This is a genomic window from Mesorhizobium sp. M8A.F.Ca.ET.208.01.1.1, from assembly GCF_004791315.1.
Taxonomy (GTDB): Bacteria; Pseudomonadota; Alphaproteobacteria; order Rhizobiales; family Rhizobiaceae; genus Mesorhizobium.
This window is the reverse complement of record NZ_SRUT01000001.1, coordinates 1,974,980-2,031,080: the sequence shown is the minus strand read 5'-3', so window position 1 is coordinate 2,031,080 and position 56,101 is coordinate 1,974,980. Positions and strand designations below refer to the sequence as shown.

The 56,101-nt window shown below is 63.0% G+C and carries 53 protein-coding genes and 1 tRNA gene (2 of these 54 cut by a window edge); 24 read left to right on the top strand and 30 right to left on the bottom strand.

Features of this window, described 5'->3' with window-relative positions; translation table 11 throughout:
* On the top strand, positions 1 to 696 hold the 3' portion of the coding sequence (locus tag EN851_RS10400) for an alpha-glucosidase family protein (RefSeq protein ID WP_135929116.1). It extends 939 nt beyond the left edge of the window; only the last 696 of its 1,635 coding nucleotides appear in the window; the start codon falls outside the window, past its left edge; the stop codon is at positions 694 to 696.
* A 28-nt stretch (positions 697 to 724) separates the two neighbouring features.
* On the opposite strand, the gene EN851_RS10395 is transcribed toward EN851_RS10400, so the two are convergent.
* Positions 725 to 2,494: a TadG family pilus assembly protein gene (locus EN851_RS10395; RefSeq protein WP_135883431.1), complete on the bottom strand. Its 1,770-nt coding sequence runs from the start codon at positions 2,492 to 2,494 to the stop codon at positions 725 to 727.
* Positions 2,495 to 2,941 carry a TadE/TadG family type IV pilus assembly protein gene (locus tag EN851_RS10390; RefSeq protein WP_135883430.1) on the bottom strand — a complete coding sequence of 149 codons (447 nt, stop codon included), beginning with the start codon at positions 2,939 to 2,941 and terminating at the stop codon, positions 2,495 to 2,497.
* A 283-nt stretch (positions 2,942 to 3,224) separates the two neighbouring features.
* On the opposite strand from EN851_RS10390, the gene EN851_RS10385 reads away from it, so the two are divergent.
* The 4 genes from EN851_RS10385 (at position 3,225) to EN851_RS10370 (ending at position 8,688) form a co-directional block, all read left to right on the top strand.
* Positions 3,225 to 4,817 (top strand): peptide ABC transporter substrate-binding protein, encoded by a 1,593-nt coding sequence (locus EN851_RS10385; RefSeq protein ID WP_135929115.1) that lies wholly within the window; start codon positions 3,225 to 3,227, stop codon positions 4,815 to 4,817.
* Positions 4,818 to 4,981: 164 nt separating this feature from the next.
* Positions 4,982 to 5,905 carry an ABC transporter permease subunit gene (locus EN851_RS10380; RefSeq protein WP_127279557.1) on the top strand — a complete coding sequence of 308 codons (924 nt, stop codon included), beginning with the start codon at positions 4,982 to 4,984 and terminating at the stop codon, positions 5,903 to 5,905.
* On the top strand, positions 5,898 to 7,019 hold the full coding sequence (locus EN851_RS10375; protein WP_135929114.1) for an ABC transporter permease subunit: 1,122 nt from the start codon (positions 5,898 to 5,900) through the stop codon (positions 7,017 to 7,019). Before EN851_RS10380 ends, EN851_RS10375 begins: the two co-directional genes overlap by 8 nt.
* Before the next feature lie 49 nt (positions 7,020 to 7,068).
* Positions 7,069 to 8,688, top strand: a complete 1,620-nt coding sequence (locus EN851_RS10370; protein ID WP_127871312.1) for an ABC transporter ATP-binding protein — start codon at positions 7,069 to 7,071, stop codon at positions 8,686 to 8,688.
* 28 nt (positions 8,689 to 8,716) lie between these two features.
* On the opposite strand, the gene EN851_RS10365 is transcribed toward EN851_RS10370, so the two are convergent.
* The 5 genes from EN851_RS10365 to EN851_RS10345 form a co-directional block, all read right to left on the bottom strand.
* On the bottom strand, positions 8,717 to 9,061 hold the full coding sequence (locus EN851_RS10365) for a hypothetical protein (RefSeq protein WP_135929113.1): 345 nt from the start codon (positions 9,059 to 9,061) through the stop codon (positions 8,717 to 8,719).
* A 138-nt stretch (positions 9,062 to 9,199) separates the two neighbouring features.
* On the bottom strand, positions 9,200 to 9,649 hold the full coding sequence (locus EN851_RS10360) for a hypothetical protein (RefSeq protein ID WP_245464386.1): 450 nt from the start codon (positions 9,647 to 9,649) through the stop codon (positions 9,200 to 9,202).
* Entirely contained in the window at positions 9,646 to 9,876 is a 231-nt protein-coding gene (locus EN851_RS10355) for a hypothetical protein (protein ID WP_245520717.1), read from the bottom strand. The genes EN851_RS10360 and EN851_RS10355 overlap by 4 nt, the downstream gene beginning before the upstream one ends.
* Before the next feature lie 577 nt (positions 9,877 to 10,453).
* Positions 10,454 to 10,744 (bottom strand): hypothetical protein, encoded by a 291-nt coding sequence (locus EN851_RS10350; protein WP_135922040.1) that lies wholly within the window; start codon positions 10,742 to 10,744, stop codon positions 10,454 to 10,456.
* 671 nt (positions 10,745 to 11,415) lie between these two features.
* Positions 11,416 to 11,492: transfer RNA gene (locus tag EN851_RS10345), tRNA-Pro, on the bottom strand.
* A gap of 199 nt (positions 11,493 to 11,691) precedes the next feature.
* Here EN851_RS10345 and EN851_RS10340 point away from each other — a divergent pair.
* On the top strand, positions 11,692 to 13,212 hold the full coding sequence (locus tag EN851_RS10340; protein WP_135929112.1) for a phosphomannomutase/phosphoglucomutase: 1,521 nt from the start codon (positions 11,692 to 11,694) through the stop codon (positions 13,210 to 13,212).
* A gap of 1 nt (position 13,213) precedes the next feature.
* Here the strand turns inward: EN851_RS10340 and EN851_RS10335 are convergent, their stop codons facing one another.
* Positions 13,214 to 14,107, bottom strand: coding sequence for an NmrA/HSCARG family protein (locus tag EN851_RS10335; RefSeq protein WP_135929111.1), 894 nt, complete (start codon positions 14,105 to 14,107; stop codon positions 13,214 to 13,216).
* Positions 14,108 to 14,220: 113 nt separating this feature from the next.
* On the opposite strand from EN851_RS10335, the gene EN851_RS10330 reads away from it, so the two are divergent.
* Together EN851_RS10330 and EN851_RS10325 are read left to right on the top strand one after the other, a co-directional pair.
* Complete coding sequence (locus tag EN851_RS10330) at positions 14,221 to 15,120, top strand: LysR family transcriptional regulator (protein ID WP_135929110.1); 900 nt, start codon at positions 14,221 to 14,223, stop codon at positions 15,118 to 15,120.
* 51 nt (positions 15,121 to 15,171) lie between these two features.
* Positions 15,172 to 17,406: a mannose-1-phosphate guanylyltransferase/mannose-6-phosphate isomerase gene (locus tag EN851_RS10325; protein ID WP_135929109.1), complete on the top strand. Its 2,235-nt coding sequence runs from the start codon at positions 15,172 to 15,174 to the stop codon at positions 17,404 to 17,406.
* A gap of 6 nt (positions 17,407 to 17,412) precedes the next feature.
* Here the strand turns inward: EN851_RS10325 and betB are convergent, their stop codons facing one another.
* From betB to betI, 5 genes are all read right to left on the bottom strand, one after another.
* Positions 17,413 to 18,876, bottom strand: a complete 1,464-nt coding sequence (betB, locus tag EN851_RS10320) for a betaine-aldehyde dehydrogenase (RefSeq protein WP_135929108.1) — start codon at positions 18,874 to 18,876, stop codon at positions 17,413 to 17,415.
* 78 nt (positions 18,877 to 18,954) lie between these two features.
* A complete protein-coding gene (gene betA / locus EN851_RS10315; protein ID WP_135929107.1) occupies positions 18,955 to 20,607 on the bottom strand; it encodes a choline dehydrogenase in 1,653 nt (550 codons plus the stop codon).
* Positions 20,600 to 21,604 carry a threonine/serine dehydratase gene (locus EN851_RS10310; RefSeq protein WP_189521804.1) on the bottom strand — a complete coding sequence of 335 codons (1,005 nt, stop codon included), beginning with the start codon at positions 21,602 to 21,604 and terminating at the stop codon, positions 20,600 to 20,602. Before EN851_RS10310 ends, betA begins: the two co-directional genes overlap by 8 nt.
* Positions 21,601 to 23,130 (bottom strand): choline-sulfatase, encoded by a 1,530-nt coding sequence (gene betC / locus EN851_RS10305; RefSeq protein ID WP_127277706.1) that lies wholly within the window; start codon positions 23,128 to 23,130, stop codon positions 21,601 to 21,603. Before betC ends, EN851_RS10310 begins: the two co-directional genes overlap by 4 nt.
* Positions 23,127 to 23,717, bottom strand: a complete 591-nt coding sequence (betI, locus tag EN851_RS10300) for a transcriptional regulator BetI (RefSeq protein WP_135883416.1) — start codon at positions 23,715 to 23,717, stop codon at positions 23,127 to 23,129. The genes betC and betI overlap by 4 nt, the downstream gene beginning before the upstream one ends.
* Before the next feature lie 198 nt (positions 23,718 to 23,915).
* Here betI and EN851_RS10295 point away from each other — a divergent pair, with 198 nt between their 5' ends.
* The gene (locus EN851_RS10295) at positions 23,916 to 25,082 is read left to right on the top strand and encodes an acetyl-CoA acetyltransferase (protein WP_135929105.1); all 1,167 of its coding nucleotides are present in this window, start codon (positions 23,916 to 23,918) and stop codon (positions 25,080 to 25,082) included.
* 27 nt (positions 25,083 to 25,109) lie between these two features.
* Positions 25,110 to 26,114, top strand: coding sequence for an asparaginase (locus EN851_RS10290; protein WP_135929104.1), 1,005 nt, complete (start codon positions 25,110 to 25,112; stop codon positions 26,112 to 26,114).
* A gap of 2 nt (positions 26,115 to 26,116) precedes the next feature.
* On the opposite strand, the gene EN851_RS10285 is transcribed toward EN851_RS10290, so the two are convergent.
* On the bottom strand, positions 26,117 to 27,493 hold the full coding sequence (locus EN851_RS10285) for a TIGR03808 family TAT-translocated repetitive protein (protein ID WP_135883414.1): 1,377 nt from the start codon (positions 27,491 to 27,493) through the stop codon (positions 26,117 to 26,119).
* 136 nt (positions 27,494 to 27,629) lie between these two features.
* Here EN851_RS10285 and greA point away from each other — a divergent pair, with 136 nt between their 5' ends.
* Positions 27,630 to 28,103 carry a transcription elongation factor GreA gene (greA, locus tag EN851_RS10280; protein WP_127280456.1) on the top strand — a complete coding sequence of 158 codons (474 nt, stop codon included), beginning with the start codon at positions 27,630 to 27,632 and terminating at the stop codon, positions 28,101 to 28,103.
* Between the two features lie 12 nt (positions 28,104 to 28,115).
* Here the strand turns inward: greA and EN851_RS10275 are convergent, their stop codons facing one another.
* The 3 genes from EN851_RS10275 to EN851_RS10265 all read right to left on the bottom strand — a co-directional run bounded on the left by EN851_RS10275 (position 28,116) and on the right by EN851_RS10265 (position 31,967).
* A complete protein-coding gene (locus EN851_RS10275) occupies positions 28,116 to 28,343 on the bottom strand; it encodes an AbrB/MazE/SpoVT family DNA-binding domain-containing protein (RefSeq protein WP_127871324.1) in 228 nt (75 codons plus the stop codon).
* Between the two features lie 64 nt (positions 28,344 to 28,407).
* Positions 28,408 to 30,528 carry a methylmalonyl-CoA mutase gene (scpA, locus tag EN851_RS10270; protein ID WP_135929103.1) on the bottom strand — a complete coding sequence of 707 codons (2,121 nt, stop codon included), beginning with the start codon at positions 30,526 to 30,528 and terminating at the stop codon, positions 28,408 to 28,410.
* Positions 30,525 to 31,967, bottom strand: coding sequence for a methylmalonyl-CoA mutase subunit beta (locus EN851_RS10265; protein ID WP_127278924.1), 1,443 nt, complete (start codon positions 31,965 to 31,967; stop codon positions 30,525 to 30,527). The genes scpA and EN851_RS10265 overlap by 4 nt, the downstream gene beginning before the upstream one ends.
* Before the next feature lie 343 nt (positions 31,968 to 32,310).
* On the opposite strand from EN851_RS10265, the gene EN851_RS10260 reads away from it, so the two are divergent.
* The gene (locus EN851_RS10260) at positions 32,311 to 33,852 is read left to right on the top strand and encodes a helicase HerA-like C-terminal domain-containing protein (protein WP_127278923.1); all 1,542 of its coding nucleotides are present in this window, start codon (positions 32,311 to 32,313) and stop codon (positions 33,850 to 33,852) included.
* A gap of 34 nt (positions 33,853 to 33,886) precedes the next feature.
* Here the strand turns inward: EN851_RS10260 and EN851_RS10255 are convergent, their stop codons facing one another.
* Positions 33,887 to 34,711 carry a L,D-transpeptidase gene (locus EN851_RS10255; RefSeq protein ID WP_135883408.1) on the bottom strand — a complete coding sequence of 275 codons (825 nt, stop codon included), beginning with the start codon at positions 34,709 to 34,711 and terminating at the stop codon, positions 33,887 to 33,889.
* A gap of 171 nt (positions 34,712 to 34,882) precedes the next feature.
* Positions 34,883 to 35,545, bottom strand: a complete 663-nt coding sequence (locus EN851_RS10250; RefSeq protein ID WP_135929102.1) for a haloacid dehalogenase type II — start codon at positions 35,543 to 35,545, stop codon at positions 34,883 to 34,885.
* 156 nt (positions 35,546 to 35,701) lie between these two features.
* Between EN851_RS10250 and EN851_RS10245 the strand changes: the two genes are divergently transcribed.
* From EN851_RS10245 to EN851_RS10230, 4 genes are all read left to right on the top strand, one after another.
* The gene (locus EN851_RS10245; RefSeq protein WP_135929101.1) at positions 35,702 to 36,580 is read left to right on the top strand and encodes a branched-chain amino acid aminotransferase; all 879 of its coding nucleotides are present in this window, start codon (positions 35,702 to 35,704) and stop codon (positions 36,578 to 36,580) included.
* Positions 36,581 to 36,757: 177 nt separating this feature from the next.
* Positions 36,758 to 37,354 (top strand): superoxide dismutase, encoded by a 597-nt coding sequence (locus EN851_RS10240; RefSeq protein WP_056563640.1) that lies wholly within the window; start codon positions 36,758 to 36,760, stop codon positions 37,352 to 37,354.
* Positions 37,355 to 37,514: 160 nt separating this feature from the next.
* Positions 37,515 to 37,952 (top strand): cytochrome c, encoded by a 438-nt coding sequence (locus EN851_RS10235; protein ID WP_135929100.1) that lies wholly within the window; start codon positions 37,515 to 37,517, stop codon positions 37,950 to 37,952.
* Between the two features lie 9 nt (positions 37,953 to 37,961).
* Positions 37,962 to 38,912 carry a cytochrome c gene (locus EN851_RS10230; protein ID WP_135929179.1) on the top strand — a complete coding sequence of 317 codons (951 nt, stop codon included), beginning with the start codon at positions 37,962 to 37,964 and terminating at the stop codon, positions 38,910 to 38,912.
* Here the strand turns inward: EN851_RS10230 and EN851_RS10225 are convergent.
* The 3 genes from EN851_RS10225 to EN851_RS10215 form a co-directional block, all read right to left on the bottom strand.
* The gene (locus EN851_RS10225) at positions 38,909 to 39,310 is read right to left on the bottom strand and encodes an SET domain-containing protein-lysine N-methyltransferase (RefSeq protein ID WP_127277815.1); all 402 of its coding nucleotides are present in this window, start codon (positions 39,308 to 39,310) and stop codon (positions 38,909 to 38,911) included. The genes EN851_RS10230 and EN851_RS10225 overlap by 4 nt on opposite strands.
* Positions 39,311 to 39,462: 152 nt before the next feature.
* Positions 39,463 to 40,089, bottom strand: a complete 627-nt coding sequence (locus tag EN851_RS10220) for a LysE family translocator (protein ID WP_135883403.1) — start codon at positions 40,087 to 40,089, stop codon at positions 39,463 to 39,465.
* A 19-nt stretch (positions 40,090 to 40,108) separates the two neighbouring features.
* Entirely contained in the window at positions 40,109 to 42,208 is a 2,100-nt protein-coding gene (locus tag EN851_RS10215) for a S9 family peptidase (RefSeq protein ID WP_135929099.1), read from the bottom strand.
* Between the two features lie 114 nt (positions 42,209 to 42,322).
* On the opposite strand from EN851_RS10215, the gene EN851_RS10210 reads away from it, so the two are divergent.
* Together EN851_RS10210 and EN851_RS10205 are read left to right on the top strand one after the other, a co-directional pair.
* Positions 42,323 to 42,691: an SH3 domain-containing protein gene (locus tag EN851_RS10210; protein WP_135929098.1), complete on the top strand. Its 369-nt coding sequence runs from the start codon at positions 42,323 to 42,325 to the stop codon at positions 42,689 to 42,691.
* A 410-nt stretch (positions 42,692 to 43,101) separates the two neighbouring features.
* Positions 43,102 to 43,527, top strand: a complete 426-nt coding sequence (locus EN851_RS10205; RefSeq protein WP_027143963.1) for a MucR family transcriptional regulator — start codon at positions 43,102 to 43,104, stop codon at positions 43,525 to 43,527.
* Between the two features lie 98 nt (positions 43,528 to 43,625).
* Here EN851_RS10205 and EN851_RS10200 read toward each other — a convergent pair whose 3' ends face one another.
* Both EN851_RS10200 and EN851_RS10195 read right to left on the bottom strand, forming a co-directional pair.
* On the bottom strand, positions 43,626 to 44,054 hold the full coding sequence (locus EN851_RS10200) for a SufE family protein (RefSeq protein WP_127277819.1): 429 nt from the start codon (positions 44,052 to 44,054) through the stop codon (positions 43,626 to 43,628).
* 100 nt (positions 44,055 to 44,154) lie between these two features.
* Positions 44,155 to 44,505, bottom strand: coding sequence for a DUF5330 domain-containing protein (locus tag EN851_RS10195; RefSeq protein WP_127277820.1), 351 nt, complete (start codon positions 44,503 to 44,505; stop codon positions 44,155 to 44,157).
* Positions 44,506 to 44,598: 93 nt separating this feature from the next.
* Between EN851_RS10195 and EN851_RS36770 the strand changes: the two genes are divergently transcribed.
* From EN851_RS36770 to EN851_RS10180, 4 genes are all read left to right on the top strand, one after another.
* Complete coding sequence (locus EN851_RS36770; protein WP_127277821.1) at positions 44,599 to 44,793, top strand: hypothetical protein; 195 nt, start codon at positions 44,599 to 44,601, stop codon at positions 44,791 to 44,793.
* A gap of 246 nt (positions 44,794 to 45,039) precedes the next feature.
* Positions 45,040 to 46,791: a HAMP domain-containing sensor histidine kinase gene (locus EN851_RS10190; protein WP_135929097.1), complete on the top strand. Its 1,752-nt coding sequence runs from the start codon at positions 45,040 to 45,042 to the stop codon at positions 46,789 to 46,791.
* Positions 46,766 to 47,584 carry a peptidoglycan-binding protein gene (locus EN851_RS10185; protein ID WP_127871330.1) on the top strand — a complete coding sequence of 273 codons (819 nt, stop codon included), beginning with the start codon at positions 46,766 to 46,768 and terminating at the stop codon, positions 47,582 to 47,584. Before EN851_RS10190 ends, EN851_RS10185 begins: the two co-directional genes overlap by 26 nt.
* Before the next feature lie 70 nt (positions 47,585 to 47,654).
* Complete coding sequence (locus EN851_RS10180; RefSeq protein WP_127871331.1) at positions 47,655 to 48,002, top strand: DUF1491 family protein; 348 nt, start codon at positions 47,655 to 47,657, stop codon at positions 48,000 to 48,002.
* Here the strand turns inward: EN851_RS10180 and EN851_RS10175 are convergent.
* The gene (locus EN851_RS10175; protein WP_189521803.1) at positions 47,980 to 49,005 is read right to left on the bottom strand and encodes a hypothetical protein; all 1,026 of its coding nucleotides are present in this window, start codon (positions 49,003 to 49,005) and stop codon (positions 47,980 to 47,982) included. The genes EN851_RS10180 and EN851_RS10175 overlap by 23 nt on opposite strands.
* Positions 49,006 to 49,215: 210 nt before the next feature.
* On the opposite strand from EN851_RS10175, the gene EN851_RS10170 reads away from it, so the two are divergent.
* On the top strand, positions 49,216 to 49,401 hold the full coding sequence (locus tag EN851_RS10170) for a hypothetical protein (protein WP_127277826.1): 186 nt from the start codon (positions 49,216 to 49,218) through the stop codon (positions 49,399 to 49,401).
* A 58-nt stretch (positions 49,402 to 49,459) separates the two neighbouring features.
* Here the strand turns inward: EN851_RS10170 and EN851_RS10165 are convergent, their stop codons facing one another.
* From EN851_RS10165 to EN851_RS10145, 5 genes are all read right to left on the bottom strand, one after another.
* Positions 49,460 to 50,029 carry a DUF1254 domain-containing protein gene (locus EN851_RS10165; RefSeq protein WP_127277827.1) on the bottom strand — a complete coding sequence of 190 codons (570 nt, stop codon included), beginning with the start codon at positions 50,027 to 50,029 and terminating at the stop codon, positions 49,460 to 49,462.
* Entirely contained in the window at positions 50,022 to 50,606 is a 585-nt protein-coding gene (locus EN851_RS10160; RefSeq protein ID WP_135929095.1) for a DUF1214 domain-containing protein, read from the bottom strand. Before EN851_RS10160 ends, EN851_RS10165 begins: the two co-directional genes overlap by 8 nt.
* A gap of 108 nt (positions 50,607 to 50,714) precedes the next feature.
* Positions 50,715 to 52,868 carry a penicillin-binding protein 1A gene (locus EN851_RS10155; RefSeq protein ID WP_135929094.1) on the bottom strand — a complete coding sequence of 718 codons (2,154 nt, stop codon included), beginning with the start codon at positions 52,866 to 52,868 and terminating at the stop codon, positions 50,715 to 50,717.
* Between the two features lie 224 nt (positions 52,869 to 53,092).
* Positions 53,093 to 54,025, bottom strand: coding sequence for a dimethylarginine dimethylaminohydrolase family protein (locus tag EN851_RS10150; RefSeq protein WP_010915034.1), 933 nt, complete (start codon positions 54,023 to 54,025; stop codon positions 53,093 to 53,095).
* A 23-nt stretch (positions 54,026 to 54,048) separates the two neighbouring features.
* Complete coding sequence (locus EN851_RS10145) at positions 54,049 to 55,650, bottom strand: amidohydrolase (protein WP_189521802.1); 1,602 nt, start codon at positions 55,648 to 55,650, stop codon at positions 54,049 to 54,051.
* A gap of 76 nt (positions 55,651 to 55,726) precedes the next feature.
* Between EN851_RS10145 and EN851_RS10140 the strand changes: the two genes are divergently transcribed.
* Positions 55,727 to 56,101, top strand: partial view of a LysR substrate-binding domain-containing protein gene (locus tag EN851_RS10140; RefSeq protein WP_127280983.1) — the start only. The gene runs 513 nt beyond the window's last position; 375 of the gene's 888 nt are visible here — the first part of the coding sequence; the start codon lies at positions 55,727 to 55,729; its stop codon lies beyond the right edge, outside the window.

The following is a 56,101-nucleotide window of genomic DNA, read 5'->3' as shown; positions in this document are numbered from 1 at the left end:
CGTGGCTGCGTCGAGGCGTTTGAGAATGCGGTTGCCGACGGCTGGGTCTGCTGGGCCTTCTCCAACCATGACGTCGTGCGCCATGTCAGCCGCTGGACGCGGCCGGATGGCGATCCCGATCTGGTGGCCAAATTCTCGATCATGCTGCTCGCCTGCCTGCGCGGCTCGATCTGCCTCTATCAGGGCGAAGAACTCGGCCTTGAGGAAGCGGAGCTTGCCTATGAGGATTTACGCGATCCCGTCGGCATCCGTTTCTGGCCCGGCGTGAAGGGCAGGGACGGCTGCCGCACGCCGATGGTCTGGGAGGTCGGGGCCGACAATGCGGGCTTTTCCACCGCAAAACCATGGCTGCCTGTGCCGGCAAGCCATCGCGCCCGTGCGGCGGATGCGCAGGACGGCGAGGAGCAATCGGTGCTGTCGGTCTACCGCTCCACGCTTGCCCTGCGCAGACAGCACCCGGCACTGGTCGGTGGTTCGATCCGTTTTCTCGACGCCGAGGGAGACATGCTCGCCTTCATCCGCGAAGGAGAGGGGGAGAGGCTGCTCTGTGTCTTCAATTTCGCCGGGGAGCCGGCGACTTGGCCCCTGCTGCCTGATATCGGAACCGTCGCGGCTGTCCTGGGCGGTACCGCGGCTGTCGAGGAAAACGCGCTCTCGCTGCCGGCTCTCGGTTGCTTCCTCGGTCGGCTCGGCTGATCGGCGCTTCGGTTGCGGCCAAGCGGTCCTACTGAACGAGCACTGCCCGTCCGCAGGTCGCACCGGTGACGCGCACGTCGGCCTGGCCGACACCGACGCCCAGGGCTGAAAGCACATTGTAGAGCAAGTCGTCGACGGGCGCCGTCACGGTGTTGAGCAGGGCCACCACTGCCGGTTTGACCGTTCCAAGCAGGGCGGTCAGATCGATGCCCAAACCAAGCGCATTGACCGAAAGCGACAGGTTGTTGACCAGAGACGTGGTGAGCGACTGCGAGATGTTTCGCGTCGAAACGGTCTTGATCGTCTTGTTGGCGATGTCGGTTGCGTTGAAGGTCAAGGTCTGCGGGCTGTTGTTGGTGATCGCGGTCGCGGCCGAACCCATCACCTGAATCAGCGGGATGTTGATCAGCAGGAGCTTCAGACTCACATCGGCGATCTCGGCGTCGGTGAAGGTCTGCGGCTGGCTGAAATCGGCGAAGCCGGACGGGTTGTTGCTGTTGGCCAGGTTCAAACGCGCAATGCCGGGGTGCGCGGCGATGGAGACATTGATGCTGGACGGCCCTGTCGGACAGCTTATGTCGGTCAGCTTGGCCTCGGCATAGGCGACTTCCACATTGAGCGGCAGATTGACGGCAAGCAGGCTGATGCCGCCGGCCAGGCTCGGCGTGCCGACACCGACGGAGGCCGTCAGCTTGATGCGCGTCTGGGCGGTCCGCACGACGGTGCCGATGCCATCGATGGCCAGCCAGGGCGAGGATTGCATCGGCTCCCCAATGGCGATGCTGAGCTTGGTGGAGAGCAGCCCCGGGATGGTGGCGCCGAGATCGACCGCGGCCTGGTTGGTGCCGTTGGCGAGTACGGCCGCCGCCGTCAGCATCCCCATTGCGCTTGCGTCTACGCCAAGGCCGGACGGCTGTTGCCCGAGGCCCAGGCTGCCGATGGACCCAAGGTTGACAAGACTGCTGAGTGGGATCTTGACGGTGCTGGTCGACTTGGAGGCGATGGTCTGCAAGGCGACCTTGGCGGTATTGCCGAGGCCGGGAACATTGGCCATGGCAGTGGCGATCTGGCCGACGGTCGCCTTCGAGGCCAAAACGTCGGAATAGGTGCCGGCCGTGATGTTCAGTTGTGTGCCGAGCGCACTGACGAAGGAAAGCACGCTTACATCGGCCGAGATCAGTCCGTTGTAATCCATGACGCTGAGCGAGATGTTGCCACCGAGAAGTCCGCTCAAAAGTGCGTTGAGGATGCCGCCATTGACGCTGAGCAATCTCGACCCGACCGAGAATGTCGCCTGCGGCGTCATGCTGGCGGTGGCTTGGGTGCCGATGACTGGAGTGGGGATCAGCGAGCTTGCGAAGTAACGCTTGGGGATCTTCGCCAAAGTCACCCGGACGGCATTGTAAGGCGTCACGCCCGCCTGGAAGCGCTGGCTGACATTAGCGGTCGATGAGGCATATCGGCCTTGCGTAACCGTCACCACCGTCTTCCCGGCGGCCGCCGGGATGGTCTGGCCCGAAGCTTGAACAACGACACCCGGCATGCCGTTGTCGGTGAGCGTGGTGACGACGGCTGTATTGACGTTGTTGATGTTCGAGGCAGCGGTGATCGCTGCCAGGTCGACCATCGCCTGGGCTTCCCGGCGCTCTGTGTAGATGGAGGCCTCGTCTATCGCCACCGCGGCCAGGGCCAGCGCGACCGGCGCGCTCAAGGCGGTCATGACGGCGAAGTTCGCCTTCCTGTCCCCCACCATCGACCGTGCAAGCCGGCCGATGCCCTTGCCCGCCCGCTGTCGCATTCAGATACCCCCGACCCTGATCGTTGACTGACGCCTGATGGTCGTCCCTGGCATGGCTATGCCCGGGAACAGATTCCAGATCGGCAGGTTGCGGGCATCGTACGAGATGGACACCACGAACTGGCTTCCGTCGGCCACGCTGTCATTGGCCTGGTAGGTCAGTTTGCTGGCGTCCACGAAGGGGTAGCCGCCGGCGTTGTTGGCGAGGTAGCTGGCCACGAGCGTCTGGCGCTCGGTCTGGTTCACCCCGGCGATAGCCGTCCGGGCGGCGTCGGCTGCAATTTGCTGTATCGAATTGGCGGCGCCAAAATAGATGCCGTACGCAACCATCCCGAGCAAGAGAAGCATGAAGAGCGGCGACAGCAGGGCGAACTCGACCGCTGAAGTGCCCGAATTGTCTGTTCGGAACTGGCGCCTTCGGACCTTGCAAATGAGGTTGTCAACCATGGCTGCAGCATGCCCAAGTTCGCATGCAGAAAGCGAAAACTCTGGACGCAACCAAAGGATGTGCTCGATTGAAAAAGACTCCCTAATTTAGTAATAGCTTATGCAGACATGAGGCTTGACTTAAGGTCAATCAGTACTCGGTTGAAAAGAGCTGACCTCCTGTCTAGTCTCCTGCCACCAGCCGCCGGAGGGAACCGGCGGCGCGCTCAAAGGAATCAGACATCGGTTCCGGGGCGTCAACACGTTAAGGCGCGCCCATGGCAGCGCCGACAGGGAGAACTTCATGCTGAAAAACATGCTGAGGGCGACGGTGTTCGCCACGACCATGACCTTGGCTGCCGGCACTTTCTTGACGCCAGCCTTCGCCGAGACCGTCTATAACAGGGGCACCGCCGCTGAATCGGAGTCGGTCGACCCACACAAGACCTCGACGGTCTATGAAGCCAACGTGCTGCGTGACCTGTTCCAGGGACTGGTCATGCAGGATGAGAAGGCCAACCTCATTCCGGGCGCCGCCGAAAGCTGGACGGTATCGGATGACGGCACGGTCTATACCTTCAAGCTGCGCAAGGACGGCATGTGGTCGGATGGCAGCCCGGTGACGGCGGACGACTTCGTCTATGCCTTCCACCGGCTGGAGGATCCGGCGACCGGCGCGGAATACGCCTCGATGCTGTATCCGGTGAAGGGCGCGGAGGACGTCAACACCAAGAAGGGCAAGCCGGAAGACATGGGCGTCAAGGCGATCGACGCCAACACCCTGGAAGTGTCCTTGAAGGCGCCGACGCCGTACTTCCTGGAGATGCTGACCCATCAGGCGACCTATCCGGTCAGCAAGGCCTCGATTGAAAAGCTCGGCGCCGACTGGATCAAGCCCGGCAAACTGGTTTCGAACGGCGCCTATACGCTCGCCGAATGGGTTCCCAACGACCACATGAAACTGGTCAAGAATCCGAAATTCTGGGACGCCGCGACCGTCAAGTTCGACGTAGTCAACTACATCCCGACCGAAGATCGTTCGTCGGCGATGAAGCGCTTCGAGGCCGGCGAACTCGACAGCTATGACGATCTGCCGACCGAACAGCTGGCCGACCTCAAGACCAAGTTCGGCGACCAGATCCATGTCGGACCGTATCTCGGCACCTACTACTATGCGATCAAGACCGACAAGGCGCCGTGGAACAATCCGGAGCTGCGCAACGCCATCTCGATGGCGATCGACCGTGACTTCATCGCTGAAAAGGTCTGGCAGAACTCGATGCTGCCCGGCTATTCGATGGTGCCTCCCGGCATCGAGGGTTATGCGCCCGCAATGGCCAAATACGCCGACATGCCGCAGATCGACCGCGAGGACGCCGCCAAGAAGATCCTCGAGAAGCTTGGCTACACGCCCGAGCATCCGCTGAAGATGGAAATCCGCTACAACACCTCGGAAAACCACAAGAACACCGCTGTGGCGATCCAGGAACAGTTGAAGCCGCTTGGCGTCGACGTCACGCTGCTCAACACCGACACCAAGACCCACTACTCCTTCCTCGAGCAGAAGGGCGACTATGACGTGGCGCGCGCCGCCTGGATCGCCGACTACAAGGATCCGGAAACCTTCCTCGGCATCACGCGCAAGGCCAGCGGCAACAACTATTCGAACTACAACAGCCCGCAATACGAAGCGGCAATGGACAAGGCCGCGGCCGCCGGCGGCAAGCCCGAAGAGCGCATGAAGGATCTCTCCGCGGCCGAGCGCATCCTCATCGACGATGTCGGCCAGATCCCGCTTCTCTACTACAGCTACCACGATATCGTTTCCTCGAAGCTGCATGGCTTCGTCGACAATGTGATGGACGTGCATCCGTCGCGCTTCGTCAGCAAGGACTGATCCCTGGCCAAGCCGCCGCGCAACCGAATGCGCGGCGGCGCTGGTTTGCCATCGCATCGGCTCGGGAAGCGGAATCGATTTTCGGAAAGTTCGGTGCGAAGATTTGAAGGCTGGAGCGCAATCGTCCGAGTGGACGGGCCTGCTCTGGATCAAGCGGGGCACCGATGCTGCGATACGTATTCCGGCGGCTTTTGACCGCCATCCCGACGCTGTTCGTCATCGTGACGATGGCGTTCTTCCTGATGCGCGTCGCGCCAGGCGGTCCATTCAACCAGGAGCGGGGTCTGAGTCCCGAGATCAAGGCCAATCTTGAAGCCCAGTTCGGCCTCAACGATCCGCTCTGGCTGCAATATGTCCACTATCTCGGCAATCTGCTGCGCGGCAATTTCGGCCCGAGCTACAACATGCCGGATTTCACCGTCACCGAACTGTTTGCCAAGGGCCTGCCCATTTCCGTCCAGCTCGGTGCCTCGGCGCTGATCCTGGCGCTGTTGCTCGGCAGCGTGCTCGGCACCATTGCCGCGCTCAACCAGAACAAGCTTGGCGACTATACGGTGATCGCCCTGGCGACCGCCGGCAGCACCATCCCCACCTTCGTCATCGCGCCGGTGATCCAGCTCCTGTTCGGGCTGACCTGGAGGCTGTTGCCGATCGGCGGCTGGGGCGACGGCGCCTTCATCAACAAAGTCGGCCCGGTGCTGACGCTTGCCTTGCCGCAGATCGCCATCGTTGCCCGCCTGATGCGCGGCTCGATGATCGAATCGCTGCGATCCCACCATATCCGAACGGCGCGCGCGCTCGGCCTCTCCGACTGGTCGGTGGTGGTCAAGCACGCGCTGCGCGGCGCCATCCTGCCGATCGTCTCCTTCACCGGCCCGGCTGCGGCGGCACTGCTGACCGGCTCGGTCATCGTCGAGACGATCTTCTCCATTCCCGGAGTCGGCCGCTATTTCGTCGATGCCGCGCTCAACCGCGATTACACACTGGTGATGGGAACGGTGGTGGTGATCGCCATTTTCACCATCGTCTTCAACCTGATCGTCGACGTCATGTACGCGGTCGTCGACCCGAGGGTGCGCTATGACTGACATCACGGCCACGGCTCCCGCCATCGTTGGTCGCTCGCTTTGGGGCGATGCCTGGGCGCGCCTCAAGGCCAATCGCGCCGCCATGTTCAGCCTCTACTACCTCATTCTGATCGGTGTCGTCAGCGTCTTTGGCCCCTGGTTTGTGCCGCATCAATACACGACCATCTACGCCGACTATGTGCGCATGCCGCCAAGCCTGTCGGCCTACCCGAAACCCGATATGATCGAGACGGCGCTTACCGAAGCGATCAAACGTATGCGGGTCGACATCAAGGAGTGGCACCAGGAAGGGAGCCAGGTCTTCGTCACGGTCAAGTCGACCAAGCCGATCGACGACCGCAACATCCGCTACCTCGACCGTTCCGATGCCTTCGACGACACCAAGATCGAGAGCAAGTCCCCCGACGGCCTCGAAGTGACGATGAGCGCATCGGTCAAGCAGCAGTATTTCCTGTTCGGAACCGACAACACTGGCCGTGATCTGTTGTCGCGCACGCTGATGGCCGGGCGCATCTCGCTTGCCATCGGCCTGCTCGCCGGCATCGTTGCGGTGGTGATCGGTGTGATCTATGGCGCCGCCGCCGGCTTTTCCGGCGGCAAGGTCGACGAGGTGATGATGCGCATCGTCGACGTGCTCTATTCCTTGCCGTTCATCTTCTTCGTCATCATGCTGGTGGTGTTCTTCGGCCGCAACTTCGTGCTGATGTTCCTGGCGGTCGGTGCCGTGCTGTGGCTCGACATGGCGCGCATCGTGCGCGGGCAGGCGCTGTCGATCCGCCGGCAGGAATATGTCCAGGCGGCGGAAGCCATGGGCATCGGCCAGCGCGGCATCCTGGTGCGCCATGTCATCCCCAACCTGCTTGGCCCCGTGGTGATCTACATGACCCTGCTCGTGCCGCAGGTCATCATCCTGGAGAGCTTCCTGTCGTTCCTCGGCCTCGGCATCCAGGAGCCGATGACCAGCTGGGGCGTGCTGATCTCCGTCGGCGCCAAGAACATCGGCACCGCCAACTGGCTGCTCCTGTTTCCCGCCTTCTTCCTCGTCTCGACGTTGTTCGCCCTGAATTTCGTCGGCGACGGCCTGCGCGACGCGCTCGACCCAAGAGATCGATAAAGATTGGGATCGGTAAAAATGGGGTTAGATAGAAATGGGGATCGCTGACATGGCCACTCCCGAAACGATCCTCAGCGTCAAGGACCTGCGCGTGCGCTTCCGCACGCTCGACGGTGCCGTCGAAGCGGTCAAGGGCATCAACATCCATGTCAATGCCGGCGAAACCGTCGCAGTCGTGGGCGAATCCGGCTCCGGCAAGAGCCAGACGATGATGGCGGCGATGAGCCTGCTGGCCTCCAACGGCGAAGCGTCGGGCCATGTCGATTATCGCGGCCGCAATTTGCTCACATTGAGTAAGTCCGAGCTGAACAAGGTCCGCGGCCGCAAGATCAGCATGATCTTCCAGGAACCAATGACCTCGCTAGATCCGCTTTATTCGATCGGCAACCAGCTGATGGAGCCGATCCGCAGGCATCGTGGCCTGAGCGCCGCCGAAGCGCGTGAAGAGGCGCTCAAGCTGCTGCGGCTCGTCCATATTCCCGATCCGGAACGGCGGATGAAATCCTATCCGCACGAGATGTCCGGCGGCCAGCGCCAGCGCGTGATGATCGCCATGGCGCTCGCCAACGACCCCGACATCCTGATCGCCGACGAACCGACGACGGCCCTCGACGTGACCATCCAGGCACAGATCCTGATGCTTCTGGCCGAGCTGCAGCGCAAGCTCGGCATGGCGATCGTCTTCATCACCCACGACCTCGGCATCGTGCGGCGCTTCGCCGACCGGGTCTATGTCATGCGCCAGGGAGAGGTCGTCGAGGAAGGCGCGGCGGAAGCGATCTTCGCCAACCCGCAGCATGCCTACACCAAGATGCTGCTGGCGGCCGAGCCGACGGGAACCAAGGCACCTCCGCCCGCCAACGCGCCCGTGGTGCTCGAAGGCAGGAACGTCGAAGTCACATTCAGGATCGGCGGCGGGTTCCTGGCCGGCGAACCCCTGATGCTGCGGGCTGTCGATCACATCTCGATCCGGTTGCAACGCAACCAGACCATCGGCATCGTCGGCGAATCCGGATCGGGCAAATCGACGCTCGGCCGCGCCTTGCTGCGGCTGTTGCCGAGCGATGGGCTCATCCGGTTCGGCGATCGCGACATTTCCACGGCCGACCGGCAGCAGATGCGGCCGCTGCGACGCCAGATGCAGCTCGTCTTCCAGGATCCCTTCGGTTCGCTGTCGCCACGCATGACCGTCGGCCAGGTCATCACCGAAGGGCTGCTGGTGCATGAGCCGAACCTTTCGGGAAAGCAGCGCGACCAGCGCGCTGTCGAGGCGCTACGCGAAGTCGGCCTCGATCCCAACGCCCGCAACCGCTACCCGCACGAATTTTCCGGCGGACAACGGCAACGCATCGCCATTGCCCGCGCCATGATCCTGAAGCCGAAGATGGTCGTGTTGGACGAGCCGACCTCGGCGCTCGACCGCTCGGTGCAGAAACAGATCGTGGAACTGCTGCGCAAACTCCAGGCCGACCACGAACTGTCCTACCTGTTCATCAGCCACGATCTCGCGGTGGTGCGCGCCATGGCCGACTACATCATCGTCATGAAGCAGGGCAAGATCGTCGAGGAGGGGCCGACCGAGGCCATCTTCAGCAACCCGCAAGCCCCTTATACGCAGACGCTGATGAACGCCGCGATCGACGTCACGCGGTTCCGGTTGAGCGCGTGATGAGCCGCTGCAGGTAAGGCCCGTTCGCTCAGCCGGCCGAACTCCCGCACTTTCGTGCGCGCACGGCGACAGCGGCATCCTGCTGTTGCTTCAACCGGTCGATCCTGGCCGTTTCACGATTGGCGACCGCCGTCTTCACGCGCGATCCGCCAAGCAGCCAGCGCGGCACGCTGGTGTTGGCGACCTTGCCGCGGGTGATCGCGGTTTGCGAGATGTCGCTCGCGCTGCTTCCCACGGCGCTGTTAAGCTCCGTGCAGCTCATGCTCTCGTATTTGGCCGGATCGGCCGTCCTGCCGATCGATGCGCATCCGGCAACAAGAAGCATGGCAGCCAGAAGAACCGGTGCCGACCCTGTTGTTGAGATCAAATTCATGTCCGCGTCCGGTTCGCCGTGTTGCCGGCCCCCTCATATTCATAGGTCAAACTAGCGCGGATGCCCTTTTCGTCAAAGTTTGACCGGCCGGCCGGCTCTGCGCTGGTTACCGGCCCGTCTCACTGTCGTCGAAAATTCTTACGCTGCTTCGGCGGCCAATCCGGTCATGGGGACACAACCGCCGCCGAGCACCATTTGGGCAATGTCGGCCGCGTTGTCATCGACATGGGCTGTCACCAGCACGATCCCTTCGCCGACACTGCGGCGCTCCGGCCTTCTGGCGGTCGCGACCAAGGGTCCGAGCAAGCCGCCGAGGGCGCAGCCGCAGAACGTGCCTGTCAGGGCCATCGCCGACAGGCCGGTTGCGAAAGGATTGATGCCGTAAGCAGCAAAAGCGCCCAGGCACGCCAACAGCCCGGCGGCAGCGCCAAGCATGACTGCCGGAGACTTCAGGACACCGATTTCGTCGTGGTAGGGCCCGATAATGGCGATCTGTACGCGCGGAACCCCGGCCGCCAAAAGGTTGCCGGCGATCCGGGTCGCTTCGGGATGGGATTCAAAAAGCCTGCTGATTGTTGGCATGGTCATTCAGGACGTGTCGTGTCCGTCAGCGCGTCGGTAACGAAGGATGCGGCGATCAAGTCGTCGCCATCGATCCGGCCTTGACCGTCCTCCATTACCGCCGCGACCTTTTGGAAGGTCTTGATTTCGCCCTCGCTGATCCGCGCGCTGCGCATCCTGCTCCGGAGGTCTGCCACGCGCAGCTGCAAGATATCGGATCTTGCGTCTTCACGATTCGAGATTGTGCTGGTCATTTATTCCGTCTCGTTTTTTGATGGTCCTCGCGCCCAATCAACCGAACTTGGAGCGCGGGCAAACGTTCCCGTTTAGGGCTTCGGTCTGGTAAGGCGCGGGACTTAAGTCTTGCACCAGGACGCAATGGTCTTGCCGGGCGCGGAGCCCGGAACGGCCGCTGATTGCCGCCGTTTGTCCGCTAGCAGATTGTGGGAGGAAGCCGATGGAGAAGAGTGTTGACCAGACGCGTTGGTTGCTCGCACCGATCTTCGCGATGGCCATACTTTCATGGTGGCCGCAATAGTCCTCGGCTAACCTCCTCGCACATCGGCGCAGTCCAGTCCCTTCCTGCGCTGACAGGGTTCGCTCGCTCTTCCAAGTGGCGAGCGAACCCTGGATTTGGCACAAACCCTGGCTGGACTGGCCAGCGTCGGGAAAATTGCCTGACCCGAGCCGAGCTTCCATAACTTACCAGCGGTGATGAGGTATTCAGGACTGGCACGGTCCACTGCGCCTGGATTTTCAGCCGCGCATAGCGTGCCAGGGAAAGTCATCTGGTGGCCAGGCTTGATCGAGAGCCGGGCCACCAGTCGGTAATCAGTAACCGCCGTTTTCGATCACCACCGGGTGGTGGTGACGGTGGGTGGAGATGGAGCCGGTGACGACAACGGCATCCCGATCCTGCCGATAATGATGCCGGCGACCATGGTCGTAGAACGCAATCGTTCCGTGGTGACGGTGATGAAGCCGCTGACCTTCCTCGTTGATGATCCTGACGTGGTTGTGATGTCGATGATGGGTCGTGACGACAACGTCCGCCTCGGCGGCCGAAGCCAAAGCGGGCAATCCCATCGAAAACGCCAAAGCGCACATGATCATTGTTTTCACTGCAATTTCTCCATTGCCTTGATTAGCCCTTCGTTGGATACAACTGCCGCTGACCCCTTTGGTTCCGGGTTTCCCGGGACAGGCGGGGACGTGCGGCAGGTCGAAGGGCGGCTATGGCGTCGCTGGCCAGGGATGCAAAAAACCGCAATATTTAGCCACCGCCCCCTAGCCATCCTCATGCCACGGCTAGTCGCGGCATCGCGTTCTCTACGGTTTCACTCAGGCTGCGGAACATTAGGAGGGTCTAACTGTTCTATCTCCGCGGCAGGCATCACAATTGAGGTCTGCTGAAGATCAGTCGGCAAAGGCTGATCGGCCCGTGTCCTCCGCCAGAGGCGCGGGCTCACCAGGCAACAGGAGAGAGACTATGAACAATATCATTTGGCTCGTTGGAGCGGTGGTCATCGTCATTGCGATATTGAGCTTCTTCGGCCTCCGTTAGGCGCCGCGCGCCATGCCCTGTCGGAGTGTGATCCGTGGCAGCGACGCCGCGAACACTCCCCGCAGATTGACCGGCACGATGCAGGAACCTCGTTGCTCATGCGTCATGCGAGGAAAGGGATTTCGTGTCCGTTCCCCGCGCTGAGGGAAAAGGCATCAGCCTGGACGCAGGCCTATCAGGTGAATCGCCGATTGCGCCAAAGTCGGGATGCGCTAATACATTGTTTTTCTGGTCGGAGTGGCAGGATTTGAACCTGCGACCCCCTCGTCCCGAACGAGGTGCGCTACCAGGCTGCGCTACACTCCGTGACCAGACCGCGGGCTTATAGCCGCCACACTTCGTTCCTGCAAGCGGCAATGGCAGCACTTCTGTCGCATTTCGTGCGCTTTCGTCGGGGCTTGCCGGAAAGCTCGGATTTCCATCCGGGATAAACGCGGCTTAAAGCCTTGTGTGCTAAGCCGCTGCCTCGATAGATCGTGTTTCTGTCTCCCGGAGCCCTGCTGTCTTGCCCCCAAAAATCGTTGGCGAAGCCTTGCCCAACAGCTTCGAATTCGAAACCGCGGCGCTGATCAAGGCATCCGGGTTTCGTGAATATGATGCGCGCTGGTGGTTCGGTCATCCCGGTTTGACGGTGCCGCCGGAACTCAATCTGATCGGCGTCCAGGCGCTTGGCATGGGGCTCGGCACGCTGATCCGCCGTCTCGGCGCCGGACCCGACATCGTCACCGGGCATGATTTCCGGTCCTATTCGCTTGGCATCAAGCTAGCGCTGGTTTCCGGGCTGATGGCGGCCGGCGCAAGGGTGAAGGACATCGGCCTGGCGCTGTCGCCTATGGCCTATTTCGCGCAGTTCGCACTGGAGACGCAGTCCGTCGCCATGGTCACCGCCTCGCACAACGAGAACGGCTGGACCGGCGTCAAGATGGGAGCCGCGCGGCCGCTGACCTTCGGGCCTGAGGAGATGACCGCGCTGAAGGCGATGGTGCTCGCCGGCGATTTCGACCTTACAGGCGGCGGCTCCTATGATTTCGTCCGCGATTTTCGCGCCACCTATCTCGACGACCTGGTCGGGGACAAGCGCATCACACGCAAGCTCAAAGTGGTCGCTGCTTGCGGCAATGGCACTGCCGGCGCCTTTGCCCCGGAAGCCTTGCGGCGCATCGGTTGCGAGGTGATTCCGCTCGATGCCGAACTCGACCATACCTTCCCGCGCTACAATCCCAACCCGGAGGACATGCGGATGCTGCATGCCATCAGGGACAAGGTGCTGGAGACAGGGGCCGATGTCGGTCTGGGCTTCGATGGCGACGGCGACCGCTGCGGCGTCGTCGACAATGAAGGCAACGAAATCTTCGCCGACAAGGTCGGCGTCATGCTCGCGCGGGATATTTCGCGGCTCCATCCGGGTTCGACCTTCGTCGTCGACGTCAAGTCGACCGGACTGTTCAACACCGACGCGGTGCTGCGCGCCAATGGCGCCGTTACCGACTACTGGAAGACCGGCCATTCCTACATTAAACGCCGCGTTGCCGAACTCGGTGCTGTCGCCGGCTTCGAAAAGTCAGGCCATTTCTTCTTCAACCCGCCGATCGGCCGCGGCTATGACGACGGGTTGGTCACGGCAATCGCCATCTGTCAGATGCTGGACCGCAACCCGGCCAGTTCGATGGCCGATCTCTACCGTGCGCTGCCGCTGACCTTCGGAACCCCGACCATGTCTCCACACTGCGCGGACAGTGTGAAGTATAGCGTCGTCGAACGGGTGGTCTCCGATTTTCAGGCGATGCAGCGGGACGGTACCAGTTTCGCGGGCCAGAAGATCCTGGACCTCGTCACCGTCAATGGCGTCCGCGTCGTCGCCGAGGACGGCACCTGGGGTCTGGTGCGCGCCTCGTCGAACAAGCCGGAACTGGTCGTGGTCGTCGAAAGCCCGGTCTCGTCCGAGCGTCGCCGGCAGATGTTCGATGCCGTCGACGCCGTGCTGCGCCGCAGTCCGGAGGTCGGCGCCTACAACCAGACTTTCTAGGTCAGCGCCCCGCTGCGGGCGCTGCGGCCGTCAGCACGCCCCAGTCAAAATCGCGCGCCCAGTCGGCAAAGCCGTGCCAGCGCACCTCCGCAAATTCCCGGTGCAAGGCGGCGATATCGACGTCGTAGCCGACGCGGTCGAACCATTCGAACATCAGCGCCGCGTCCTCGCTCTGCTGGCGGGCGACTGCGATCGGGATTTCCTGGTAGCGGATCGGGTGGTCGATCGCGCCGGACAGGATTTTAGCCTGCTCTTCGCCTGACAATTCGTCGCCGGCGAAATCGAAGCGCTTGCCGAACACTTCTTCCCGCCGCTCGACCAGAGCGGCCACGAAGGCGCCGATATCCACCAGCGAGACGAGCTGGAGGACGCGCTTGGGTGGCATGGCGAAGGCATGGATGCCTTGGTTGAGCGCACCGATCGACCACGGCGCGACGGCATTCTCCATGAAGGCCACCGGCGCGCTGATCGAATAGGGAATGCCGAGCTGCTCGATATGCCTCTCGACCAGATATTTGCTTTCGAAATGCGGGATGCCGGTCTTCTTGTCGGCGTCGGCAACGGAGGAATAGATCAAGTGTCCGACGCCGGCGGTCTTCGCCGCATCGGCGGCTAGGATGCCCAGACGGGTCTCTTCCTCGAGACCGGCCTCATAGCTGTTGCCCATCAGGAACATGGTGTCGACGCCTTTTGCGGCGCTCACGACCGAGCCCGCTTCGGCGAGATCGCCGGCCACCACCTCGGCGCCCGCCGACGCCAGTTGCCGCGCGCCCTCGCTGCCCGGCTTGCGCGTCAGTCCCTTGACGTGATGGCCCCTGGACAACAGCGCACGCGCTACCGCGCCGCCTTGCTGGCCCGTGGCGCCGGTGACAAGAATGTTTCGTTTGCTGGTCATTTCGTCTGCTCCTTTTTCTCTGTCCGGCTTGTCTGCCTGGAGCAAAATTAGGCTCTGTCGGATTGATGCATAACTGCCTATAGTTGGAAAACTTTGTCTCACTGGTGAGCACAATGATCGATCTCAACGATGTCATCGTGTTTGCTCGCGTCGTCGAGGCCGGCAGCTTCACCGCCGCCGCGCGTCTGCTTGCCATGCCCAAGACGTCGGTCAGCCGCCGTGTCGCCGCGCTCGAACGCGAGGTCGGCGTGCGCCTGTTGCAGCGCACGACACGCAGCCTCAACCTGACGGATGCCGGGCGTCTGTATTATGAGCAAAGCAGCCAGGGGCTGCGCACGATCGAGGAGGCGAATCTGCGTCTGGCGGAGGCGAGGGCGGAACCGTCGGGCACCATCCGCATTTCGGCCCCGGTAGGTTTTGGCGGCTATTTCCTCATCCGCGCCGTGGTCGACTTTCTGGCGCTGTATCCGAAGACCAATGTCGAGCTTCGCCTCACCGACGACAAGCTCAACCTGGTCGAGGACGGAATCGACGTCGCCTTTCGCACCGGCACCCTCCAGGATTCGACGTTGATCGCCCGCAAGCTCGGCGCCGCGCGCAGGCTGCTCTGCGCCAGCCCCGACTATCTCGCACGATATGGAATGCCGGAAGGTCCGGCGGATCTCGCGCGCCATCGATGCGTCATCGCGGGTCCATCGGCCTCGGGCGCTCATTGGGTGCTGGATGGACCACGAGGCCAGGAGACGGTCGTGGTCGCCGGGCGCTTCGCCGCCAATGAAATGCAGGCGGTGGTTGCGGCCGCGCTCGCCGGCTTCGGTGTCGCCCAATTGCCCCAGGCGATGGCCGAAGGGCTGATCGATCAGGGGCGCCTGCAGCGCGTCCTCGAGGATTACACGACACCGGCCGGCGGACTGCATGTGCTCTATCCGAGCAGCCGCCACCTTTCGCCCCTGGTGAAGGCCTTTATCGAACTGGCGGCCGAGCGGATTTCCAATCGGGCAAATACCGCTTAAAGGGCGTCTGTGCTACCCAATCGACCTCCAATTCCCGAGCGCGAGACCTGAATGACCGAGCGGATCGTCAGTTTTGTCATGAGCGGCGGCGTTGGCTCTCGGCTATGGCCGCTGTCACGCGAGGACAATCCCAAGCAGTTCCACGATCTGTCGGGCGATGGCTCCATGCTGGCCAAGACCTTGCGCCGCCTGACGGCGAGACCGGCGGGCGAGACGCCGATCTTCCTCATCGCCTCGGAACGTCACGCCGATCGTGTCCATGCCGACTTGGCCGGTCTCGATCTTGCCGGCGGCGGCCCGCTGTTCGAGCCCGCGGGACGCAACACCGCCGCCGCCGTCGCACTGGCGACGCTGCGCACTCTGTCGGAATTCGGCGACAGCCTGGTGCTGGTGGTGCCTTCCGACCATGAAATAGCGACGGCGGGGCAATTCTGGCAAAGTATCGAAGCGGGATCGCAGGCGGCGCGCGCCGGCCGCCTGGTGGTGTTCGGCATCAAGCCGACCCAGCCGGAAACCGGTTACGGCTATATCGAGGTATCGGCCGAGAAGGGCGGGGTGTTCGACGTTTCGCGCTTCGTCGAGAAGCCCGACCTCGCGACGGCCAATGATTATCTCAAGGCGGGAAATTTCTACTGGAACACCGGCATCTTCCTGTTTCGGGCGGGTGCCATGCGCGACGCCTTCGAGGCATTCCAGCCCGATATCTGGCGCACTACCGAAGCGGCCTACAAGGCGGCGACATCGGACCTGTCCGGCCTCTATATGCCGCTGGAGCTCTACGCGGCCATCCCGTCGAACTCGATCGACTATGCCATCATGGAGCGGGCAAAAGACATCGCCATGGTGCCGGCCGTTTTCCGCTGGAACGATCTCGGCTCCTGGCAATCGCTCCTCGACGTCGGTCCCGCTGACGAGCGAGGCAACGTCGTCGTCGGTGATGTCGTCGCCATCGATTGTGAGAATTCCTATATCCGCAGCGACGGCCGCCTGCTGTCGGCGATCGGCATGAAGGACGTTGCCATCGTCTCGACGGCGGATGCCACTTTCGTTGCCCCGGTGAGCCACAGCCAGCACGTCAAGAAGATCGTCGAACAACTCGAAAAATCGGGACGGCTGGAAACCAGATTCACGCCAGCGCACGACCGCGTCATCGAAAGCGGCGCCTGGCGGCGGCGCGTGCATCACTGGCTGTTCCAGGAGACCTTGCCGCTATGGTCGACATCAGGCGTCGACGAGCGCCATGGCGGCTTCCACGAGGCGTTGGGTTTCGACACCAGGCCGCTCGTCAAGCCCAAGCGCATGCGCACCCAGGCCAGGCAGGTCTATGCTTTCGCCGTTGCCAAGGAACGTGGCTGGACCGGCCCGGCCGACCGGCTGATCGCGCATGGCATCGATTTCATGGCAGGGCAGGGCCGCACCGAACGGGGCGGTTGGGTGCGCACGCTGAATGTCGATGGCTCCGTCGCCGACCCGGTCGAGGACGCCTACGATCATTCCTGCATTCTGCTGGCACTGGCGCACGCGCATATGTCGGGCAATCCCGATGCCTTGCGGCTCGGCGAGGAGACCTTCGCCTTCCTCGATGCGCATCTGGAGGACAGCCGCATGACGGGGTTCCTCGAGACATCGGATGGGGCCGGCGAGCGGCGCTCCAATCCGCACATGCATCTGCTCGAAGCTTTCCTGGCCTGGCACCAGGCGACCGGAGAGCGCGCGCATCTGCGTCGCGCGGCCCGCATCATCGACCTCTTCCGCAGCCATTTCTTCGACCCCGAGAGCTGGACGCTCGGCGAGTTTTTCGATTCCGAATGGAAACCGGTCTTGGGAGAGAAGGGAACCTGGACCGAACCCGGCCATCACTTCGAATGGGCATCGCTGCTGGTCGATTTTGCCGATCGAAGCGGCCAGGCCGAGCTGAGCGTCTATGCCCGAAAACTCTATGCCTCGGCGATCGCGAACGGCCTTAACCGCGCCACCGGCCTTGCCTATGGGGCAGTCTCGCGGCAGGGCCTGCCGCTCGACCTGATATCGCGCAGTTGGCCGCAGGCCGAAGCGCTCAAGGCGGCGATCGCGCTGGATGGCTCGGGCGGCCCTGATCTCAAGCCGGAGATCGAGGCGCGCGTCGGCCGGCTGTTCCGCTGGCACATCGACCCGGCGCCGCTGGGCCTCTGGATCGACCGCATCGACGAACGCGGCCGCTCGCTGGCGTCAGACGTGCCGGCCAGTATCTTCTACCATCTGGTCTGTGCGCTGACCCAGTATCTGGATGGGACTGTGGACAAGTAGGCGGGATCAGTACGGGCTTGCCACGTCCCCGGTCTCGACATAGATCGACTTCAGCTGCGAATAGGGCGCCAGTGCCGCCAGCGAATTCTCGCGGCCGATGCCCGATTGCTTGACCCCGCCGAAGGGGATTTCCACAGGGGTCAGATTGTAGGCGTTGATCCAGCAGGTTCCGGCCTGCAACTCGGCAATGACGCGGTGGGCACGCGGCAGGTCGCGTGTGAACACGCCCGCGGCAAGGCCGAACTCGGTGTCGTTGGCGCGGTCTATAACCTCGTCCTCACCGTCGAATTTCAGCACGCTCATGACCGGGCCGAAAATCTCCTCGCGGGCGATGCGCATGGTGTCGGTGACGCCGGTGAAGACCGTAGGCTCGACGAAGAAGCCGCCCTGGAAGCCTTGCAGCGACGGCACGTTGCCGCCGCAAGCGAGCGTGGCGCCATCCTGCTTGCCAGCCGCGATATAGCCGACGACCTTGTCTTGCTGCGCCTTGTTGACCAACGGACCCATCTGCGTATCCGGATCGAGCGGATCGCCGATGCGGATTTTCTTGGTTCGCTCGACCAGCCGCTCGACAAAGCGGTCGTGAATGCCGCTCTGCACGAAGACGCGCGTGCCGTTGGAACAGATCTGGCCGCTCGAATAGAAATTGCCGAGCATGGCGCCGCCAATGGCGTTTTCGAGATCGGCATCGTCGAAGACGATCAGCGGCGACTTGCCGCCGAGTTCCATCGTCGCGTGCTTCATCCCTGAGCCGGCCAGCGACAGGACCTTGCGCCCGGTCGGCACCGAGCCGGTCACCGAAACCTTGGCGACGACATCATGGCCGACCAGCCCGGCGCCGACATCGCCATAGCCTTGCACGACGTTGAACAGCCCGTCGGGTAGACCAGCTTCCGAGTAGATCTCGGCCAGCGCCAGCGCCGAAAGCGGCGTGTTTTCCGATGGCTTGAACACCATGGCGTTGCCCATGGCGAGCGCCGGCGCCGATTTCCAGCCGGCGATCTGGATCGGATAGTTCCAGGCGCCGATACCGACGCAGACGCCAAGCGCCTCGCGGCGCGTGTAGGCGAAGGGTCCGCCGAGGTCGACCGCTTCGCCGTTGAAGACGGCGACCGCGCCGGCGAAATATTCAAGGCAATCGGCGGCGGAAGGCGCGTCGGCCACCAGCGTCTCCTGGATCGCCTTACCGGTGTCCAGCGTCTCGATGCGGGCAAGGTCGGCGTTGCGGGCGCGCAAAATGTCGGCGGCACGGCGCAGAATGCGGCCGCGCTCGACCGGCTTGAGCCGCGCCCAGGCCGGCTGTGCGGCGCGTGCGGCCTCGATGGCGAGTTCCAGCACGTTCGGCGTCGCCGAACGCAGCATGGCGATGGTCTCGCCCGTGGCAGGATAGATCACCGGCAGCGGCGCGCCGCCCTCGTCCTCGATATAGCGTCCGTTGACATAGTGCGAAGCCGTGGGCTGGGCGCGCATGGGGATCTCCAAATCGTCTGCGCCCAAGTGGGCGGCTCAATCTATCGAGGCGGCTCGATCCGTTGCCCGGATCATGGCCTATCTGTCAGACGCCTGCCAGCGCGGATTGATCCATGGCTCCTGGTTGGACGGCGCGAGCGGTGTACGGCCAAGGATGTGATCGGACGCCTTCTCGCCGGTCATGATCGATGGTGCGTTGAGGTTGCCGTTGGTCACGCGCGGGAAGATCGAGGAGTCGGCGACGCGTAATCCGTCGACGCCGATGACCCGGCATTCCGGATCGACGACGCTCGATTGATCATCGACCCGGCCCATTCGACAGGTGCCGCAAGGGTGGTAGGCGCTTTCGGCATGGTCGCGAATGAACATATCGAGATCGTCATCCGACTGGACATGGCTGCCCGGCGAGAGTTCCTGTCCGCGGTAGGCATCGAAGGCCGACTGGCCGAAGATTTCGCGGGTCAGGCGGATGCAATGGCGGAACTCCGCCCAATCGTCCGGATGCGACATGTAGTTGAAGCGGATGACCGGCTTCGCTTTCGGATCCGGCGAGCGCAACGTCACCGAGCCGCGCGACTTCGAGCGCATCGGCCCGACATGCGCCTGGAAGCCGTGCGACTTCGCCGCCGCCTTGCCGTCATAACGCACCGCCGCCGGGATGAAGTGGTACTGGATGTCGGGATAGTCGACGCCTGCGTGCGAGCGCAAGAAGGCGGCCGCCTCGAAATGATTGGTGGCGCCCAGGCCCGATTTGAAGAACAGCCACTGCGCCCCGATCATCGCCTTGGAGAACGGGTTCAGCACTGAATTCAGGGTGATCGGCTTGGTCGATTCCTGCTGGATGTAGAGCTCCAGATGGTCCTGCAGGTTGCCGCCGACGCCGGGCCGATCTGCCAGGACGGGAATGCCGTTCTCGCGCAAATGCCCGGCCGGGCCGATACCGGACAGCATCAGGATCTTTGGCGAGTTGATCGACGATGCGGCGACGATCACTTCGCGTCGCGCCTTAACGACCTGAATCTGTTTGTGAGCTTCGATCTCGACGCCGATGGCGCGTTGATTCTCGATAATCACCCGGCGCGCGAAGCCTTTGACCAGACTCACGTTTTTGCGCCTGAGTGCCGGCTTCAGATAGGCTGATGCCGCCGACCAGCGGCGGCCGCCCAGAATGGTCTGCTCCATCGGCCCGAAGCCTTCCTGCTTGGCGCCATTGTAGTCGTCGGTCAGTTCAAACCCTGCCTGCCGGCCCGCTTCGACGAAGGCGCCATAGAGCGGATTGCGCCGCGAGCCGCGCTGCACATGCAGCGGGCCGCCGTGCCCGCGCCAGCCATCCTCGCCACCGTCGGAATCTTCCATGCGCTTGAAATAGGGGAGCACGTCAGCAAAACCCCAGCCGGCCGCTCCCTGTTCGGCCCAATGGTCGAAGTCACGGGCGTGGCCGCGCACATAGACCATGCCGTTGATCGAGGACGAGCCGCCGATCACCTTGCCGCGCGGCGTCGCCAGCACGCGGCCGCCCAGATGCGGCTCCGGCTCACTGGCGAACCCCCAGTCGTAGAGGTTCATGTTGAGCGGGATCGACAGCGCCGACGGCATCTGGATCAGAGGTCCGAGATCGGTGCCGCCGAATTCGATGACGATGACCGAATGCTTGCCGTCCTCGGACAGGCGATAGGCCATGGCCGAGCCGGCGGAGCCGGAGCCGATGATGACGAAATCCGCTTCAAGCATCGTTCATATGCGCCATAAAATCGGCGAGCGAGACATTGCCGCCGGTTGCCACCACGAGGACGGTCTTTCCCGCCACATCCACCTTGCCGCCGAGCAGCGCCGCCAGCGACGCCGCGCCCGAAGGCTCCAGCACCAGCTTCATCCGCTCGAAGGCGATCTTCATTGCCCGCCGCACCGACTGGTCGTCGACGGTGATGCCGCGAACACCCGCTGCCTTGACCGCTGCGAAGGGGGCGTCGCCGGGCCGGCGCGACATCAGCCCGTCGCAGATCGACTTCGGGCCAATCGGCATGGTCTCGATCGCGCCATGCGCCAGTGACGAGCCCATGCCGTTGAACCCTTCGGGCTCGACGCCGATGATCTCGGTCGCCGGCGACAGATAGTGGAAGGCGAGCGAAACGCCGCCGATCAGCCCACCGCCGCCGACCGAGCAGAACAAAAGATCAGCGCTGGCGTCCTTGGCCGACAGCTGGTCGAGCGCCTCGAGGCCGGCGCCCGCCTGGCCGGCGACGATCTCGGGATCGTCGAACGGATGCAGCAGAGCCAGACCTTCGGTCTCCGCGATCTCGCGCGCCTTTGCGGCCGCGACCTCTTCACGCGCCCGATCGCCATGATCGGTCAGCACGACGCGGGCGCCATAGCCTGATGTCGCATCACGCTTGGCGGCCGGGGCGTCGATCGGCATGACGATGGTGACCGGGATGCCGAGCGCCTGTCCGGCGGCCGCCAGCCCTTGCGCGAAATTGCCGGAGGAATAGGCGACGACGCCCTTCCTTGCTTCGTCGGGCGAAAGCCGCTTCAGCCGCCAATAGGCGCCGCGAACCTTGAAGGATCCGGCCCACTGCAGCGATTCCGGCTTGATGAAGACCCGGGCCGCACCGGTTTCCTTGGCGAGTGCCGTCGATTCCAGCAGCGGCGTGACCTGTGTCGCCTGGGAGGTGACGGCATAGGCCTGCATGAGATGATCGAGGGTGGGAACGAGAAGATCTGTCATCATTCGCCTCGCGGATACCTTTTGCTCTCTTCGAGATTGTCGAGGTTCATGTGATTGCGCATGTACCGCTCTGACGCCTTCTGCAGTGGCTGGAAATCCCAGGGGTAATAGGCGCCATTGCGCAGCGCCGGATAGACCACCCAGCGGCGCGCCTGGCTCTCGCGCACGGCGGCGTCGAAGCCGGCCATGTCCCAACGCGCCCTGACCTTGTCCATGAACTCGGCCACCAACGCCACATTGGCGGGATCATCGGCAAGATTGTCCCGCTCCAGCGGATCGGCTTCGAGATCGAACAATTGCGGCGGATCGAGTTCGCAATGGACGAATTTGTAGCGGCCCTCGCGGATTGCCACCAAGGGCGCATAGGAGCCTTCCGCGGCGTACTCGATCAACACCGGTGCCGTGCGCTGCCCGCCCTTGGTGAGCGGCAGCAGCGACTGGCCGTCGGTCCACGGCGCGATCGACCCGATGTCGATGCCGGCGAGGTCGCAAAGCGTTGGCGCCACGTCGAGATTGGAGACCGGCGCGTCGATCAGCCCGGCCGGCACGCCCTTGCCGGCGATCATCAGCGGCACCCGCGCCGAGCCTTCGAAGAAGCTCATCTTGAACCACAGGCCTCGCTCGCCCAGCATGTCGCCGTGATCGGAGCAGAACAGGATGATCGTGTCGTCGAGCATGCGCGTTCGGGTGAGAACGTCGAGGAGCTCGCCGAGCTTGTCGTCGACATAGGAGATATTGGCGAAATAGCCGCGCCGCGAACGACGCACCTGCTCCGGTGTGATCTCGAAAGAGGGATAGTCGCTGGCGTGGTACAGCCGCTGGGAATGCGTATCCTGCTCGTCATGCGCGATGAAGCCGGTTTCCGGGTCCAGCGCCTGGCAATGCTCATAGAGATCCCAATACTGCTTGCGCGCGACATAGGGATCGTGCGGGTGCGACAGCGAGACGGTGAGGCACCATGGCCGATGGCTTGCATCGTCCTGTTCGCGTGAAAGCTGATAGAGCTTCTGAGACGCGAGGAACACGACCTCGTCGTCATACTCCATCTGGTTGGTGGTCTCGGCGATGCCGGCGCCGGTTACCGAACCCAGATTGTGATACCACCACTCGATGCGCTCGCCGGGTTTGCGGTAGTCCGGCGTCCAGCCGAAATCCGCCGGATAGATGTCGGTGGTCAGCCGCTCCTCGAAACCGTGCAACTGATCCGGTCCGACGAAATGCATCTTGCCCGACAGGCAGGTGTAGTAGCCGGCGGCACGCAAATGATGGGCGAAGGTCGGGATCGACGAGGTAAATTCAGCGGCATTGTCGTAGACACCGGTGCGCGACGGCAACTGGCCGCTCATGAACGAGGCGCGGCCCGGTGCGCAAAGCGGCGAGGCGGTGTAGTTGTTGGCAAAGCGCGCCGAACGCGCCGCCAGCGCTTTCAGATGCGGCGTGTGCAGAAATTCCGCCGGCCCATCCGGGAAAAAGGTCCCGTTGAGCTGGTCGACCATGACGATCAGGAAATTGGGTCGCTTCGCTGTCACTGTTTGTGCCGTCCGCCAAGTTTGGTTTCGAGATAGTCCTCGACCAGCGCGATCGCGGTCGCGGCGTCGGGCACGCCATCCTTCAGCGCGCGCCTGATGTAGAGCCCGTCGATCATTGCCGCCGTCGCTTCCGCGGCGCGGTCGGCTTCGGTCCTGGGCAGGATACCGATCAAACCGCTCATCAGGTTCGAATGCAGCCGCCTTGCGTAGATTCTGAGCAACCGGCGCAGCGAGGACGATTGCTGCGCCTCGACATAGAAGGCGAGCCATGCGGCGATGGTCTCCGCCTGGAACTGGATGTCGGAAAAATTGACGGCGACCACGGCCGACACGCGCTCGCGCGGGGAGGTGGTGGATTGAAGCGCGCGGCGCATGTCGATTGTCAGTTCGGCCAGGATGTGCCGCATCGTCGCGAACAGCAGCTCGTCCTTGGCGCCGAAATAGTGATGGGCAAGGGCCGAAGACACACCGGCGCGTCCGGCAATCTCGGACATGGTCACGTCAAGCGAGCCGCGCTCGCCGATCGCCGAGATCGTCGCGTCGATGAGCGCCTTGCGGCGCAATGGCTCCATTCCGACCTTTGGCATGCTGTTCCCGATCTTTTCGGGAGATTATTTTTTATTGACGCGTCAATCAACAAAAAATCGATGCTGACGCGACCTGCACCAAGCGATTGTTGCGTGGCGGCTCTTCACGGTTCGAGCAGGAATGTTTATATTTGAACAATAAAGGCGAAGTGCGCCATGAGCCCACATGCTAGGCTGGCGCCAAGGATGGAGACCGCCATGACCGCATGTATCGTTGGCTGGGCGCATTCGCGCTTCGGAAAGCTCGAAGGCGAGACGCTCGAAAACCTGATCGTCAAGGTCGCGACGGACGCGCTCGACCATGCCGGCATCGGGCCGGACGAGGTCGACGAGATCGTGCTCGGACATTTCAACGCCGGTTTTTCGGCGCAGGATTTCACGGCAAGCCTGGTTCTGCAGGCCGATGACCGGCTGCGCTTCAAGCCGGCCACGCGCGTCGAGAACGCTTGCGCCTCCGGTTCGGCCGCCGTCCGGCAAGGCATCCGCGCGATCGATGCAAACGCTGCCCGGGTCGTTCTGGTGGTCGGCGCCGAGCAGATGACGACAACGCCCGGGCCCGAGATCGGCAAGAACCTGCTCAAGGCGTCCTATCTGCCCGAGGACGGTGACACGCCGGCCGGCTTTGCCGGCGTCTTCGGCAAGATCGCGCAGGCCTATTTCCAACGCTATGGCGATCAGTCGGATGCGCTCGCCATGATCGCCGCCAAGAACCACAAGAACGGCGTCGACAATCCCTATGCGCAGATGCGCAAGGATTTCGGCTATGATTTCTGCCGGCAGGAGAGTGAGAAAAACCCGTTCGTCGCGGGACCCTTGAAGCGCACCGACTGCTCGCTTGTCTCCGACGGCGCCGCCGCCCTTGTCCTTGCCGACACGGACACGGCGCTGAAGATGCGCCGCGCCGTAGCCTTCCGCGCCAACGAACACGTGCAGGATTTCCTGCCGATGTCGAAGCGCGACATCTTGGCCTTCGAAGGCTGCGAGCAGGCCTGGACCCGCGCTTTGAAGAATGCCGGCGTGACGCTCGACGATCTCTCCTTCGTCGAGACGCATGACTGTTTTACCATCGCCGAACTGATCGAGTATGAGGCGATGGGACTGGCCAAGCCCGGTGAGGGCGCTAAGCTGGCGCTGGATGGCACAACGGCAAAAGACGGCCGCCTGCCGGTCAATCCCTCAGGAGGCCTGAAGGCCAAGGGCCATCCGATCGGCGCCACCGGCGTCTCCATGCATGTCTTGACCGCCATGCAGCTTGTTGGCGAAGCCGGTGGCATCCAGGTGCCGGGCGCAAAACTCGGCGGCATCTTCAACATGGGCGGCGCGGCTGTCGCCAACTACGTTTCCATTCTTGATCGGATCAGGTAAACCGCCCCGGCATTCACGGGAGGTGACATGGCCAATCCGGTTCTGATCGAAGTCTTGCGCGGCGCCATTGTCGAGAGCGCCCATCGCGGCGCCGTCGCCGTCTTCGATGCCGGCGGCAAGCCGGTCCTGGAGATCGGCGACACATCTAAGCCGGTCTTTCCCCGCTCCGCCGTCAAGGCGATCCAGGCCCTGCCGCTTGTCGAAACGGGTGCCGCCGATGCCTACGGCTTCGGCAACCGCGAACTGGCGCTAGCGTGTGCCTCCCATTCCGGCGAGCCGGCACATGTCGACCTGGCGCGGTCCATGCTGGCCGGGGCCGGGCTGGATAGGTCGGCGCTCGAATGCGGCACCCACTGGCCCTCGGACCATGACGCCGAGATTGCGCTCGCACGTGCCGGCGGTTCACCAAATGCGCTTCACAACAACTGTTCCGGCAAGCATTCCGGCTTCCTTTGCACCTGCGTGCATTCCGGCATTGAGCATCGCGGCTACGTCAAGCCGGGGCACGCTTTGCAGGAAATGGTGCGCGACGCCATGCAGTCGGTCACCGGCGCTGCCCACGGCGCCGACGAACGCGCGACCGATGGCTGCTCGATCCCGACCTATGCGGTGCCGCTGAGGAGTTTCGCGCTCGGCTTTGCCCGCATGGCGACGGGACAGGGCTTTGGCCCCGAGCGGGCGAAAGCTGCGAAGCGACTGCTTTCGGCCTGTATGGCGGAGCCGTTCTTCGTCGCGGGCACAGGCCGTGCGGACCTGTTGCTGATGGAAGCCGCTCCCGGGCGGATTTTTGCCAAAGGCGGGGCCGAGGGCGTCCATTGTGCCGCGCTTCCGGAACTCGGTCTCGGTATCGCCGTCAAATGCGATGACGGTGCCGGGCGCGCTGGCGACGCAATCGCCGCTGCCGTCCTCGCCAGGCTGCTGCGGGCGGACGAAACCGTGGCCGCGAAGTTGTTGGACCTGGCGAACGCGCCAATCGAAAGCCGGATTGGCGCCAAGGTCGGGGCGCTGAGGCCGACGCCAGCCTTGAATTGAGGTCAGCTGACGCGGTTGCGCTCGACGGTCAGATGCGCAAAGCCGCTGCTGCTGGTCTGGGTAAGGTCTGACGTCACCGGCTCGGCCCAGCGCTGGCCGACAACCGCCCCGTTCGACGCACCGTCGATGACATTGTCGGAGATGACGGCGGTGCCGGCGCCCTCGACCACGCTGACGACGATACCGGTGCCTGCCTTGCGGATGATGTTTCCCGTGGCCACGACATTACGCAGATACGGCCCCCAGCCGATCGACATGCCGTAGAGCGGTGCATTCTCGATGACGTTGCTGGAAGCAATGGTGTCGGCTTCGACGGCGATACCGACGCCGAAACCGGGCGGGTCGGCGGTGTAGGGGCCTGATGTCGACAAATTGCGCACGATGTTGCCGGAGCAGACACCCATGCGGCCGCCTTCGTTGAAGTTGACGATCGAGATACCGTTGGCCGCACCGTCGACGATGTTGTTGGAGATGACGGCGCCCTCGAACGAGAACTCGGAGTAGACCGCGGTCTCGCCCGAGCGTGCGCAGGTGTTGCCCGATATCTGCAGATTGCTGGAACTGTTGGCGCGGATCGCCGAGAACGCGCAGTCCGAAACCACATTGCCCGAGATAACGACATTTCCAGCGCGGAAGGCATTGATGCCGTTGCCGTTCTGGCCGGTCCCGCCGCTGCGCGCGCCAATGCGTTCGACGCGGTTGCCGGTGACCATGGTGCCGTCTTCCGCCGCTTGCCAGCGGTGCACGAGGATGCCGCCATTGGCGCAATCGGAGACGGTGTTGCCCGTGATGGCCAGCCCGGCGGCTTCGACGGAATAGATGCCGGCGTCCGCCGCTCCTGATATGTCCGAACGCTCGATCCTGCCCGCCGCGTGTTCCAGCGCCAGCCCGTTCTTGCCGCTTCCGGTGATCTGGCAGTTATCCACCACCAGGTGAGCGACCCGGCGCAGATCGAGCAGCCCTTGTGCATAGTCGCCCATCGAGCGGTTCGAACCGTCGAAAACCAGCCCGCTGAGTTCGATATGGTCGGCCTGTTCCGCCATGAACAGATGGCCGTCGCCGCCATAGACGATCCGCGTCGCACCCGGTACCCCGGACAGACGCACGCGGCCAGGCAGCGAGAGATTGGACACCACATAGGTGCCGGGCGGCAGGAAGACTGGCATGTCGCGGCCGTTGGCATCGCGCAGCAGCTTAGCGAAGGCCTTGCTCTGGTCGTCAAACGTGCCGGGCTGCACGCCAAGTTCCGTGGCATTGATGGAACCGCGCATCGAGGCCTTCTCGATGCCGGTCAGGCTGGCGGCCGCCGCCTTGCCGAGCGCGAGGCCCATCACGGCAAAGCCGGCGGTCTGAGTCAGCAGCATTCGTCTGTTCAACATCGGCACACAATCCAAGTGTTCAGTCCCGACACCCCAGTGTCCAGTCCTGACACCGCAGGAATCATGCCAGACGCTGGGCAGCCGTTCTCGGGGGGCATGGCTTGTCGAGCGGCCACTCGGCGCCTAAGTTCAGGAGATGAGCAGAGCTTTTACCCGCGAGGAAGACAGCGAGAATGCCATCGCCGGCGTTGGCGAGAGGCCGATCAGCACGCACCGCAACCTGGTGACCGAGCGCGGCCTGGCGCAGATCGAGGACAATCTGGCCGATTTGCGCGACGTGCTGGCGAAAGCCGAGAGAAAGGCCGATCGCGAGCGCATCGCGGTCGTGTCGCGTGACCTGCGCTACTGGACCGCGCGGCGGGAGAACGCCGAACTGTCCGTACCGGAGCCCGGCAGCGACGTCGTCCGCTTCGGCATGGGTGTCACGCTGGAAAGTGATGACGGCAAGAAGGTGCACTGGAAGATCGTCGGCGAGGACGAAGCCGATCCCGCCAAGGGCAGCATCTCGCATGTCTCGCCGATGGCGGTCGCGCTGTTCGGCAAGAAGGTCGGCGACGTCGCCAGCGTCAACGGCAAGGAATGGGAGATCGTCAAGCTCTCAGAGAGTTGACGCAAGGCCCGTCTACTTGGCCATCCTTTGCAATACGGCCTCATACTGGTCCATGACATCACGAGCAGCGCGCATCTGCCGTTCGACGTCGTCACTTCTCATCGGTCTTAGAATGACGCCGTCATCGGTTTCGATGATCTGGAATTGATCGCCTACTCGCATGTTCAGGTTGTCCAGCATTTCCTGCGGCAAGATCACGACACCTGATCCGTCGTCGAGCTTGCGGACAATAGTCTTCACGGGCCGTTACCCTTGGTTGCGTTAGTCATTGTGACACAACCTTTCCGGCGCTACAATGTTTCGCTCAACGCGCCAGCAGCCGATCCAGCAGCCTCTCGGCCGCTTCCGGAATGACCGTGCCTGGCGGGAAGATTTCCGCAGCCCCCGCCTTCAGCACAGCCTCATGGTCCTGCGGCGGGATGACGCCGCCGGCCACGATCAGCATATCGCCGCGGCCGAGCTTTTTCAGCGCGTCGCGCAATTCGGGGATCAGCGTCAGGTGTCCCGCCGCCAGCGACGAGGCGCCGATGATGTGGACATCGTGCCCGACGGCCAGCTTCGCGATCTCTTCCGGTGTCTGGAACATGGCGCCGACGGTGACGTCGAAGCCGAGATCGGCGAAAGCCGTGGCGATCACCTTCTGTCCGCGGTCGTGGCCGTCCTGTCCCATCTTGGCCACGAGAATGCGCGGCTTGCCACCATTTTTCTTTTCGAAGGCATCAAGCTTGTCCCGCAGCCGGTCGACCACCGGATTGTCGCCGAGCGCCTTGCGGTAGACGCCGGAAATGGTCTGCACCGTGGCCACATGGCGGCCATAGGCTCGTTCCAAGGCGAACGAGATTTCGCCGACAGTGGCGTTGGCGCGCGCGGCGCGGATGGCGAATTCAAGGAGATTGTCCTCGCCTTGTGCGGCACGTGTCAGCGCATCGAGCGCGCTTTCGACGGCGGCCACGTCGCGCGTGCCTTTCAGCCGTTGCAGCTTCGAGAGTTGCCGGGCCCTGACCTCGGCATTGTCGATCTTCAGCACATCGACCTCGATGTCGTTCTCCGGGCGATGCGCATTGACGCCGACCAGCATCTGCTCGCCGGAATCGATGCGCGCCTGCGTGCGGGCCGCCGCTTCCTCGATGCGCAGCTTGGGTATGCCCTTTTCGATCGCCGCCGCCATGCCGCCGAGAGCCTCGACCTCCTCGATATGAGCAAGCGCACGCGCCGCCAGATCGTGTGTCAGCCGCTCGAGATAGGCCGAACCGCCCCACGGATCGATGATGCGCGTGGTGCCGGACTCCTTCTGCAGGACAAGTTGCGTGTTGCGGGCGATGCGCGCCGAATGGTCGGTCGGTAGCGCCATTGCCTCGTCGAAGGAATTGGTGTGCAGCGACTGGGTATGCCCTTGGGTCGCCGCCATCGCCTCGATCATGGTGCGGATGATGTTGTTGTAGGGATCCTGCGCCGTCAGCGACCAGCCGGAAGTCTGGCAATGGGTACGCAGCGACAGCGATCGCTCGTCCTTCGGCGCGAAATTCTTTTTCATCAGCGTCGCCCACAACAGGCGCGCGGCCCTGAGCTTGGCCACTTCCATGAAGAAGTTCATGCCGATCGCCCAGAAGAAGGACAGGCGCGGCGCGAAACCGTCGATGCCGAGCCCTGCCGCGACGCCGGCGCGGGCATATTCGATACCGTCGGCGATCGTATAGGCGAGCTCCAGGTCGGCGGTCGCGCCGGCCTCTTGCATATGGTAGCCGGAGATCGATATCGAGTTGAACTTCGGCATGTTCTTCGAGGTGTAGGAGAAGATGTCCGAGACGATCCGCATCGAGGGCTTCGGCGGATAGATGTAGGTGTTGCGGACCATGAACTCCTTCAGAATGTCGTTCTGAATGGTTCCCGCCAGATCTTCCTGTGCGACGCCTTGCTCTTCCGCCGCCACGATGTAGAGCGCCATGATCGGCAGCACGGCTCCGTTCATCGTCATCGACACGGTCATGTCGCCGAGCGGAATGCCGTCGAACAACTGACGCATGTCGAGAATGGAATCGATGGCCACGCCCGCCATGCCGACATCGCCGGCGACACGCGGATGGTCTGAGTCATAGCCGCGATGTGTGGCAAGATCGAAGGCAACCGAAAGACCTTTCTGGCCGGCGGCAAGGTTGCGCCGGTAAAAGGCGTTGGACTCTTCGGCGGTCGAAAAGCCTGCATATTGCCGGATCGTCCAGGGCTGCTGGACATACATGGTTGGGTAGGGGCCACGCACGAAGGGGGGCAGGCCGGGATAGGTGTCGAGATGCGGCAGGCCCTTGAGGTCGCCCTGATTGTAGAGCTGCTTGACGACGAGGCCTTCCGGCGTCGTCCGCTGCCCCTTGACCTCGACAGGCGCGCGGCGCGGTGGCACCCAGCCGATCTGACTGAAATCCGGAATCAAGAAGCGGCCCCGATGGATTGATCGATGCGGACTGGAGGCAGCGGCTCGCACAGGACAACGCCCTCGGTGAAGGCAGGTCGCCGCTCAGCGTCCAGCGTCTCGACCGGACGCTCGCCTTTCAACGGATAAAGCGTGGCGCCGATCATGGCCCGCTCGCCTGACTTGAAGGCAATGCCGCGCTGGACGGCGGCAGCGCGGACGCGTTGCTGGATATGTCCGTCCCGAAGGCTGGAGAGCACGCCACCCTCTGCCTCGATCGCCTGCAATTCCGCCCACGCTGCTTCGCAAAGATCCGACGTCAGCGCTTCGACGGCGCCGGAGCCATGGGCGGGATCGGCGACATGGTCGACATGGCTTTCATTGGCCATGATCAACTGCGCGTTGCGCGCGACGCGGCGGGCAAAAGCCGCCGGCAGGCCATGCGCGATCGTATGCGGCAGGATTGAGATCGAATCGGCGCCTCCCGCCGCCGCGGCGAAGCAGCCGATCGTCGTGCGCAAGATGTTGGTTTCGGGGTCCAGTGCCGTCATCATGCGAAATGATGTCTCGGCATGGATGTTGGCCGTGGAATTGGGGATCGAGCAGGCCTCCTGCACCCGTGCCCACAGCCTGCGCAAGGCCCGCACCTTGGCCATTGACAGGAACTGGTCCTGGTCGACGCTGAGCGCGAAACCGATATGAGGCGCGGCATAGACGAGCGGCTGCCGCGCCTTCTCGAACATTCTCAGATACGAGACCGCCGAGGCCAGCATGATGCCGAGTTCCTGCGCTTCCGTGGCGCCGGCATTGTGAAAAACGCGACCGTCCGCCTCCAGGAGCACACCCGGAACGCCCATCGAGAAGAAATGCGCCAGCGATTGCGGCATCGATTCTTGCAGCGCCTCGATCGACATGCGCAGCCGGCCGGTGCCGGCGAGGACTGCCGCCGGATCGATGCCGAAGGAAAGGTTGAGCTTTGCCGGATCGGAGCGCCGCTTGCTCAGGAACGCCACCAGCCAGTCGGCCATGGGGCGGCTCCAGGGGTGGGTGTCGATGCGGATCTGGACCCTGTTGAGGGGCACGCCCTCCAGCACCGTCTCCAGTGCCTGCGCCGTCCTCGGCAGGCCGTAGCCGAACGCGTTCGGGGCACCTTCGAAGACGAGCGACAGTCCCGTCGCGCCTTGCGCGATGTCTTCCAGGGCCTGGCTCTTGGCGCGATCGACATCGGGGTCGTCGACGCGCTGGCTGACGATCCAGGGCGATTGAGGATTGGCGCGCACGATCGGTTCGGCTCCGGTCGCGCGGTCATAGAGCGGCTCGACGCGGATGTTGTCGTCGGTATGCGAGATCAGCTTTTCCTCGAAGGATGCGCCGGCCAACGCCTTTTCCGCCAAGGCCAGCCATCGCTGACGCTCCGCATCCATTGGCTCAACATCCCTGGTCAAGGCTCCGGCGCCCATTCGTCGTCCTCGTTCTGTGTGGCCGCACCAGCCCGGCCAGCCCAGTCTACGGTCCCCGGTCGGTTACCGCAATGCACGTGCAAGGCCCGAATCCCACTCACCTGATATTCGATCCACCTGATATAGGTCGGCTTGGGTGGGCGGACCATGGACGATTGCCAAACACCATCGAAATTCGCAAGTTCCAAAATCCGATCCTGGCGATTGGTCCGATTTGGACGATTGGCCCTGGATTGGATGATCGGCCCGCGTTGGACAATTGTCATTGTCGCTGTGCAACAGCCTCACTATACCTTCGGGCAAAGGCTGGCTTTGGGCACATCAGTTTGCGGAGACCCGACATATGGCTGACGACACCAGTATTTTCATCGGCGCCAGCCGCAAGCCCGACGACAGCTATCAGCGAGCTGAAAATCTGCTGCTGCAATACGGCAATCGCCATGGCCTGGTGACCGGCGCCACCGGTACCGGCAAGACCGTCAGCTTGCAGATCCTGGCGGAGGGATTTTCCAACGCCGGCGTGCCGGTCTTCTGCGCCGACATCAAGGGCGACCTTTCCGGCATCGCCATGATGGGCACCGCGCAGGATTTCCTGGTCAAGCGGGCGGAACAGGTGAAGCTCGACCCTTACGACTTCCAGGAATTCCCGGTCATCTTCTGGGATCTGTTCGGCGAGCAGGGCCACCCTATCCGCGCGACCATTTCGGAAATGGGACCGCTGCTGCTGTCGCGGCTGATGAACCTGACCGACGCACAGGAAGGCATCATGAACATTGCCTTCCGCATAGCCGATGAGGAAGGGTTGCTGCTGCTCGACATGAAAGATCTGCAGGCGCTGCTCGCCAACATTGCCGAGCGTGCGGAAGAGATCAGCGCCCGTTACGGCAACGTCACCAAGCCATCGGTGGGGGCCATTCAGCGCACGTTGCTGGTGCTGGAGCAGCAGGGCGCGGCGAACTTCTTTGGCGAGCCGGCATTGCGCATCGCCGACATCATGCGCACGACCCGCGATGGTCGCGGCGCCATCAGCGTGCTGGCCGCCGACAAGCTAATGATGAATCCGCGCCTCTACGCGACGTTCCTTCTCTGGCTGATGTCGGAGCTGTTCGAGGAATTGCCCGAAGTCGGCGACCCCGACAAGCCGAAGCTGGTGTTCTTCTTCGACGAGGCGCACCTCTTGTTCGACGAGGCGCCGAAGGTGCTGATCGACCGGGTCGAGCAAGTGGTCCGCTTGATTCGCTCCAAGGGCGTCGGCGTCTATTTCGTCACGCAGAACCCTTTGGATATTCCCGAAAAGGTCCTCGCCCAGCTCGGCAACCGCGTGCAGCATGCGCTTCGCGCCTACACGCCGCGCGAGCAGCAGGCGGTGAGGACGGCGGCCGAGACCTTCCGGCCCAATCCCGATTTCGACTGCGCCACCGCCATCACCCAGCTCGCCACCGGCGAAGCGCTGGTCTCGACGCTGGAGGCCAAGGGCATTCCGTCGATGGTCCAGCGCACGCTCATCCGTCCGCCGTCGTCGCGGCTTGGACCCATTACCCCCGCCGAGCGGCTGAAGCTGATCGGGGAAAGCCCGGTCACCGGCCAGTACGACCAGGTCATCGACCGCGAATCGGCGTTCGAGATGCTGCAGAAGAAGGCCAAGGAGGCGCAGGACGCCGAGGCGCAGCAGGCAGACACCGGCGGCTCGCGCTGGACCATTCCAGGCTTCGGCAATGACGATCCAGCGCCGCAGTCCGGTGGCAGGCGCGCGCCGGCGCCGCGGCCGTCCAATCGCCAGACGGTGGCGGAAGCCGCAATCAAGTCGGTGGTGCGATCGGTCGGCTCGTCGGTCGGACGTGCGATCGTGCGCGGGATTCTGGGGAGTTTGTCGCGGGGGCGGTAGGATCGGGCAGCGGCGTTGCCGCTGCCCTGTGAGCTCAGAAGATCGCGTCCGTGACCGCCTTGACCGGGCCGAGCAGCACCGATCCATCCGGCACGCCGGCGTCGATCGGGATGGCCTTGTGGTTCGCCGTCGCCACCATGGGCTGGCTGGCGTTGCTGGTCACGATGACCGGGCTCTTCGACGGCACGCGGTCATAGAGATCGATGATGTCCTGGTTCATCAGGCGCACGCAGCCCGATGACACCGATTTGCCTATCGAGCGCCATTCCGGCGAGCCGTGCAGGCGATAGAGCGTGTCCACATTGCCCTGGAAGAGATAGAGCGCGCGCGCCCCGAGCGGGTTCTTCAGGCCGCCGGGCATGCCGCCATTGTCGGCGCTGTACTGCTTCAATTCCGGCTGGCGCGCGATCATCTCATCCGGAGGCGTCCATTTCGGCCATTTCTGCTTCCACTGGACGACGGCGTCGCCCGACCATTCGAAGCCGGCGCGGCCGAGCCCGACACCATAGCGAATGGCCTGGCCGCCCGGGCGAACCAGATAGAGGAAGTGGCCTGTCGTATCGACGACGATGGTTCCCGGCTTCTGTCCGGTCGGGTCGGGCACGATCTGGCGCAGGAACTGCGGGTCGATCCTGTCGACCGGGATGGCCGGCAGATCGAAGCCGCCATCGTTGACCGCCGCGTACATAGACGCATAGTCGGCGAGCGGCGGCTCGACATAGGTAGGTGGCGGCGGCTCGGCCGGCCCCGGTCCGGTGGTTGCGCATGCCGAAACCGCGATCGAGGCGGCGCCCAGGGCTGCGGCGTTGAGAAAGCCGCGACGGCTCAGGCGATAGGATTCGATTTCGGTTATGGACATGGCTGCCTTCTTTAAGACCCAAATCGCAACAAAGCGTCAACACGCCGACGTCCGCCGCGGGTGCCTAACAACACCTGAGGCGATAGGCGGTTCCGATTCTGGCCCGAACGTGGACAAACAAAGGCGAAGCTGTGACTGCGCCGCCACTGTGGCGTTGGGGCCACAGGTCTGTCAGCTGCCGGATACGAGGGCCTCCAGCGATGGCAGGATCAGGGCCGGCGGCAAGTCCCGGTATTCCTCCGGCTGGTTGGAGCGGTTGATCCAAACCGTGCGGAAACCGAATTTGGTGGCGCCCGCAATGTCCCAGCGATTGGAAGACTGGAAGGAGACCGCGCCTGGATAGAGGCGCCAGCCGGTGGCGACCATGTCGTAGACCGCTGGGTCGGTCTTGAAGCGCCGCACCGCATCGACCGAATAGACGTCGTCCAGGACCTGGTCGAGTGCCGCGGACTTTACCGCCGCTTCAAGCATTTCGGGTGAGCCATTGGAGAGGATAGCCAGTCTGGCGCCGGAAGCCTTGAGCGCCTTCAGCACGGCTGGCACTTCGGGGTAACAGTCCAGCCTCCAATAGGCCTCCAGCAACTTTGCCTTGAGACCAGGATCGGCCGAAGGGACCTTGCGCAAGGCAAAGTCCAGCGCCTGTTCCGTCAACTGCCAGAAATCGGAATAGGCGCCCATCAGCGTGCGCACCCAGGAATATTCGAGTTGCTTGGCGCGCCAGATTTCGGACAGGAGCTGGCCGTCCGGGCCGATCGCGTCTGCATGGCGGCGCACGGCGGCGTGCACGTCGAACAGTGTGCCATAGGCGTCGAAAACATAGGCGGCGTATTGCATGGCAACAGTTTTGAGGCGAGGCGGGACAAGGTGCAAGCCTTGATTGCACCGCACCCGTCGCTGGCCTCAACAAATCTCCCTGATGATGGTTGACGAGGCCTGTCAAAGCATCTTCCAATGGCTGTCACATAAGATTGACCGGAACGGGAAAACGCGATGACACTGGCGGCAGCGGCGCAATCCGCGACATGGACTTTCGTCGATGGCGATTGGTACGAAGGCAATGTCGCCATTCTGGGGCCGCGCAGCCACGCCATGTGGCTCGGCACCAGCGTGTTCGACGGGGCTCGTTGGTTCGAGGGCGTTGCGCCCGACCTCGAACTTCATGCCGCACGCGTCAATGCCTCGGCGGTAGCGCTCGGCCTCGCGCCGAACATGACGCCGGAGCAGATCGTCGGGCTGACCTGGGACGGATTGAAGAAATTCGACGGCAAGACAGCAGTCTACATCAGGCCGATGTACTGGGCCGAGCATGGCGGCTACATGGGCGTGCCGGCCGATCCCGCCTCGACCCGTTTCTGCCTGTGTCTCTATGAATCGCCGATGATCCCGCCGACCGGTTTTTCCGTGACCGTATCGCCGTTCCGGCGGCCGACCATCGAAACCATGCCGACCAATGCCAAGGCCGGCTGCCTCTATCCCAACAACGGCCGGGCCATCCTCGAGGCCAAGGCGCGCGGCTTCGACAATGCGCTTGTGCTCGACATGCTGGGCAATGTCGCGGAGACCGGAAGCTCGAACATCTTCCTGGTCAAGGACGGCCATGTGCTGACGCCGGCGCCCAACGGAACCTTCCTGTCCGGCATTACCCGCTCGCGCACGATGACGCTGCTCGGCGACTATGGGTTCAGGACGACCGAAAAGACGCTTTCGGTGCGGGATTTCCTCGACGCGGACGAAATCTTCTCGACCGGCAACCACTCCAAGGTGGTGCCGGTCACCCGCATCGAGGACCGCGACCTGCAACCCGGCCCGGTGGCCAAGAAGGCACGCGAACTCTATTGGGATTGGGCGCATTCGGCCTCGGTTGGCTGAGATGCCGGTTTGACCTTTTTGTCGCTGCGCGGTTGGGCGCAGGAAAAGCGTGTGACAGTTCCCGGGAACCCGCTTAGAAAGAGAACCGACGCTTCACTTCCGGAGTTGTTCCAGCTCAATCCCGACCTATCTTACTCCGGTATCCACCCCGGATTTTTCCACGAGGGAGTACTACCCATGGCTTTCGAATTGCCCGCTCTGCCCTACGACTATGAGGCCCTGCAGCCCTATATGTCGAAAGAGACGCTGGAGTATCACCACGACAAGCATCACAAGGCCTATGTCGACAACGGCAACAAGCTCGCCGCCGAAGCCGGCCTTGGCGATCTTTCCGTCGAAGAGGTGGTCAAGCAGTCGTTCGGCAAGAATGCCGGTCTCTTCAACAATGCCGCACAGCATTACAACCACATCCATTTCTGGAAGTGGATGAAGAAGGGCGGCGGCGGCAACAAGCTGCCGGGTGCCCTGCAGAAGGCTTTCGACAGCGACCTCGGCGGCTATGACAAGTTCAAGGCCGATTTCATCGCCGCCGGCACGACGCAGTTCGGTTCGGGCTGGGCCTGGGTTTCGGTCAAGGACGGCAAGCTGGCGATCTCGAAGACGCCGAACGGCGAAAATCCGCTGGTTCACGGCGCATCGCCGATCCTCGGCGTCGACGTCTGGGAGCACTCCTACTACATCGACTATCGCAACGCCCGGCCGAAATATCTCGAGGCCTTCGTCGACAGCCTGATCAACTGGGATCACGTTCTCGAACTCTACGAAAAAGCCTGACAGGCCTCCAGAAAAGCCCCGCAAATCGGGGCTTTTCTTTTTGTACCGAGGTGCCGCACAAGCAAAGGTCATACAAAATTCATGCCGGGAGAAGGGAATATTCCTCCCGCCACGTCCGTTAACGTCCTGTCCTGAATGCCTTCATCACGGAGCCAAATGAATGAGAAAGCTTGTCATCGCCATCTCCATGCTCGCAGTCGCCGCGTCGGCGGCCTTTGCCGATCCGATCCTCGACCGGCAGGCTCTGATGAAGGAACGCGGAAAGATCGTCGGCGGCCTGGCGAAAGTGGTCAAGGGCGAGGAACCCTTTGATGCCGCCGCGGTGCTGACGCAGCTGCAGGCCGTGCAGGCAAATGCCGAGAAATTCGACGTAGAGGCCTTGTTCCCGAAGGGCAGCGATGCCGGCGACACCACGGCGGCCCCAAAGATCTGGGAAGACATGGCCGGCTTCAAGGCGGCCGAGGACAAGTATCTCTCCGACGTCAAGGCCGCGGTCGCGGCAGCTCCTGGCGATGTCGATGCGCTCAAAGCGCAAGTCGGCGTTCTTGGGTCGAATTGCGGCGCCTGCCATCAGAGCTACAGGGTCAAGAAGGGCTGATTGCCTGATATGGCATGGCTGAAGAAGCTCGTCGGCGCGGCCCTCGTTCTGGGCGTCGCCGGCGCGGCAGCCGGTTGGCTGCTGTCGGCGCCGGTCAAGCTTGATGCGGCGGCGCTGGCGCAACTCGGCCCCGGCGATGCTGTTCGGGGCAAGCGGATTTTTTATGCAGGCGGCTGCACCTCCTGCCATGCGAAACCTGGGTCGCAGGGCGATGCACGGCTTCAGCTCGTGGGTGGCCTTGAACTCAAGACGCCGTTCGGCACCTTCGTTCCGCCCAATATTTCGCAAGACCCCAAGGACGGCATCGGCGCATGGTCGGCCGAGGATCTCGCCAACGCCATGTTGAAAGGCGTATCGCCCTCGGGTCATCATTTGTATCCGGCGTTTCCCTACGCGTCCTACGCGCGCATGAAACCTTCCGACATTGCCGATCTCTATGCCTTCCTGAAGACGCTTCCCGCCGTCGCCGGCAAGACGCCGGGCAATTCGCTGGCGTTCCCGTTCAACATCCGGCGCGGCATTGGCCTATGGAAGCGCCTCTATCTCAGCGACCAGCCTGTCATTCCGCTGCCTGGCGGCACGCCGGAACCCGTGATGGCAGGCCGCTATCTGGTCGAAGGGCCAGGTCATTGCGGCGAATGCCATACGCCCCGCGACTTGGCTGGCGGCATCAGGAAAAGCGAATGGCTGGCCGGTGCTGTGGCAGCCGAGGGCTCGGGCGTCGTGCCGAACATCACTCCGGGTGGGAGTGGCATCACCAACTGGTCGGAAGCCGACATTGCCAACTACCTCGAAACCGGGTTCACGCCGGATTTCGATTCCGCTGGCGGCGCGATGGTCGATGTGCAGCGCAACATGGCCGAGCTGACGGCGGACGACCGTGCGGCGATTGCCGCCTATCTCAAGGCGGTACCGCCGCATCCCAACGGCTATCCGCCGCGCAAGAAAAGCACGAACTAGTCTTCGGACTGCAGGTGTCGATCGCCGAGGAAATCGAAGCCCGTTTCGAAGAAATGGTTGTAGTTGCAGGTCATCTCCTCGCCGGGCGCGATGTCGCGCAAGGCGTAGGTTTCCTCGGGCGACGAGACATCGCAATTCGGCTCGTCGTCATGGTTCATGTAGCGGGCGTCGTCGGCTTCGAAGACGATATAGGCCGGATCGCGCCGGTCGGGGTAGGAATAGCGGTCGAGATAGTTCTTCACTGGCCCGGTCTCGCCCTCATAGGTCTCGACGTCGATGATCCGGTCGAACCGGGGGTCGAGCTTCCAGACCAGCGTGCCCTTGGCAATGTGGTGCTTGGCAAACACACCGATGCCCTGGATCGGCGATTTGTCGAGATAGACGTCGACGAGCAGCATGATGGACCCTTGTGCGAGTGTGGGCTTCGTGGCCCGGAAAAGTCGTGCTTTGGGTAACGCGCGAGCGTCGCAATTGCGAGCGGAAATGAGCCGCGCGGAATTCAAAAAGTCATGATCATCATGCCTGCCGGCAGACGCGTGGCTGCCTGACCTCAGCGCTGTTGCAAGGCCAGGCGGACACCGAGCGCGCAATAGATGCCGCCGACAACCTTGCCCTGCCATTTCAGCACTGTCGGATTTCGGCGCAGGAAACTGCCGAGCCGCCCCGCGCTCACCGCGAACACAACCGTGCTGAATAGACCCAGCACGACGAAGATGATCCCCAATACGGCCAACTGAACCATCGCCGATCCGTTTTCGGGCCGCACGAACTGAGGCAGGAAAGCGAGGAAGAAAAGCGCGGTCTTGGGGTTGAGCACCTCGGCCAGGACAGCCTGTCGAAACGCCTTGCCGGCGGAGATTGCAAGCGCGCCGGCGGTCGGATCGGTCGGCGCTTTCTCGATGATGGCGCGAATGCCGAGGTAAACGAGGTAGGCCGCGCCGATATACTTCACGAGGCTGAACAGCGTCGCCGATGTGGCGATGATCGCCGAGATGCCGATCATCGCCATGACGGTATGAAACACATCGCCGGCCGCGATCCCGGCGCCGGTGGCGATCCCGACCCTCGTTCCCGAACTCGTCGCGCGCGCGATCGTCAACAATGTGGCCGGACCCGGAATGAAGACGAAGCCGAACACAACTGCGATATAGGCTATCAATATGGACAGATCGATCACCGCGGCGTTCCTCCGTAAGCTATGCCTTGTCCGTCACCTTCAGCGTGAAGGCATAGATATAGGCGATCTCCTCCAGGCGCGAAAACCGGCCGGAGGCACCGGCATGGCCGGAATCCATGTTGATTTTGAACAGCACCGGATTATCGCCGCTCTTGCGGTCACGCAGCCGCGCCACCCACTTGGCCGGTTCCCAATAGGTGACGCGCGGATCGGTAAGACCGGCGAGCGCCAGGATCGCCGGGTAGTCGAGCGCGGCAACATTGTCGTAGGGCGAATAGGCGGCGATCGTCCGGTAGTCGTCGGCCGATGCAATCGGATTGCCCCATTCCGGCCATTCCGGCGGGGTCAGCGGCAGCGTCGCGTCGAGCATGGTGGTAAGCACGTCGACGAACGGAACCTCGGCCACGATGCCGCCGAAGCAATCCGGCGCCATGTTGGCGATGGCGCCCATCAGCATGCCGCCGGCCGAGCCGCCCTGCGCGACGATGCGGTCATGCGCGGTATAGCGCTCGGCAACGAGGTGACGGGCGCAGGCGATGAAATCGGTGAAGGTGTTCATCTTCTGTGCCCGCTTGCCGTCATCGTACCAGCCATAACCCTTGTCCTTGCCGCCGCGGACATGGGCAATGGCAAAGACTAGGCCGCGGTCGACGAGTGAGAACCAGTTGGTATTGAAGGCGGCCGGCACGGCAATGCCATAGGAGCCATAACCGTAGAGCAGGCAGGGCGCGGAGCCGTCCAGCGGCGTGTCGCGGTGGTGCAGAAGCGAGATCGGCACCAGTTCGCCATCGGCCGCGGGCGCCATCAGCCGCCTCGTGACGTATTGATGCGGGTCGTGGCCGGACGGCACTTCCTGGGTCTTGAGCAGCACACGCTCACGGGTGCGCATGTTGTAGTCGAACATCTGCGACGGCGTCGTCATCGACGAGTAGGAAAAGCGCATCATCTCGGTGTCGTATTCCAGGGACCCCGAAAGGCCGAGCGAGAAGGCTTCCTCATCGAAGAAGATCAGATGCTCTTCGCCGCTGGCGCGGTCACGCACGACGATGCGCGGCAGGCCTTCCTTGCGCTCGAGCCGGACCATGTGGTCCTTGAAGCCGATCACCGACAGGATCAGCCGGCCCGGTTCATGCGGCACCAGTTCCTGCCAGTTGGCGCGGACAGGATCGCTCGCCGGCGCCGTCATGATCTTGAAGTCCTTGGCACCGTCCGCATTGGTCAGGATGAAGAATATGTCGCCGCCTTCCTCCAGCTCATACTGAAGGCCGGTCTCGCGCGCCGACACCAGCTTCGGCTCGGCAAACGGATCGCTGGCGCTCAACAGGCGATATTCCGAAGTCTCGTGATCGTTGATGCCGATCATGATCCATTGATTGTTGCGGGTCCCGTCGACGTTCATGAAGAAGCCGGGGTCGGTTTCCTCATAGATCAGGCGGTCGTTTTCAGGATTTTGGCCCAGGGCGTGGAACAGCACTTTGGACGGCCGGTGGTTCGGATCGAGACGCGTATAGAAGAACCCGTCATTGCCTGCGTCCCAGACGCCCGAACCGCCGGTGGCGGGAATCTGGTCCGCCAGTTCCCTGCCATCGGCAAGGTCGCGCACACGCAGCGTGTAGAATTCGGAACCCTTGTCGTCGAAGGCCCACAGCAGCTTGCGATGATCGGCCGAATGATCGACGCCGCCAAGCCGGAAATAGGCCTTGCCCTCGGCCTCGGCGTCGCCGTCGAGCAGGATCTGCTCGAGTCCGCCGTCGCGCGGCATGCGGAAATAGCGCGGCTGCTCGCCGCCAAGCTTGAAGGAAGACCCATAGGCGTAAGGACCGTCCTTCATGGGAACGGAAGAATCGTCTTCCTTGATGCGGCCCTTCATTTCCTTGAAAAGCTGCTTTTGCAGATCCGACGTGTCGGCCATCAGCGCCGAATGGTAGGCATTCTCGGCTTCGAGTTCGGCGCGGATCCCAGGATCGAGCAAGGAAGGGTCCCTGAACATCTCCTGCCAGTTATCCGCCCGCAGCCAGGCATAGTCATCGGTTCGCGTGATGCCGTGATGCGTATCCGAGACCGGCCTTTTTTCGGGGGCAGGCGGGTTGACGGTCGGAAATCGGGAAGTCCTGGTCATTGCGTCTCGCTCTGGAAATATCTTGAACGATGTATGAACGCGCAGATCAGCGCGGGTTCAAGAGCTGTTGCGTAGAGGTGGTGTCGGGCCCTGAGATGGTCGGGAGGAGAGAAGATGACTGTTCGGTCTCGTATTGCTGCGGTCTTCGCCGTCGCTTCGTTGACTCTGGTCTTTGCCGGCCAGTCTCATGCGACCGTATTCGCAGCTTGGCAAGTAGCCAATGTGCCGTTCGGCGACACGCTCAATGTGCGCAAATATCCGTCGGGCATCTCCCAGAAGCAGGCCGCATACCCGAACGGGACCGTCCTGCAGATGACCGGACGATGCACCGGCGGCATGGATCTGCTCGATATTGCCGGCCAGGAGGCATGGAAACAGCAGCAGACGGTTCGCTATCGCTGGTGCGAAGTCTGGCATGACCCCGCCAGGAACGGCGTCTTCGTCACCGGCTGGGCCTATGGCGGATACATCGTGCCGTTTTGACCCCGGAGTGGCCTGCTTGACCGGGGAATGGTTTGGCAACCTGTGGTTTTGTGGACAGGTGTGAACAACCAAGCTTGCCGGTGTGCTCGTCAAGCAAACCGGAGCATTGAAGCTTGTTTTGTGAGTTATCGCGAATGTAACGATTAGCTGACCCAACGTCAGCCTTTGTCCGTTTGGCGACCGAAATATCGAAAAATTACATGGTGCACGAAAGATTGAAGCTGATCCCGGAATACTTGATCAACATTCCTAAATATAATGCAAAGAGCGAATTGACTTACTTGACGTGTGGTCGCATTGATGTCCCCGTGACACGAATCGCGGATGCTCTATCTGCAAAAAATTCGTGCAATGCCCTGCTTGTAAAAAAGGGCGCAGACCGACGTAACTCTTGTTGGGGCCTGAAGACCATGGATATTGTCGAAACACCTTCCAGAAACAATGATGCGCTGATCGAGCTCACCGCCGATGTGGTGGCTGCCTATGTCAGCAACAATCCCGTGCCGGTCGGCGAACTGCCGAACCTGATATCCGATGTCCACGCCGCTCTTGGGCGTGTGGGCGGTACCGTCGAACAGCCGCCTGCGGACAAGCAGAAGCCGGCTGTCAACCCGAAGCGCTCGGTTCACGACGACTACATTGTCTGTCTTGAAGACGGCAAGAAGTTCAAGTCGCTCAAGCGTCACCTGATGACCCACTACGATCTGACGCCCGATCAGTATCGCGAAAAGTGGAACCTGGACCCAAGCTATCCGATGGTTGCCCCGAACTACGCGGCGGCCCGCTCGCAGCTTGCCAAGAAGATGGGCCTCGGCCGCAAGCGCAAGGCGCGGTAGCCGATACTGCCGGATTGGACCTGAAATCGGACGGCGCCTTCGGGCGCCGTTTGATTTTGAGGGCCAGAGCAATTCCAGGAAAGGTGTGAAGAAGCCTGTCAGGCAGTCTGCGCGAGCGCCATCTCGGCGTCGCGCTTGATGCGCTTGACCATCGAGCGAAGGCCGTTGGCACGCTGGGGGGACAGGTGCTCGTCGAGGCCGAGTGCCTTCAGCGTTGCTTCAGCGTCGGTTTTCTGGATTTCGCTGGCTGTCTTTCCGGAAAACAGCGCCAACATGATCGCGACCAGTCCGCGCACGATATGGGCGTCCGAATCGCCCGTGAAGGTGATGACGGGATCGGCGCCCGAACCCCGTTCGGTGGTCAGCCAGACCTGGCTGACGCAACCCGGCACCTTGTTGGCGGCGTTGCGCTCCGCATCGGGGAAGGGAGGCAGCGCTTCGCCGAGCTCGATGACGTAACGATAGCGGTCCTCCCATTCCTCGAGGAACGAGAAGTCGTCGCGGATCGTCTGGATCGTGGTCGTCATGACCCGGATATAGTCACGCGGCGGCGCCGCGTCACGGAAAAAACAAGGACACCGCGGGCGTCGAGAGGGCAAACGATCCGCGGTGCGCCGTCGAGACGGCTTAATTCTTTATCGGCAGGTTGACCGTCTGGGGCAGGACGATTTCGTCCGGCACGCTGCCCGTCATTGTCGAGGTGTCGGGGCCGGCGGACTTGTCGTCCAGCATGGCGGCCGCGATCTTGGCGGTCTCCTTGGCGCGTGCGGTGATGGTGTGCATCGCCGACTTGCCGGTTTCGCAGACATCGGGCTTGCGTTCGCAGATTCCGGCGATGTCGCCGACGGCGTCGCGCGCCGCGAACAGGGCCTGGATCGGCCCGACGCTTTCCTGGCCCGTTTCATCGGACCCGACGCCCAGCGGCAGCGCCAGCAGCACAAGTGAAAACCAGAAAGCCATTCTTATCAGGAAGAACATGCCTTGCCTCTCGTCGTGACCGGATCATGCATCATATGGCATGACCTCTTTTATGGGCAGGATATTGGCACACAGGGACGAAAGACGGCTTGCATGATCGCCGAGAATTTTCCTCAAATTTTAGGCAAATTCGAAACGAAGCGTTTTTGCTGTCGATTTGTTTCATATCGGGACGATTCTCGTTACCATCCGATAACCATTTATCTATTTGTTTATATGACATTTTTCGCAAATCAAGGCGATCCCGTTCCTGCCGCTTGGCCGCTGATGGCGGGCGTTCGCGAATAACCCTCCGTTTACTATGGCTGCATTTGCCCGGGTTTTCGGCGGCCGTCATCCCGATATTTCCCGCAGGGCCGGCCTTGGTCGGCCCTGCCTTATCCATTCCTTAAACGCTGGATGCGAGTTTCAAAGCCAATCAAGACAATCTGCAAAAGCAGAGCTGTTCCCGACGAGTGCGAGTGCGTTGAGTTGATGCCGATCGAGGCCAGATACGCTGAATTGCCTGGCGCAATGGCGGCCGGTTGTGAACGCATGGTTCATCCCAGCGTTCTCGGGCGCAGCGACCGCGAGCGCCAGCGCCGTTTCATAGGCGTGATGCTGGCCGCGCCGTTCTTTGCAGCGGGTGCCGCGGTCACGCTGGTTACATCGGGCATGGGGGCCGCCGTGACCATGGCCGCCATTTTCGCCGCCTTCGGTCTGTGCTGGTTCGTCGCCCTCCTGGTGGCCGCGACCGGCAAGATGGCCGCCGCGGGACCGATCGCGCTGGCGATGGCGGCGATTGCCCTTGGCGGTCTCATCGGTGCCGCAGGCGGATTGAGTTCACCTGTCGCCATGCTTGCCCTGGCGCTGCCATTCGAAGCCTGGTGGATCGGCGCGTCGCGGCGTGCGGCATTGTGGGGGGGCGCCTCGGCCGCCATCGCCATCGCCATTCAGTCCCTGTCGGCCGCCTTCCTTCCATTCGCGGACGCGCACATCGCCGGCTGGCACTGGCTGGTGCCATTGGCCTGGGCGCTGACCCTCATCCCGCGCATATCGGCTTTTCGCGGCTCCGCGGGCGCGACCGATACGGTCGATGCAGGGGACCGATTGGAAGACATCATCGACGCGGTGGTCTTGCGGATCGCCCGCCACGGCGAAGTCGTGGATGCGTCCGCCAAGGCGCGTACGCTTCTGAAATTGCCGCCTGAACTGTTGTCCGGAACGGGCCTCTTCGACCGCGTCCACCTGTCGGACCGTGTCGCCTATCTCAGCGCCCTGGCCGACATGCGAGACGGCGCACTGTCGCGCCGTCTCGAATTGCGCATCAGGCTGCCCCAGAGTGGCAATGGCACCCAGAACGGAAATGGGTTTGTGGCCGACAACTATCAGCCATTCGCGCTCGAACTGGTGCGCGGCGAGGAACAAAGCGACGTCTTCACGCTTGTGCTGCGCGAGAATGACGAGACAGCGCGGCTGCGCGAAGAACTGGCGCAAGCCAATGAGACGGCGGCGGCCGCCGAAGTGGCCAAGGGCAGGTTCCTGGCAGTGGTGAGCCATGAACTGCGCACGCCGTTGAACGCCATCATCGGCTTCTCCGACATGCTGCTGCACGAGATGTTCGGCGCCTTCAAGGACCCGCGCCAGAAGGAATATGTCGGCCTCGTGCGGGATTCGGGCCAGCATTTGCTGGCAGTCGTGACATCCATACTCGACGTATCGAGAATCGAATCGGGCGTCTACGCCACCGAACCGGAGCCGTTCCGGTTCGTGGAAGCCGTGGACATGTGCCAGTCGATGATGCGGCTGCAGGCGCGGGCCAAGAATATCGACCTGCAGACGCAGATCGCCCCTGACGCAGGCGATATCAACGCCGATCGCCGCGCCGTACAGCAGATGCTCATCAACCTCGTTTCCAACGCGATCAAGTTCACGCCCGACGGCGGCGACGTCGTCGTCGGCGCCAAGCGGATCGGCTCACGTCTGCATTTCTGGGTCAGGGACACCGGCATCGGCATCGCCGAGGAGGATTTCGCCAATCTCGGCAAGCCCTTCATGCAGATCCAGAACGATTATACCCGCCGTTTCGAGGGGACGGGTCTTGGCCTTTCCCTGGTGAAGGGGCTGGTCGCCTTGCATGAAGGGACCATGTCGATCGAAAGCATGCCGGGCGAGGGCACCACGGTGACCATCAGCCTGCCGGTCAGCGGGCCGAAGGGACGCCCCGCCAACCAAACCGGAGTGCTGACGATGCCGGTGACGAGGGCGAAAGGGGACGGAAATGGCTCGCTCCGCAAAACAGCCTAAGGCGGTCAAACGCCGCAGCAATGCCTTTCAGGACGGCGCCATCGCCGTCGGCGGCATGATTTCGCGCAATCCCGTCCTTGTGGGAGGATCGACCGCATTCCTGGTGACGCTGTTCTACGTCTCGGCGAATGCACTGTGGTATCAGCCTTTCCCGCACGCCGGGGCATTTTTCGCCACACGCAATTTCCAGGGCTTCCCGCACGCAGCCGACGAGCCGGAGACAACGATCAACATCGTGCGGCCCAACGCTGCGCCCGCCCCGATCAAGGGCGATCCGGTGGTCGAGCAGGTGCAGGGCATATTGAAGGATCTCGATTTCTATTCTGGTACCGTCGACGGCATTTCCGGCCCCAACACGCGCAAGGCCATACAGGCCTATCAGCAGAAGGTCGGGCTGAACGCCTCGGGCGAGATCGACGCGCTGCTGCTGGACCAGTTGGGGGCAACGCCGAAGACCGCCGCCGTGCCCAAGCCGCAGCCTCGTCCCGCCATGCCGTCGGCCGCCGTTCCCGTGTCGTTGCAGACGAATTCTGGGCAGACGAATACTGGGCAGACGAATTCCGGGCAGACGAGTTCCGCCCCGGCCTCCACCGAAGGACCCGACCCCCGCATCGTCAAGATCCAGGCCGGGCTCAAGGCCTTCGGCAATGATGACATGCAACTGGATGGCGTCGTCGGTGCACGCACCAAGGCGGCGATCAAGGAATTCCAGTCGCTGTTCGGACTGCCGCAGACCGGCGAGCCCGACGAGATCGTCTACGTCAAGATGCGCGAGATCGGCCTGACCAACTGACGGCCGAAACGACGGCTCGCCCTGCATGGGAAATTTCGATAGAGAGCCCGCATGTCGTCGGGAGTCTTCCATGCGTGTAACCGCTGATCTGTGGGTGTCGGCCCTGTTGCGCCGGGTTTTTGGCGCTGGCGGATTTGCCGCCGTGGTCAATCGCGGTGCGACCGAGGCCGGGGCTGTGTTCATCCTGGCGCGGGGCAGGATGGGTGAAACGGCTCTCTACGGGCCGGCACCGCAGACAAGCTACGATTCGGCCAAGCCCGAGGACCGTTTTTTCAGCCTTCTCGCCACCGGCGATGATGCCGCCGTGCTGGATGCGAGACTTGAGCGCGAGAAAAAATTCGATCCCGACATCTGGGTGGTTGAGATCGAGGCCGGGAGCGTTCCCGTCGAGGAGCTTATTTCCGTGAAGACGCCCTGAGGCCGGGGGCGTCGGCTTCGTCGCCGTTCGAGGCCTTGCGGCTGTCGCCGTTCGTCGGCGAAACGTTGCGAGCCGCCTTCGACAGGGTTTCGGCTTTCCATCCCCGCACCGTCTCCAGGGCCGCATCGCGATGCAGCAGGCGGTAACGGTCGAGATAGGTGCGGATGGCCTGCGGATGCGGGAACAGGCCGGGATAGACGGCAACCGTGATCAGGAATGCCCGGTCCTCGCTGAAGTCGAGCGAACGCAGCGCAGCAAGCAGCCGCGCATAGTTCTGGTTGGCGGTCAGCGATTGCGCGATCGAGAAATCAATGTCGAGGGCGTCCGCTAGCGCGGTCTGGAAGAAGGCGGCGTTTCCCGTCAGGGCCGTCTCGCGCAGTTTGACATAGGTATCCGCACCTGGGAACGCATCGACCTTCGCGGCCAAGGCTTCGTCGCCGGTGTGCATCATTGAGCGCAGCCTGCGCCGCGCGTTCTCGGCGGCAACGCCGGGCGCCTGTGGGGTTTCGGCGCTGTCCGCCATCGCTTGCGTCTTCACGGCAAGGCCTTGCGCCGGGGCTGCTTCCCGATCCCGCACCCGCACCAAGGTCGGTCTTTCAAGCGCCCTGATCAGATCGGCGATGGTCGGGTTCAGCTCCTTGCGCCGCGCTATGGCGCGCGCATGCGGCAGCCCATGCCGGCCAATCAGCGCGATCAGGTCGATATCGCTGACGGCGCGTGAGCGGATGAGCAGCGGAGCGGCGATGTCGACCGGTTCCTCGCAGAGGCGCCGCACCAGGGCCGCTGGCGCATACTCGCATTCGGAAAGGGCCGCCGCCACGTAGCGTCGCGATTCGACGGACACGTCGTCGAACAGCGGCAGGGTCAGGTCTTCGAGCTGGCCGATCTCGCGGCGCGACGGGCGCGTCAGTGAGCAGAACGCCGATACGGCGGCGCGGAACAGCCTTTCGGCTTTTCCCGATTCCGTCCTTATCGCGATTTGCCTGAAGTCCGAAGATGACACGAGGGATACGCCTGACACCGGATACACACTTGGCCTCGCGCCACCGGGACTGTGCCGGTTTCGCGATTGCCTCGGTCAGAACGCTCTGACCTCTAGACAAAGATCAAGTTAGCGACGATCCGTTAGCGGTCCGTTAACCCTCTGCCGGCCTTAATGATATTTGGAGGCGTTGCGTTGTGCTCCGGGGAAACCGAGAGGAATGCGCGAACCATGGGCATGGTACTGTCTTTCGTGCCGCGTGCGGCACCGACCAATCGAGCCAAGCAAACCACCGAGATACCGGCGGCCGTGATCATATTTCCCGGCATCCGTTATGAGCGGCCCAACACCGGCGAAGCGCGGCCCGCAGGCCCGGACAAGCCGGGATCGCCACGGACGCCGGTGCCGCATCACTAAACCTTGAAGCCGTGGCCTTGTCCGTCAGCCCTTCGGCTCTGGACCTCCGGTCGGCGGCCTAGAAATCCTGCAGCTCGCAGGAACTTTGATCGAGAAAGCGCGACACGATCGGCTTCCAGCTCTCGTCGGGCACGAAGCTGCGGATGACGAAGATGCCTTCGTCGATGGGCGCCTCGACAAAAATCGCTCCCTGCAGGTCTTCGGGCAGGTCCTTGCGCACGTCGATCATCTGCGCCGGCGTCAGCACGACTGCATCCAGCTTGCCGCCCGTCGCCGTATGGTCGTTGAAGGAATAGACATTGTGACCGCTGCGGTCATAGACCGACACCGACCAGAAGGGGACGTTTCCTGGTGCCTTGATCCGCACCATTCCCTCCTCGAGGTCGAAGCGGCAGGCCGTGGCATAGAACAGCGGGTCGACCGACTTCACCACCGGCGCACCGCCCGCTTCGGCGTCGAGCCGATTCATCCTGTAGAGATCCGACGCCAGGGAGAGACGCGACCAGGCATCACGTTCCGAAAATTCCGGCACCAGAAGCAGGACGATAATGTGGACGATGCCGGCGCCGACGAGGCCGAGCAGGATGGCATGCAGAAGCCTGCGCAGTGCGGCACGCAAACTACGCATCGCAGCCTGCCTTGACGATCCTGGGCAGCGAAACGTCCGACAGGCCGGTGCTGCTGGCGATTGGCGTGTCATAGAAGGTCAGGACGAAGTACATCCTTCCCGAACCGTCGGTCAGAGCCCAGTTGCCCGGCATCGGGTGATGGCCGACGGAAATGATCACCGAATTGTCCGGTTGGCGCAGCACCTCGTAGGACTGAAGTGCCGCAAGCCGCGATTTGCCGGTCTCGACGACGCCGAGCGATTGATCGGCGGCATAAAGCGTCCAGAACCGGGCCGTTGGAAATCCACCCTCGATCCTGTAGGTGCATTCCCGCTTGAGCTGGTCGCCGGCGGCATCATTTTCCGCCACGAAGGACAGGCCTTCGGCGCGGCCGAGCGCCAGCACGCCCTCGCGCGCCACGCGCGCCTTGGAATAGGGATCCGCGGCCGGTGTGCCGATGTCGGGGAAGGCGGTCCACTGGCCGATCCTGATCGCGCCGACGCCGTCCTGGATCTTCAGCGCATACCAGACGCTGGCACCGCCCCCGCCAACGGCTATGGCAAGCGAGATCAGCATCAGGAAAGCATTCTTGAGCATTAAGGGCCGGGTGCGCGAGGATTGCCGTTCGGGGATATCGCGGCGCAGGGCCCTGTGGCAAGCCGGCGTGATGGTTTTGCCTGTCGGTCTTGTCTCACCGGGCGGATGTCACAGGGCCGAAAGCGTCTCGGGTGGAGTGGGGGCCTCGAGTTTGGGCGCCATCTGGAACAGTTGGCTCATGTCCCGCAGCGTCTGCGTGGTTCGGCTGGACAGCACCGGCGGCCGCTCGGCGGCGGCGTCGGCCGCTGCCTGCTCCTCGCTCTTCTTCTGCGCCTCGGCGGCCTTGGCCGCGACCTCCTCGTCGACGAAGGGTTTGTCGATACCGGGGATCGGCTTCAGGTCGATGTTCTGGTGCGCATAGACCATCAGCCGCTGCCACACCATAGCCGGCAGCGAGCCGCCGGTCATGTTCTTGGTCGGGGTGAAATCGTCATTGCCCAGCCACACGGCCGCCGTGTAGTTGCCGGTGAAACCCACGAACCAGGCATCGCGGTAGGATTGTGTCGTGCCGGTCTTGCCGGCGACGACGATGTTGGGAATTTGTGCCCGCCGCGCCGTGCCCATCACTGGCACGGCCGCCAGCATGGTGTTCATGGATTTCAGCGCCTGCTCGGAGAGCACGCGATGCGGTGGCGGCGCGTCCTTGGTCCAGTCATACACCACGTCGCCGGTGCGGGTGACGAGCTGGGTGATGCCGTGCCTGGAGCCGACGAAGCCGTTCTGGGCAAAGACGCTGTAGCCAGTCGCCTGGTCCATCACGGTCATGCCCGAGGTGCCGAGCACCATCGTCTTGTGCCCTTCGAGCGGCGACTCCACGCCAAACGATTCCGCCAATGCCTTGATCGGCGCGATTCCGAGATGGTCCTTCGCCAGTCGCACCGGCACGGTGTTGATCGACTTGGCCATCGCCATGATCAGCGTGATGTTGCCCGCCGACTCGCCGCTGTAATTGTGCGGTGACCAGTTGCCCCAGCTGATCGGCCCGCCCGAAATGATCGAGTTCGGCGTGAAGCCGTGTTCCATCGCCGTGGCGTAGACATAGGGCTTGAACGACGAGCCGGTCTGCCGCAGTGCCTTGGTGGCACGGTTGAACTGGCTGGCGCCGTAATCGCGGCCGCCGACGATCGCCCGCACCGCGCCATTGGTCTCGATGACCACCACCGCGCCTTCGGTGACGTTGTACTCCTTGCCGAACTGGCGCAGGTGGAACTCGACGGACTCTTCCGCCGCCTTCTGGATGTTGGCGTCGTAGGTGGTATGGGCGACCAGCGAGTGCTGGCCGGGCTTGGCGATCTTCTTCACCTCGTCGAAGGCCCAGTCGAGATAGTAGTCGGGACTCTTCTGTTCGCCGCGGTCGACGACGTCGGCCGGATGCAGCCTGGCCTGCAGCACCTGGCCTTCGGTCATGAAGCCGGAATCGACGAGGTTGGACAGCACCACATTGGCGCGCGCGCGCGCCGCCGGCAGGTTGATGTGCGGTGCGTATTTGGTCGGCGCCTTGAACAGGCCGGCGAGCATCGCTGCTTCGGCAAGGTTCAGGTCCTTGACGCTCTTGCCGAAATAGAAATCCGCCGCCGCCTCGATGCCGAACGTGCCGCCGCCCATATAGGCGCGGTCGAGATAGAGCTGCAGGATTTCCTTCTTCGACAGATTGGCCTCCAGCCACAGCGACAGGAAGGCTTCCTTGATCTTGCGCTCGAACGTGCGCTCATTGGTCAGGAACAGGTTCTTGGCCAGCTGCTGGGTGATGCTGGAGCCGCCCTGGACGACCGAGTTTGCCCGCACATTCTCGAAGATCGCCCTGGAAAGGCCGAGCACGTCGATGCCGTAATGGTCGAAAAAACGTCGATCCTCGGTGGCGAGCACCGCCTTGATGACGTGGTCGGGCATCTCGTCGACCGGTACTGAATCGCGCTGGATGATGCCGCGCTGGCCGATCTCGTTGCCGTAGCGGTCCAGGAAGGTGACCGCGAAGTCGCCTTGGGCACGCCAGTCCCCCGTGGTGTCCTGGAAAGCGGGTATCGCCAGCGCCAACATCACCACCATGCCGCCGGCGCCGAGTGTAAAACCTTCGCTCAACAGTTCGATGAAGCCACGGCGCCAGCCCTTGAGACGGAAGCGCCGCGAGAAGATCGTCGCGGCCTCCCAGAACTCGCGCGCCTTGAACCCGATCTCATAGAGCGAGGAATCGAGCCACGCGTCCAGCGCCAGAAGGCGGGAGGCGATCGGACCTCTTCTCTTGCGCGGTTCAGGGTTGACCATTCTAAAACCCGGCTCGGCTCTGGCGCGACCTGAAAACCGCAAGCGGGCAATTTCAGGGCGGTGCCCTGTTCCGACTATTCATCCATTTTGCCGACACTCACAAGGGCGTCGGGGACACAGCTGCAAGGTTTGTCGATGGAAGAGCCGGCTAGCCGGCGGCCCGGCTCCTCGCCAGCCAGCTTCCCGATTTGGCGAGCGAGGGGGAATTTGCCTCTTCAGGGCTATCAGGCCGCCTCGCGCTTCAGTGCCTGCGCCATGCAATGGATGCCGCCGCCGGTCTTGGAGATTTCGCTCATGTCGACGGCCGCGACCTCGAAGCCGCGCGCCTTGAGCTGGCCGATCAGCGTTTGGCTGGAGGTCGGCGCGATCACCCGGTCCTTGCCGAGCGACATGAAGTTACAGCCGAGCGCCATCGTGTCCTGGAAGGGCACGTCGATGATCTCGTGACCCTTGCCCTTCAGCCAGTCGACGATGCCGGGTTCGGTGCAGGCGAGGCAGACGGCGGTGAGCTTTTCGGCGATCGGCACAACCATCAGGTCGATGTGGACGTAATATTCGTCGATGAAGGCGATGCGCGTCTCCCAACCTTCCTTCTCGAACCAGGCCTGCACCTGGCGGGCGCCTTCCTCCTGCGTGCGGGCGCCGCCGCAGCCGATCAGCACCACGCCGTCCTCGATGACGTTGAAGTCGCCGCCTTCGAAGGTGCCGGCCGTCACCATGTCGTAGATCGGGATGCCGAGCTTTTCATAGGTGCGGATGGCGGCATAGTTCTCGCCGCGCCGCCACCAGTTGGCCATGGCGGTGATGATGGCGCCATAAGGCGTCATGACGCTGGAATCACGGGAATAGACCTGCATCGGCAGCTCCGGCGTCGGCTCGTGCCAATGGATGTTGACGCCGAAATGCTCGTAGGCCGCGACCAGATCCTTGTGCTGGGCCTGCGCGATCTGGACATTGCAGGGCGCCTCGCGCAGATGTTTTCGCGAGAGCGAGCTGGTCGAGAGGTGACGCAGGAAGTTCGGCGATCCGAGCAGCACGTCGGTCAAGACATCGGTCTCGTTGGCGAAGCCCCATGATGTCAGCGGCTTGGTGCCGCCGGCCGGGTTGCGGCGTTGAAGCGAAAACGGTTCGGCGACGATGCGGTCATGAACGGTCATGCGGTTCTCCTCGTGGCTTGTTCTCAAGAATTGGTCGGTCGCGCATTGTTTGGTATCCACCAGTCGCGCCCGCGCGGCGTGGTGACATATTCCGGCCAGCGGAAGTTGATCGGCGGCTCGTAGTCGCAGAGCGGCGCGATCCAGTTGGAGCCGCCGATGCCGCCGCCGGTGCGGGTGGTGAACTCATTCATCGCCTCGTCGCGGGCGGTCTTGTCCTCGAGCAGGTGCAGCGCCGCCAGCGCGACCGTTTTGGCCGCGCAGATGACCATCGGATCGATCGTCGCGGGAATGCCGCCCAGAGCATTCATCACCCATGCCGGAAAAGCGTGGCCGTTTGCCGAGCGCAGCGCTGGGCGGGCGACATAGAAGCGCGCGGTCGGCGCGTGCCAGCTCATGTCGGTGTAGTCGTCGGAGGTCGAATTCACCTGGGAAGGCGGCAGGTCGCGGCGCAAGATCGCCTCGGCCTCCTGTGGCGAAATCAGCCGCTCCAGCTCATCGATGAAGGGGTTTTCGGTCGCGGTGCCGCCGGCATTGACCTGGATTTCCCGCGCGATCGTTCTGGCGGCCTCGTCCCAGCGTGGCGGCCCGACGGTCGACAGGGCTTCGTAGGTAATCCCGGCCATGGCGTGGTTGGCCAGCCCCGGCCGCGACTTCGACACCCAGTGCCGCTCGTAGCGGCAGCCGCTGATCGCGGCCGCGGCCGCGGCGTTGCGGTCGAGCACCGCCGTCACCTGCTCGGCCATGCCGATGGTCGGCACACGGATCATGTACTGGATCTCGGCCAGGCCCGCCGGCAGATTGTCGGCCGTGGCCTGGCCAGCCGTCAGGATCGCCTCGCTGATCGACCAGCCGCCCTGATGCGGCAGCATGGAATCGCGCAACGCCTTGGAGGCCATGTACATGGTCATCAGCGCATCGTTCGCGCCCGGTGCCCTGACCGCCGAATGCGCCTGCGGGATCGGCGCGCCGTCGCCTGCGCGAATCCAGTTTTCGGGTTCGTCGCAGACGAAACGATAGATCATCGCATAGGCCGCGCCGCAATGCGTATCCCATCGCGCTGTGTTGCAGAGCGGCAGCATGTAAAAGGGATGGAAGGAAATCATGCCGGCAAGGCCGTCATAATAGCCTTTTGCCGCATGGATCGGCTTCGAACCGCGCACCTTTTCGGCCGGCTCGCCGGTAAAGCGCAGCGTGCCTTGAATGTCGTGGCGCTGCATCGCGGCCTTGGTCGCGAGCAGCCCGCCGAGGCTTGCTATGCCGAGCCCCGAATGCGGGTCGGTATGGCCGCCGGCCTCGGCGCCAAGGCCAGGTCGCGGCTGCCTCACCGTCACGGCGTCCTGGCAATTGCCGGGCACGGCATCATATTCGGCATACATGCCGATTGTCGGTCCGGCGCCGTTCGTCCAGTGGGCGCAGAAGGCGGTCGGCATGCCGCCCGAGCCTTCCTCGACAGAAAATCCCTCGCGTTTGAGCCGATCGACATACCAGGCGGCCGATTGGTACTCGCGCCATGCGGTCTCGCCGAAATCGAAGATGGTGCGTGTCCAGGCCGACAGCAGGGGCTGGATGCCGTCGAGGCAGGCAAGCGCGGTCTCTTGCGCCGATGTCGTCACCGGTTTGTCCATGCTCTAGAAGAAAGCAGTGAAGCGGCTCGCCAAAAAGTGATATGTTTTCCCGGTTCGTGCAAATTCGGTTCACCTCTTGAGAATTCCTTCGACACAGGCGCTACGCGCCCTCGACAGTTTCGCCAGGCATGGCAGCGTCTGGCGTGCCGCCGACGAACTGCACCTGACCCGCAGCGCCGTCTCGCACCAACTGCGGTTGCTCGAGCGTGACCTTGGCTTCGATCTCCTGCAACGCATCGGCAAGGGCGTGGCGCTGACGCCGCGCGGCCAGCGCTATGCGGCCGATGTCAGGAAGGCGCTGACCGTGCTCGGCGACGCGGGAGCGCAAAACAGCGGTGCGGGCGTCGGCGGTTCGTTTGCCATTTCCTGCCCTCCGGGCTTCGCCTCGATGTTCCTTTGCTCCCATATCGGCGAGTTCCAGCAAATGTATCGGGACGTGGCACTCTCGATC

Bases quoted from the DNA above. Each gene is read 5' to 3' on its own strand.
- EN851_RS10240 (WP_056563640.1), top strand. From the start codon at position 36,758: ATGGCTTTCGAATTGCCCGCTCTGCCCTACGACTATGAGGCCCTGCAG.
- EN851_RS10150 (WP_010915034.1), bottom strand. From the start codon at position 54,025: ATGACCGTTCATGACCGCATCGTCGCCGAACCGTTTTCGCTTCAACGC.
- EN851_RS10310 (WP_189521804.1), bottom strand. From the start codon at position 21,604: ATGATGACAGATCTTCTCGTTCCCACCCTCGATCATCTCATGCAGGCC.
- EN851_RS10385 (WP_135929115.1), top strand. From the start codon at position 3,225: ATGCTGAAAAACATGCTGAGGGCGACGGTGTTCGCCACGACCATGACC.
- EN851_RS10205 (WP_027143963.1), top strand. From the start codon at position 43,102: ATGGATATTGTCGAAACACCTTCCAGAAACAATGATGCGCTGATCGAG.
- greA (WP_127280456.1), top strand. From the start codon at position 27,630: ATGAGCAGAGCTTTTACCCGCGAGGAAGACAGCGAGAATGCCATCGCC.
- EN851_RS10285 (WP_135883414.1), bottom strand. From the start codon at position 27,493: ATGTTGAACAGACGAATGCTGCTGACTCAGACCGCCGGCTTTGCCGTG.
- EN851_RS10325 (WP_135929109.1), top strand. From the start codon at position 15,172: ATGACCGAGCGGATCGTCAGTTTTGTCATGAGCGGCGGCGTTGGCTCT.
- EN851_RS10395 (WP_135883431.1), bottom strand. From the start codon at position 2,494: ATGCGACAGCGGGCGGGCAAGGGCATCGGCCGGCTTGCACGGTCGATG.
- EN851_RS10155 (WP_135929094.1), bottom strand. From the start codon at position 52,868: ATGGTCAACCCTGAACCGCGCAAGAGAAGAGGTCCGATCGCCTCCCGC.
- EN851_RS10225 (WP_127277815.1), bottom strand. From the start codon at position 39,310: ATGCTGCTCGTCGACGTCTATCTCGACAAATCGCCGATCCAGGGCATC.
- EN851_RS10390 (WP_135883430.1), bottom strand. From the start codon at position 2,941: ATGGTTGACAACCTCATTTGCAAGGTCCGAAGGCGCCAGTTCCGAACA.
- EN851_RS10255 (WP_135883408.1), bottom strand. From the start codon at position 34,711: ATGTCCATAACCGAAATCGAATCCTATCGCCTGAGCCGTCGCGGCTTT.
- EN851_RS10290 (WP_135929104.1), top strand. From the start codon at position 25,110: ATGGCCAATCCGGTTCTGATCGAAGTCTTGCGCGGCGCCATTGTCGAG.
- EN851_RS10170 (WP_127277826.1), top strand. From the start codon at position 49,216: ATGGGCATGGTACTGTCTTTCGTGCCGCGTGCGGCACCGACCAATCGA.
- EN851_RS10190 (WP_135929097.1), top strand. From the start codon at position 45,040: ATGGTTCATCCCAGCGTTCTCGGGCGCAGCGACCGCGAGCGCCAGCGC.
- EN851_RS10160 (WP_135929095.1), bottom strand. From the start codon at position 50,606: ATGCTCAAGAATGCTTTCCTGATGCTGATCTCGCTTGCCATAGCCGTT.
- EN851_RS10295 (WP_135929105.1), top strand. From the start codon at position 23,916: ATGACCGCATGTATCGTTGGCTGGGCGCATTCGCGCTTCGGAAAGCTC.
- EN851_RS10185 (WP_127871330.1), top strand. From the start codon at position 46,766: ATGGCTCGCTCCGCAAAACAGCCTAAGGCGGTCAAACGCCGCAGCAAT.
- betI (WP_135883416.1), bottom strand. From the start codon at position 23,717: ATGCCAAAGGTCGGAATGGAGCCATTGCGCCGCAAGGCGCTCATCGAC.
- EN851_RS10365 (WP_135929113.1), bottom strand. From the start codon at position 9,061: ATGAATTTGATCTCAACAACAGGGTCGGCACCGGTTCTTCTGGCTGCC.
- EN851_RS10360 (WP_245464386.1), bottom strand. From the start codon at position 9,649: ATGACCATGCCAACAATCAGCAGGCTTTTTGAATCCCATCCCGAAGCG.
- EN851_RS10380 (WP_127279557.1), top strand. From the start codon at position 4,982: ATGCTGCGATACGTATTCCGGCGGCTTTTGACCGCCATCCCGACGCTG.
- betA (WP_135929107.1), bottom strand. From the start codon at position 20,607: ATGCTTGAAGCGGATTTCGTCATCATCGGCTCCGGCTCCGCCGGCTCG.
- EN851_RS10245 (WP_135929101.1), top strand. From the start codon at position 35,702: ATGACACTGGCGGCAGCGGCGCAATCCGCGACATGGACTTTCGTCGAT.
- EN851_RS10215 (WP_135929099.1), bottom strand. From the start codon at position 42,208: ATGACCAGGACTTCCCGATTTCCGACCGTCAACCCGCCTGCCCCCGAA.
- EN851_RS10375 (WP_135929114.1), top strand. From the start codon at position 5,898: ATGACTGACATCACGGCCACGGCTCCCGCCATCGTTGGTCGCTCGCTT.
- EN851_RS10195 (WP_127277820.1), bottom strand. From the start codon at position 44,505: ATGTTCTTCCTGATAAGAATGGCTTTCTGGTTTTCACTTGTGCTGCTG.
- EN851_RS36770 (WP_127277821.1), top strand. From the start codon at position 44,599: ATGATCGCCGAGAATTTTCCTCAAATTTTAGGCAAATTCGAAACGAAG.
- EN851_RS10370 (WP_127871312.1), top strand. From the start codon at position 7,069: ATGGCCACTCCCGAAACGATCCTCAGCGTCAAGGACCTGCGCGTGCGC.
- EN851_RS10250 (WP_135929102.1), bottom strand. From the start codon at position 35,545: ATGCAATACGCCGCCTATGTTTTCGACGCCTATGGCACACTGTTCGAC.
- betB (WP_135929108.1), bottom strand. From the start codon at position 18,876: ATGCGCGCCCAGCCCACGGCTTCGCACTATGTCAACGGACGCTATATC.
- EN851_RS10235 (WP_135929100.1), top strand. From the start codon at position 37,515: ATGAGAAAGCTTGTCATCGCCATCTCCATGCTCGCAGTCGCCGCGTCG.
- EN851_RS10210 (WP_135929098.1), top strand. From the start codon at position 42,323: ATGACTGTTCGGTCTCGTATTGCTGCGGTCTTCGCCGTCGCTTCGTTG.
- EN851_RS10335 (WP_135929111.1), bottom strand. From the start codon at position 14,107: ATGACCAGCAAACGAAACATTCTTGTCACCGGCGCCACGGGCCAGCAA.
- EN851_RS10265 (WP_127278924.1), bottom strand. From the start codon at position 31,967: ATGGGCGCCGGAGCCTTGACCAGGGATGTTGAGCCAATGGATGCGGAG.
- EN851_RS10145 (WP_189521802.1), bottom strand. From the start codon at position 55,650: ATGGACAAACCGGTGACGACATCGGCGCAAGAGACCGCGCTTGCCTGC.
- EN851_RS10165 (WP_127277827.1), bottom strand. From the start codon at position 50,029: ATGCGTAGTTTGCGTGCCGCACTGCGCAGGCTTCTGCATGCCATCCTG.
- EN851_RS10180 (WP_127871331.1), top strand. From the start codon at position 47,655: ATGCGTGTAACCGCTGATCTGTGGGTGTCGGCCCTGTTGCGCCGGGTT.
- EN851_RS10200 (WP_127277819.1), bottom strand. From the start codon at position 44,054: ATGACGACCACGATCCAGACGATCCGCGACGACTTCTCGTTCCTCGAG.
- EN851_RS10260 (WP_127278923.1), top strand. From the start codon at position 32,311: ATGGCTGACGACACCAGTATTTTCATCGGCGCCAGCCGCAAGCCCGAC.
- EN851_RS10355 (WP_245520717.1), bottom strand. From the start codon at position 9,876: ATGACCAGCACAATCTCGAATCGTGAAGACGCAAGATCCGATATCTTG.
- EN851_RS10330 (WP_135929110.1), top strand. From the start codon at position 14,221: ATGATCGATCTCAACGATGTCATCGTGTTTGCTCGCGTCGTCGAGGCC.
- EN851_RS10230 (WP_135929179.1), top strand. From the start codon at position 37,962: ATGGCATGGCTGAAGAAGCTCGTCGGCGCGGCCCTCGTTCTGGGCGTC.